The 57,069-nt window shown below is 65.0% G+C and carries 51 protein-coding genes (1 of these 51 cut by a window edge); 23 read left to right on the forward strand and 28 right to left on the reverse strand.

What is annotated here, in order from left to right:
- Window positions 1-25 precede the first annotated feature (25 nt).
- The 4 genes from VB672_RS18930 to VB672_RS18945 all read left to right on the forward strand — a co-directional run bounded on the left by VB672_RS18930 (window position 26) and on the right by VB672_RS18945 (window position 5,391).
- The gene (locus tag VB672_RS18930) at window positions 26-820 is read left to right on the forward strand and encodes an inositol monophosphatase family protein (protein ID WP_329785759.1); all 795 of its coding nucleotides are present in this window, start codon (window positions 26-28) and stop codon (window positions 818-820) included.
- A gap of 118 nt (window positions 821-938) precedes the next feature.
- Window positions 939-1,976 (forward strand): ABC transporter substrate-binding protein, encoded by a 1,038-nt coding sequence (locus VB672_RS18935; protein ID WP_329785760.1) that lies wholly within the window; start codon window positions 939-941, stop codon window positions 1,974-1,976.
- Window positions 1,977-2,089: 113 nt separating this feature from the next.
- A complete protein-coding gene (locus tag VB672_RS18940; protein WP_329785761.1) occupies window positions 2,090-4,279 on the forward strand; it encodes an ABC transporter permease in 2,190 nt (729 codons plus the stop codon).
- 5 nt (window positions 4,280-4,284) lie between these two features.
- On the forward strand, window positions 4,285-5,391 hold the full coding sequence (locus tag VB672_RS18945) for an ABC transporter ATP-binding protein (RefSeq protein ID WP_329785826.1): 1,107 nt from the start codon (window positions 4,285-4,287) through the stop codon (window positions 5,389-5,391).
- A 5-nt stretch (window positions 5,392-5,396) separates the two neighbouring features.
- On the opposite strand, the gene VB672_RS18950 is transcribed toward VB672_RS18945, so the two are convergent.
- Complete coding sequence (locus VB672_RS18950; protein ID WP_329785762.1) at window positions 5,397-6,164, reverse strand: potassium channel family protein; 768 nt, start codon at window positions 6,162-6,164, stop codon at window positions 5,397-5,399.
- A gap of 176 nt (window positions 6,165-6,340) precedes the next feature.
- Here VB672_RS18950 and VB672_RS18955 point away from each other — a divergent pair, with 176 nt between their 5' ends.
- The gene (locus VB672_RS18955) at window positions 6,341-7,000 is read left to right on the forward strand and encodes an HAD family hydrolase (RefSeq protein WP_329785763.1); all 660 of its coding nucleotides are present in this window, start codon (window positions 6,341-6,343) and stop codon (window positions 6,998-7,000) included.
- Window positions 7,001-7,009: 9 nt separating this feature from the next.
- Here the strand turns inward: VB672_RS18955 and VB672_RS18960 are convergent, their stop codons facing one another.
- A complete protein-coding gene (locus VB672_RS18960) occupies window positions 7,010-7,414 on the reverse strand; it encodes a winged helix-turn-helix transcriptional regulator (protein ID WP_329785764.1) in 405 nt (134 codons plus the stop codon).
- 103 nt (window positions 7,415-7,517) lie between these two features.
- On the opposite strand from VB672_RS18960, the gene VB672_RS18965 reads away from it, so the two are divergent.
- Window positions 7,518-8,114: an NADPH-dependent FMN reductase gene (locus VB672_RS18965; RefSeq protein ID WP_329785765.1), complete on the forward strand. Its 597-nt coding sequence runs from the start codon at window positions 7,518-7,520 to the stop codon at window positions 8,112-8,114.
- 72 nt (window positions 8,115-8,186) lie between these two features.
- On the opposite strand, the gene VB672_RS18970 is transcribed toward VB672_RS18965, so the two are convergent.
- From VB672_RS18970 to VB672_RS18990, 5 genes are all read right to left on the reverse strand, one after another.
- A complete protein-coding gene (locus VB672_RS18970) occupies window positions 8,187-9,350 on the reverse strand; it encodes an iron-containing alcohol dehydrogenase (protein ID WP_329785766.1) in 1,164 nt (387 codons plus the stop codon).
- 11 nt (window positions 9,351-9,361) lie between these two features.
- Complete coding sequence (locus VB672_RS18975) at window positions 9,362-10,753, reverse strand: aldehyde dehydrogenase family protein (RefSeq protein ID WP_329785767.1); 1,392 nt, start codon at window positions 10,751-10,753, stop codon at window positions 9,362-9,364.
- A 72-nt stretch (window positions 10,754-10,825) separates the two neighbouring features.
- Window positions 10,826-12,196 carry a glutamine synthetase family protein gene (locus tag VB672_RS18980; RefSeq protein WP_329785768.1) on the reverse strand — a complete coding sequence of 457 codons (1,371 nt, stop codon included), beginning with the start codon at window positions 12,194-12,196 and terminating at the stop codon, window positions 10,826-10,828.
- A 58-nt stretch (window positions 12,197-12,254) separates the two neighbouring features.
- Window positions 12,255-13,790: an amino acid permease gene (locus VB672_RS18985; protein ID WP_329785769.1), complete on the reverse strand. Its 1,536-nt coding sequence runs from the start codon at window positions 13,788-13,790 to the stop codon at window positions 12,255-12,257.
- 63 nt (window positions 13,791-13,853) lie between these two features.
- Window positions 13,854-14,642: an N-formylglutamate amidohydrolase gene (locus VB672_RS18990; protein WP_329785770.1), complete on the reverse strand. Its 789-nt coding sequence runs from the start codon at window positions 14,640-14,642 to the stop codon at window positions 13,854-13,856.
- A 124-nt stretch (window positions 14,643-14,766) separates the two neighbouring features.
- Between VB672_RS18990 and VB672_RS18995 the strand changes: the two genes are divergently transcribed.
- Window positions 14,767-15,654 carry a MurR/RpiR family transcriptional regulator gene (locus VB672_RS18995; RefSeq protein WP_329785771.1) on the forward strand — a complete coding sequence of 296 codons (888 nt, stop codon included), beginning with the start codon at window positions 14,767-14,769 and terminating at the stop codon, window positions 15,652-15,654.
- 3 nt (window positions 15,655-15,657) lie between these two features.
- On the opposite strand, the gene VB672_RS19000 is transcribed toward VB672_RS18995, so the two are convergent.
- Window positions 15,658-16,707 carry an AbrB family transcriptional regulator gene (locus tag VB672_RS19000; RefSeq protein WP_329785827.1) on the reverse strand — a complete coding sequence of 350 codons (1,050 nt, stop codon included), beginning with the start codon at window positions 16,705-16,707 and terminating at the stop codon, window positions 15,658-15,660.
- Between the two features lie 164 nt (window positions 16,708-16,871).
- Here VB672_RS19000 and VB672_RS19005 point away from each other — a divergent pair, with 164 nt between their 5' ends.
- A complete protein-coding gene (locus VB672_RS19005) occupies window positions 16,872-17,336 on the forward strand; it encodes an RbsD/FucU family protein (RefSeq protein ID WP_329785828.1) in 465 nt (154 codons plus the stop codon).
- Window positions 17,337-17,350: 14 nt separating this feature from the next.
- Here the strand turns inward: VB672_RS19005 and VB672_RS19010 are convergent, their stop codons facing one another.
- The 4 genes from VB672_RS19010 to VB672_RS19025 form a co-directional block, all read right to left on the reverse strand.
- Window positions 17,351-18,553 (reverse strand): pyridoxal phosphate-dependent aminotransferase, encoded by a 1,203-nt coding sequence (locus VB672_RS19010; protein WP_329785772.1) that lies wholly within the window; start codon window positions 18,551-18,553, stop codon window positions 17,351-17,353.
- Between the two features lie 114 nt (window positions 18,554-18,667).
- A complete protein-coding gene (gene mscL / locus VB672_RS19015; protein ID WP_329785773.1) occupies window positions 18,668-19,102 on the reverse strand; it encodes a large conductance mechanosensitive channel protein MscL in 435 nt (144 codons plus the stop codon).
- A gap of 54 nt (window positions 19,103-19,156) precedes the next feature.
- Window positions 19,157-19,684, reverse strand: a complete 528-nt coding sequence (locus VB672_RS19020) for a VOC family protein (protein WP_329785774.1) — start codon at window positions 19,682-19,684, stop codon at window positions 19,157-19,159.
- A 10-nt stretch (window positions 19,685-19,694) separates the two neighbouring features.
- Window positions 19,695-20,129 carry a DoxX family protein gene (locus VB672_RS19025; protein WP_329785775.1) on the reverse strand — a complete coding sequence of 145 codons (435 nt, stop codon included), beginning with the start codon at window positions 20,127-20,129 and terminating at the stop codon, window positions 19,695-19,697.
- Window positions 20,130-20,232: 103 nt separating this feature from the next.
- Between VB672_RS19025 and VB672_RS19030 the strand changes: the two genes are divergently transcribed.
- Together VB672_RS19030 and VB672_RS19035 are read left to right on the forward strand one after the other, a co-directional pair.
- Window positions 20,233-21,147, forward strand: coding sequence for a LysR family transcriptional regulator (locus VB672_RS19030; RefSeq protein ID WP_329785776.1), 915 nt, complete (start codon window positions 20,233-20,235; stop codon window positions 21,145-21,147).
- 72 nt (window positions 21,148-21,219) lie between these two features.
- Window positions 21,220-24,729 carry a PAS domain-containing hybrid sensor histidine kinase/response regulator gene (locus VB672_RS19035; protein ID WP_329785777.1) on the forward strand — a complete coding sequence of 1,170 codons (3,510 nt, stop codon included), beginning with the start codon at window positions 21,220-21,222 and terminating at the stop codon, window positions 24,727-24,729.
- Between the two features lie 123 nt (window positions 24,730-24,852).
- Here VB672_RS19035 and VB672_RS19040 read toward each other — a convergent pair whose 3' ends face one another.
- The 8 genes from VB672_RS19040 to VB672_RS19075 form a co-directional block, all read right to left on the reverse strand.
- Window positions 24,853-25,551 (reverse strand): aspartate/glutamate racemase family protein, encoded by a 699-nt coding sequence (locus VB672_RS19040; RefSeq protein WP_329785778.1) that lies wholly within the window; start codon window positions 25,549-25,551, stop codon window positions 24,853-24,855.
- Window positions 25,552-25,559: 8 nt separating this feature from the next.
- Entirely contained in the window at window positions 25,560-26,183 is a 624-nt protein-coding gene (locus tag VB672_RS19045; RefSeq protein ID WP_329785779.1) for a 2-hydroxychromene-2-carboxylate isomerase, read from the reverse strand.
- A 54-nt stretch (window positions 26,184-26,237) separates the two neighbouring features.
- A complete protein-coding gene (locus VB672_RS19050; protein WP_329785780.1) occupies window positions 26,238-26,786 on the reverse strand; it encodes an acyl-CoA thioesterase in 549 nt (182 codons plus the stop codon).
- Window positions 26,783-27,292, reverse strand: a complete 510-nt coding sequence (locus VB672_RS19055; RefSeq protein ID WP_329785781.1) for a DinB family protein — start codon at window positions 27,290-27,292, stop codon at window positions 26,783-26,785. The genes VB672_RS19050 and VB672_RS19055 overlap by 4 nt, the downstream gene beginning before the upstream one ends.
- Before the next feature lie 196 nt (window positions 27,293-27,488).
- Window positions 27,489-29,699 carry an FAD-dependent oxidoreductase gene (locus VB672_RS19060; RefSeq protein ID WP_329785782.1) on the reverse strand — a complete coding sequence of 737 codons (2,211 nt, stop codon included), beginning with the start codon at window positions 29,697-29,699 and terminating at the stop codon, window positions 27,489-27,491.
- 24 nt (window positions 29,700-29,723) lie between these two features.
- The gene (locus VB672_RS19065) at window positions 29,724-30,932 is read right to left on the reverse strand and encodes an acetyl-CoA C-acetyltransferase (RefSeq protein ID WP_329785783.1); all 1,209 of its coding nucleotides are present in this window, start codon (window positions 30,930-30,932) and stop codon (window positions 29,724-29,726) included.
- A gap of 118 nt (window positions 30,933-31,050) precedes the next feature.
- Complete coding sequence (locus VB672_RS19070) at window positions 31,051-32,844, reverse strand: acyl-CoA dehydrogenase C-terminal domain-containing protein (RefSeq protein WP_329785784.1); 1,794 nt, start codon at window positions 32,842-32,844, stop codon at window positions 31,051-31,053.
- Window positions 32,845-33,140: 296 nt separating this feature from the next.
- The gene (locus tag VB672_RS19075; RefSeq protein ID WP_329785785.1) at window positions 33,141-33,551 is read right to left on the reverse strand and encodes a MerR family transcriptional regulator; all 411 of its coding nucleotides are present in this window, start codon (window positions 33,549-33,551) and stop codon (window positions 33,141-33,143) included.
- Window positions 33,552-33,911: 360 nt separating this feature from the next.
- Here VB672_RS19075 and VB672_RS19080 point away from each other — a divergent pair, with 360 nt between their 5' ends.
- The 4 genes from VB672_RS19080 to VB672_RS19095 all read left to right on the forward strand — a co-directional run bounded on the left by VB672_RS19080 (window position 33,912) and on the right by VB672_RS19095 (window position 39,941).
- Window positions 33,912-37,091: a hypothetical protein gene (locus VB672_RS19080; RefSeq protein WP_329785786.1), complete on the forward strand. Its 3,180-nt coding sequence runs from the start codon at window positions 33,912-33,914 to the stop codon at window positions 37,089-37,091.
- A gap of 103 nt (window positions 37,092-37,194) precedes the next feature.
- The gene (locus VB672_RS19085; protein WP_329785787.1) at window positions 37,195-38,124 is read left to right on the forward strand and encodes a sulfite exporter TauE/SafE family protein; all 930 of its coding nucleotides are present in this window, start codon (window positions 37,195-37,197) and stop codon (window positions 38,122-38,124) included.
- The gene (locus VB672_RS19090) at window positions 38,121-38,882 is read left to right on the forward strand and encodes a TIGR02186 family protein (protein WP_329785788.1); all 762 of its coding nucleotides are present in this window, start codon (window positions 38,121-38,123) and stop codon (window positions 38,880-38,882) included. The genes VB672_RS19085 and VB672_RS19090 overlap by 4 nt, the downstream gene beginning before the upstream one ends.
- 81 nt (window positions 38,883-38,963) lie before the next feature.
- Entirely contained in the window at window positions 38,964-39,941 is a 978-nt protein-coding gene (locus tag VB672_RS19095) for a nitrilase family protein (protein WP_329785789.1), read from the forward strand.
- 12 nt (window positions 39,942-39,953) lie between these two features.
- Here VB672_RS19095 and pdeM read toward each other — a convergent pair whose 3' ends face one another.
- Window positions 39,954-40,655, reverse strand: coding sequence for a ligase-associated DNA damage response endonuclease PdeM (gene pdeM / locus VB672_RS19100; protein ID WP_329785790.1), 702 nt, complete (start codon window positions 40,653-40,655; stop codon window positions 39,954-39,956).
- Window positions 40,652-43,162: a ligase-associated DNA damage response DEXH box helicase gene (locus VB672_RS19105; RefSeq protein ID WP_329785791.1), complete on the reverse strand. Its 2,511-nt coding sequence runs from the start codon at window positions 43,160-43,162 to the stop codon at window positions 40,652-40,654. The genes pdeM and VB672_RS19105 overlap by 4 nt, the downstream gene beginning before the upstream one ends.
- Before the next feature lie 92 nt (window positions 43,163-43,254).
- Between VB672_RS19105 and VB672_RS19110 the strand changes: the two genes are divergently transcribed.
- On the forward strand, window positions 43,255-43,737 hold the full coding sequence (locus tag VB672_RS19110) for a GNAT family N-acetyltransferase (RefSeq protein WP_329785792.1): 483 nt from the start codon (window positions 43,255-43,257) through the stop codon (window positions 43,735-43,737).
- An 83-nt stretch (window positions 43,738-43,820) separates the two neighbouring features.
- Window positions 43,821-44,642, forward strand: coding sequence for an SDR family oxidoreductase (locus tag VB672_RS19115; protein WP_329785793.1), 822 nt, complete (start codon window positions 43,821-43,823; stop codon window positions 44,640-44,642).
- Here VB672_RS19115 and VB672_RS19120 read toward each other — a convergent pair whose 3' ends face one another.
- Window positions 44,643-45,725, reverse strand: a complete 1,083-nt coding sequence (locus tag VB672_RS19120; protein ID WP_329785794.1) for a class I SAM-dependent DNA methyltransferase — start codon at window positions 45,723-45,725, stop codon at window positions 44,643-44,645.
- Between the two features lie 546 nt (window positions 45,726-46,271).
- On the opposite strand from VB672_RS19120, the gene VB672_RS19125 reads away from it, so the two are divergent.
- The 4 genes from VB672_RS19125 to VB672_RS19140 all read left to right on the forward strand — a co-directional run bounded on the left by VB672_RS19125 (window position 46,272) and on the right by VB672_RS19140 (window position 50,306).
- Window positions 46,272-47,327 carry a ligase-associated DNA damage response exonuclease gene (locus VB672_RS19125; protein WP_329785795.1) on the forward strand — a complete coding sequence of 352 codons (1,056 nt, stop codon included), beginning with the start codon at window positions 46,272-46,274 and terminating at the stop codon, window positions 47,325-47,327.
- Window positions 47,324-49,060 (forward strand): cisplatin damage response ATP-dependent DNA ligase, encoded by a 1,737-nt coding sequence (locus VB672_RS19130; RefSeq protein WP_329785796.1) that lies wholly within the window; start codon window positions 47,324-47,326, stop codon window positions 49,058-49,060. Before VB672_RS19125 ends, VB672_RS19130 begins: the two co-directional genes overlap by 4 nt.
- Entirely contained in the window at window positions 49,057-49,506 is a 450-nt protein-coding gene (locus VB672_RS19135; RefSeq protein ID WP_329785797.1) for a secondary thiamine-phosphate synthase enzyme YjbQ, read from the forward strand. The genes VB672_RS19130 and VB672_RS19135 overlap by 4 nt, the downstream gene beginning before the upstream one ends.
- Window positions 49,507-49,634: 128 nt before the next feature.
- Window positions 49,635-50,306, forward strand: coding sequence for a response regulator transcription factor (locus VB672_RS19140; protein ID WP_329785798.1), 672 nt, complete (start codon window positions 49,635-49,637; stop codon window positions 50,304-50,306).
- Here VB672_RS19140 and VB672_RS19145 read toward each other — a convergent pair.
- A complete protein-coding gene (locus VB672_RS19145) occupies window positions 50,303-51,244 on the reverse strand; it encodes an alpha/beta hydrolase (RefSeq protein ID WP_329785799.1) in 942 nt (313 codons plus the stop codon). The two genes, VB672_RS19140 and VB672_RS19145, sit on opposite strands and share 4 nt — an antisense overlap.
- A 95-nt stretch (window positions 51,245-51,339) precedes the next feature.
- Between VB672_RS19145 and VB672_RS19150 the strand changes: the two genes are divergently transcribed.
- Both VB672_RS19150 and VB672_RS19155 read left to right on the forward strand, forming a co-directional pair.
- A complete protein-coding gene (locus tag VB672_RS19150; RefSeq protein WP_329785800.1) occupies window positions 51,340-51,603 on the forward strand; it encodes a DUF6460 domain-containing protein in 264 nt (87 codons plus the stop codon).
- An 8-nt stretch (window positions 51,604-51,611) separates the two neighbouring features.
- Window positions 51,612-52,949 carry an MATE family efflux transporter gene (locus tag VB672_RS19155; protein ID WP_329785801.1) on the forward strand — a complete coding sequence of 446 codons (1,338 nt, stop codon included), beginning with the start codon at window positions 51,612-51,614 and terminating at the stop codon, window positions 52,947-52,949.
- Between the two features lie 10 nt (window positions 52,950-52,959).
- Here the strand turns inward: VB672_RS19155 and VB672_RS19160 are convergent, their stop codons facing one another.
- Both VB672_RS19160 and VB672_RS19165 read right to left on the reverse strand, forming a co-directional pair.
- Entirely contained in the window at window positions 52,960-54,045 is a 1,086-nt protein-coding gene (locus VB672_RS19160) for a quinone-dependent dihydroorotate dehydrogenase (RefSeq protein WP_329785802.1), read from the reverse strand.
- Window positions 54,042-54,386, reverse strand: coding sequence for a DUF952 domain-containing protein (locus tag VB672_RS19165; protein WP_329785803.1), 345 nt, complete (start codon window positions 54,384-54,386; stop codon window positions 54,042-54,044). Before VB672_RS19165 ends, VB672_RS19160 begins: the two co-directional genes overlap by 4 nt.
- 153 nt (window positions 54,387-54,539) lie before the next feature.
- Here VB672_RS19165 and VB672_RS19170 point away from each other — a divergent pair, with 153 nt between their 5' ends.
- Complete coding sequence (locus VB672_RS19170; RefSeq protein WP_329785804.1) at window positions 54,540-55,172, forward strand: helix-turn-helix transcriptional regulator; 633 nt, start codon at window positions 54,540-54,542, stop codon at window positions 55,170-55,172.
- A 6-nt stretch (window positions 55,173-55,178) separates the two neighbouring features.
- Here VB672_RS19170 and VB672_RS19175 read toward each other — a convergent pair whose 3' ends face one another.
- Window positions 55,179-56,912, reverse strand: coding sequence for a lysine--tRNA ligase (locus VB672_RS19175; protein WP_329785805.1), 1,734 nt, complete (start codon window positions 56,910-56,912; stop codon window positions 55,179-55,181).
- A gap of 102 nt (window positions 56,913-57,014) precedes the next feature.
- On the reverse strand, window positions 57,015-57,069 hold the 3' end of the coding sequence (locus VB672_RS19180) for a transporter substrate-binding domain-containing protein (RefSeq protein ID WP_442932115.1). Its footprint extends 818 nt past the window's final position; 55 of the gene's 873 nt are visible here — the last part of the coding sequence; its start codon lies off the right edge, out of view; it ends in the stop codon at window positions 57,015-57,017.

The following is a 57,069-nucleotide window of genomic DNA, read 5'->3' on the forward strand; positions in this document are numbered from 1 at the left end:
TTGATCCGGAAAGACGACCCACGTGATGACGACCGACAGCCTGAACATGAGATTTACCGCCGCCTGCGCCATCGCCCGCGAGGCCGGCGTGCTGGCACGCAAGCGCTTCCTGGAACGACCGCGCTCGCAACGGCCGAATTTCAAGGGGCCGCAGGACTTTCTGACCGCCACGGACGCGGAGGTGGAGGAGCTGATCCGCAGCCGCTTGAGTGAGCTGTTCCCCGGCGATTCCTTCTTCGGGGAGGAAGGTGGCGGATCCTTCGAGCGCGATGTCTGGGTGGTGGATCCCATCGACGGCACGGCGAATTTCGCCCGCGGCATCCCGCACTTCGCCATTTCCATCGCCTTCGTGCGTGAAGGGCGGGTGGAGATCGGCGTGATCTACAACGTGATGCATGCCGAACTCTACACCGCCCAGCGCGGCCGGGGCGCCATCCTTAACGGGGAAACGATCCGGGTGAGCGGCCTTGCCGATATGAAACAGGCGACCGTGGAGGCCGGCTGGTCGCCGCGCCTACCCCCGGAGCCCTATATTGCCGTTGTCGACAAGCTGAAGACAGCCGGAGCCAACGTGCGCCGGGCCGGATCGGGAACGCTGGGGCTCGCTTACGTAGCGGACGGCCGGATCGATGCCTATTGCGAGCTCCACATCAATTCCTGGGATGCCTTGGCCGGTCTCCTGATCATCGAAGAAGCCGGTGGCTGGACCAACAATTTCCTGGCCAAGGACGGCCTCAGGACAGGCAATCCGGTTCTGGCGTGCACGCCGGAACTGGTCGATACGCTCACCTGGGCGACCGGGATCGCGAAGGAGCCGTGAAGCGGCACCTTATTCCAAAGATTCAGGTTCGAGAGAGCGGCTGCTCTTGACCCGCTGTCACAATAGGGGGAGCTTAGCCGGCCAACCAAAAACAAAAACGGCCCCATGGGAGGATAGAATGAGCGTGAAGACGAACCTATTTGCGGCAACCATGCTGGCAGGCGCTATGGCGGGCCTGTCCGCAGGAACGGCCCAGGCGCAAGGTGCCCTGGTCATGTATTGCGGCGTTCAGGAGGAATGGTGCCGCGCCATGACGACCGCTTTCGAGCGTGAGACAGGCGTCAAGGTCTCCATGACCCGCAAGAGCGCCGGAGAGGTCTTTGCCCAGATCAAGGCGGAAGCCGCCAATCCCCGCGCCGACATCTGGTGGGGCGGCACCGGTGATCCCCACATGCAGGCGGCCGAAGAAGGACTGACCGAAGAATACAAATCCCCGAAAATGGGCGAGTTGCAGGATTGGGCTGTGCGCCAGTGGGAGCAATCCAAGCAGCGCACCGTGGGCATCTATTCGGGCGCCCTCGGCTTCGGCTATAACACGGAGCTCGCCAAATCCAACAATGCCGGCGAGCCGAAATGCTGGGCCGATCTGCTGAAAGCCGAACTGAAGGATGAGGTTCAGGTTGCCGATCCGAACTCCTCGGGCACAGCCTACACGCTTCTCGCCACGATCGTGCAGCTCATGGGCGAGGACAAGGGCTTCGAATACCTGAAGGCCTTGCACAAGAACGTCAATCAATACACCAAGTCGGGCGCGGCTCCGGCCAGGGCCATGGCACTCGGCGAGACGATGGCCGGCATCGCTTTCATGCACGACATCATGACCCAAGTGGCCGACAAGGCCCCTATCAAGATCGTTGCCCCCTGCGAAGGCACGGGATACGAGATCGGGTCCATGTCGATCATCAAAGGCGCCAAAAACCTGGACAATGCCAAGAAGTTCTATGACTGGGCTCTCACGCCTGCAGCTCAGAAACTCGGTGCGGAGACGAAGCAGTTCCAGGTACCCTCCAATAAGGGCACGCCCATTCCTCCGGAGGCTCCCAAGCTCAACGAGATCAAGCTGATCAACTTCGATTTCGCAAAGTACGGCTCCTCGGAAGAGCGCAAGCGCCTCCTGTCCAAGTGGGATAACGAGGTGAAGAACCTGCCGAAATAGGCAGGCCTGATGCAAGCTCTGGCGAAACGGAACGCCGTTTCGCCGGAGCACGTCCATAACCGGAACATCATCAGGGCCGAGCCCCCGCATCGGTCTTGAGACGAGGACAGAAGATGTCACGGGCAACCCTTGGCTGGATCGTTCTAGGCTGGGTCGGCTTTGCCCTCCTGCCCTGGTACGGCTTCGACCGTGCCGCCGATCCCACCGTCACCGATTACTTTGTCAGCGGATCGGGCCTGATCCACGGGCTCAGGGGCGCGTGGTGGCTTTTGCCGATCCTTGCGCCTTTGTGCCTAGCCTTGGTTCCCGCGATCCGCCGCTCGGCTCAAACCCATGGGAACTGGCTCATCGCATCCGGCTTTCTGGGTCTCGCCCTCGTCGTCCTTCAGGGCTTCTCCATCGGGCTCAACGGCTGGACAGCCGGCATCCTGAAAGGCCTCTTTGGCGAACCGGGCCCAAACCAGGCCGGCATGGGCTACGGCGCGGCCGTGACCTCAATCTCCTTCCTCATCGTTCTTTGTCACGGTCTTGCGGCGCGCGGCTGGTGCCGGGGCGATGCCTTCGTCACCTCCTCCATCGGGGTTGTCATCGCGCTGATCGTCGTGTTCGTGTTCTTCCCGGTCACGACCATCCTCGCGAGTGCATTTGCCGATAACAGCGGCAACTTCGCCCCGTACGAATTCTTCGTGAAGTTCCTGCACCGGTCGATCTGGGGCTTGGATTGCCTGTCGAGCAACCTGCGTTGCGGCGTGGCCTGGAACACGCTTTTTCTCGGGCTGCTCGTGGGCGTCGGCACGACGGCCCTCGGCCTTGCCTTCGCACTCATCGCAACGCGCACGGAGTTCCGTTTCAAGAAGCTCCTGCGCGTCATGAGCGTGCTGCCCATCATCACACCGCCCTTCGTGATCGGACTGGCCCTGATCCTGCTCTTCGGCCGCTCCGGCGCTCTCTCAGCCGTACTGTGGGACTGGTTCGGCGTGCCGCGTTCGCGCTGGATTTACGGACTTCCCGGCGTTCTCATCGCGCAGCTTCTCGCCTTCACGCCGATCGCCTTCCTCGTCCTCATCGGCGTAGTACAGGGCATCAGCCCGACACTCGAGGAGGCCTCTCAGACCCTGCGGGCGAAGAGCTGGACGACCTTCTGGACCGTGACGCTCCCGCTGATGCGCCCGGGCCTCGCCAACGCGTTCCTCCTCGGTTTCGTGGAAAGCCTGGCCGATTTCGGCAATCCGCTGGTGCTCGGCGGGAACTACGAGGTGCTCTCGACCAAGATCTTCTTTGCCGTCGTCGGCGCGCAGCAGGATCAGGGTCGCGCAGCCGTTTTGTCCATCATCCTGCTGGCTTTCACGCTCGGGGCATTCTGGCTCCAGCATGCATGGCTCGGCAAAAAGGTCTACACGACCGTCACCGGCAAGGGCGACGCCGGCATTCCGCTGCCGTTGCCACGCCGCGTCGCGCTGGCTTCCTATCTCACCGCATTGCCATGGGCGATCTTTACGGTCGCCGTTTATGCAATCATCGCTGTCGGCGCCTTCGTGCGCTCCATGGGCCGCGACTACACCCCTACCCTCGAGCATTTCCTGACGGCGTTCAGGGTGGAAAACTCCGGTTCGGGGCTTTATTTCTCTGGCTCGGCCTGGGACTCGTTCTTTGCGACTGTGAAGGTCGCTGCGCTCGCTGCACCGCTCACTGCAGCCATCGGCCTGCTCACGGCCTATCTTCTCACCCGCCAGCGCTTCTCCGGGCAACGCGCCTTCGAGTTCGGGACGCTTCTGAGCTTTGCGATCCCTGGAACGGTCGTCGGCGTGTCCTACATCCTTGCCTTCAACGTGCCGCCGATCGAGATCACTGGCACGGGGTTCATCCTCGTGATGTGCTTCGTGTTCCGCAACATGCCGGTGGGCGTGCGCTCCGGGATCGCGACCCTGAGCCAAATCGACAAGAGCCTGGATGAAGCCTCGTTGACGCTCGGAGCCCGCTCGTCGACCACCATGCGCCGCGTGGTTCTCCCGCTGCTGCGGCCAGCCATCGTCGCGTCTCTGGTCTATTCCTTCGTGCGTGCCATGACGGCCGTGAGCGCGGTGATCTTCCTCGTCACGGCCGAATACAACATGGCGACGACTTATATTGTCGGCCGCGTCGAGGCCGGCGAATTCGGCCTGGCGATCGCCTATTCCACCGTGCTCATTCTCGTCATGCTGCTCGCCATCGTGGCGATCCAAATCGCCGTGGGTGAGCGGCGTCTGGGACGCCGCAGCGCGAGCACTGCTCCTTCCCCCGTTGCCGTGCAGGCGGTCCCATGAACAAGATGTCCACCATTCACTCCCTATCCGGCCCGGCGGCGTCAAAGAAGCAGGCGGCATCGGTGCAGTTCCGGAATGTGACGAAGCGCTACGGCAGCATCACCGCCGTGGACGATGTCTCCTTCACTATTGAACCGGGCCAGCTCGTGACTCTTCTCGGCCCCTCCGGCTGCGGCAAGACCACGACCTTGCGCATGATCGCGGGCCTCGAGATGGCAAGCGAGGGCCAGATTCTGATTGGCGGGCGCGATGTGACGAACTTCTCCGCCGCCGATCGGGACGTGAGTATGGTGTTCCAGTCCTACGCTCTCTTCCCGCACATGTCGGTGCTGGAGAATGTGGCCTATGGCCCCTCGGTGCAGGGCGTTCCGAAGAAGGACGCTATCGAGATGGCCATGGAGAAGCTCGCGCTGATCGGCCTGAAGGGCCTGGAGAAGCGAGCTCCGTCCGAACTCTCAGGTGGACAACAGCAGCGCGTGGCGGTGGCCCGCGCGCTCGTATTGGAGCCTCAGGTTCTGCTCTTCGACGAGCCCTTGTCGAACCTGGACGCCAAGCTGCGGCGGCGCGTGCGCGAGGACATTCGCGAGTTGCAGCAGAGCCTCAATCTCACCGTGGCCTATGTGACCCATGATCAAGAGGAGGCGCTCGCCGTCTCCGACCACATCATCGTGATGTCGAATGCCCGCATAGCCCAGACCGGCACGCCGCGCGAGCTTTACGAAGAACCGGCTAACCTGTTCGTCGCGGACTTCATCGGGGATGCCAACATCCTCTCGGGCGACATCGTAGATGTCACAGGTCCGACAGCGCAGGTGAACATCGGCAATGTCAGCCTGCGGCTTCCCCACAGAAATGCCGGCTCTGGGCCCGTCAAACTTGCCGTCCGGCCCGATGCGATCCTGCTCGGCGAGGCCGCCTCCACGCCCGGCGCGCTGACAGGCACGGTACGGAAAGCCTCCTTTCTTGGCACACAGATGGAATACGAGGTGGAGAGCCCTATCGGGAGCCTCTTCGTGGTGCAATACGGCCAACAGGAGCCGGTGGCACCAGGCACGCCAGTGGCGATCACGTTCGCCACGCAGCGGGGGGTGTCCATCATCCCGAATACATAAGCTTTTCACAACACTCCTTCGTCCGGAATGTTGAGGATCGTACCGCAAGCCTTGCAGTGAACCGCGTCCCGGTCATGGCGCTGAAGGGCACAGACCGGGCAGGGATGCTTCACCTTGTTGGGTCTGAGCAGAACCTGCACGAGGCGCAGGAACAGCGTCACACCGAATATCATGATGACGACCGAGATCAAATGCCCCAGGGTCCCGGTCAGGGTGATGTCACCGAACCCGGTGGTGGTGAGCGCTGCCATGGTGAAATAGAGCGCGTCCACATAGTTGTTGATCTTATCGTTGGCCCGGTGCTGCGTCTCGTACACGAATCCGGTCATGATGAAGATGAAGACGCCGAGATTGACGGACGCGATGATCAACTCCTCATTTCGGCGGAAGAACGCGCTGTCAGCGCGAAGGCGTGCGAGAAGCTGGTAGGTGTGGAGGAGCCGCACCGTCCGCAGGATGCGTAGGAAGCCAATCCCCTCCCCAACGATAAGAGCCAAGAACGACACGATTGCCGCTACGTCCGCCAGGCTCGTCGGGTGCAGGAGGTCCTTCCAGGGCGTTGGGCTTATGGCCAAACGCGCTGAGAAATCCGCTAGAATGATAAGCCCGAGGATGACGTCGATCCCCTGCACCAGAAGGGAGTGCGGCAGGAAGGAGGACACCACGATGAAAACGATCGTCGCGATGTCGAAAACGACGAGTGCATAGCGGAAGCGATGGGCCTCGAGGGTATCACTCTCGTAAAGGAGCTTAAGCTTGTCCCTCAGGCGCATCGGGGCGTCTCGTCATTGGACCGGAAGCAATTGCGAACCATAGGTCGGGCCATTCTTGATTGCGTTTATCAGCCCCAACTTATCTATAGAGCAGGGTTGCATTTCCAAAGGGGTGCCTTCCAGGGCGAAGAGGTCTATTCCCTCGCCTATCCCTGACACAGTCACGAGACGGATCGATGCTAAAGGCCTTAATCTTCGATATGGATGGAACATTGGTGCACAGCGATCCCGTGCACCTGGAAGCCTTTGCCGAGGTTCTGAGAGCCGAGGGCGTCGACATCACCGAGGAGATCTACCGGTCCCAGATCATCGGACGCACCAACGAGGCAATCTTCGCCTCTCTCCTGCCCCATCTGCCGGTGGAGCAGCACGAGACCTATGCCGACGAGAAGGAGGCCACGTTCCGCCGCATGGCGTCGAACCTCCAGCCCCTGGAGGGGCTGCTCGAGTTGCTCGACTGGGCCGAAGCGCGCGGCATCAAGATCGCCCTCGTCACCAATGCGCCGCGGCTCAATGCCGATCACATGCTGGAGGTGCTGGGACTGGCGGGGCGGTTCAAGGTCGAGATCACCATCGAAGAGGTCGAGCGCGGCAAGCCCGATCCCCTGCCCTATCTGACGGCCCTGGAACGGCTTGGCATTCGGGCAGAGGAGGCCATCGCCTTCGAGGATTCCCCTTCAGGCATGAGGGCGGCCAAGGCCGCAGGTCTGTTTTCCTTCGGCGTGCTCACCGGGCTTTCCGCCGACGAGATGAGGGAGATCGGCGCCGATGGAGCCATCATGACCTTCCGCGACCGGGCGCTCTGGGAGATCCTGGAGCACAGGGCTCAGTCCTAGAACACTCCCTCAAGCTGCATCGGATTGCCGCCCGGTCAGCCCAGTGCCGGCATCACCCGCATCGAAGCGTCGCCGGGCTTCCAGTATCTCATCCCGATTCTGGATCGCCCACTCGCCCAGGCCCCTTACGGTCTTGAGCAGAGAGCAACCCAGACCTGTGAGCTGGTAATCCACCCGCGGCGGAATGGTCGGATAGACGGTGCGGGTGACAAGCCCGTCCCGCTCCAGTCCACGCAACGTCAAGGTCAGCATCCGCTGCGAGATCCCGGTCACGGAGCGACGTAACTCATTGAATCTTTTGGGCCCTTCGCCCATCTGAACCACGACCTGGACACTCCACTTGTCGCCGACGCGCGACAGGATCTCCGTCACCGTCCGGCAGTCGGTGGGAACATGGATGTGACTGGGTGACATGAAAGTGCCTCCTTGCGCGGCGCTCAGGAAGTTACTTAATGAGCCTCGGTTACAAAACGGAACTTAAGGGTTCCGGCCTTCGAATGCAAACCAAGGACATGTCATGAAGCCCAAGCTTCACATCATCATCGGCAGCACCCGTCCCGGCCGGATCGGCCCGAGCATCGCCCAGTGGTTCAGCGAGTATGTGGCCGAGCACGGCAAGTTCGAGCCCGTCCTGGTCGATCTGGCGAAGTTCAACCTGCCGGTCTTCGACGAGCCCGAGCACCCGATGAAGCAGAATTATCATCACGCCCATACGAAGGCATGGGCCGAGAGCGTGGGATCGGCCGACGCCTTCGTGTTCGTGACGCCCGAATACAATTATGCTCCGCCTCCGGCTCTCGTGAACGCGCTCAACTATCTGTCCCGCGAATGGAACTACGCTCCCGCTGGATTCGTGAGCTATGGCGGCATCTCGGGTGGCCTGCGGTCGGTTCAGTTGGCTAAGCAGATCGTCACGACCCTGAAGATGATGCCCATTCCGGAAGGCGTTCCCATGCCGATGGTGTTCCAGAACCTGGACGAAGCCGGCAAACTCAATGCCCCCGACATCTACAAAACCTCGGCGGCCGCTATGCTCGACGAACTCTTCCGCTGGACGGAAGCCCTTAAGTCGCTCAGGGCCGAACGCAAGGCTCCGTTGAAGGTGGCCGCCTAAGCAGGAAAATTCCGGTCAAGCAAAAGCCCCGCTGTGGTAGACAGCGGGGCTTTTGCATTCCTGGCGAACAGCTCAAAGGCGCCCGGCCAGCGCATCCTCGAAGAGCTTGCGGGCGCTCTCCTTGGTGATCGGCACCGGATTGCCGCCCGCGGTCGGATCGTTGGGCGCCATCTCGGACATTTCGTCGAAGCGGGCGTTATCCACCTTCAGGCCGTCCAAGGTGTGCGGCACGCCGAGATCCTTGCGCAGCTGCAGCACCCAATCGAGGAAAGCCTGGAACGACGGCTCGAGGCCGATATAGGCAGCGAGCCGCTCGATCCGGGTCTCGATAGCCTCGCGGTTGTAGACCAGCACATAAGGCATGAAGACCGCGTTGGTCAGGCCGTGGTGGGTGTCGTAGAGCGCCCCGGTTGGATGCGAAAGGGCATGGATGGCCCCAAGCCCCTTCTGGAATGCGGTCGCGCCCATGGCGGCGGCAGACATCATCTGCGCGCGCGCTTCGATGTCCTTGCCGTCCCTGTAGGCCCGCGGCAAGTATTCCTTCACGAGGCGAATGCCCTCGACAGCGATGCCGTCCGCCATCGGGTGATAGCCCGGCGCGCAATAGGCTTCGATGCAATGCGCGAGCGCATCGAGGCCTGTGCCGGCCGTGATGTGGGGCGGCATGCCCGCCGTGAGTTCCGGATCGCAGATCACGATCTTCGGCATCATCAGCGGATGGAAGATCACCTTCTTGGTGTGCGTCGCCTCCTGGGTGATCACGCCGGCGCGGCCCACCTCCGAGCCGGTGCCCGCCGTCGTGGGCACGGCGATAATCGGCAGGATCCCTGCGGGATCCGCACGGGTCCACCAATCGCCGATATCCTCGAAATCCCACATGGGCCTGGTCTGGCCTGCCATGAAGGCGATGACCTTGCCCGCATCGAGCGCCGAGCCTCCGCCGAAAGCGACGACTCCATCATGTTTGCCTGATCTCAGGACCTCAAGGCCCTTGTAGACATTGGTCTCGACCGGATTCGGCTTGATGTCCGAAAAGATCGCAGCCCTCAGGCCGGCACTCGTAAGTTGGTCGAGGGCCGCCTTCGTCATCGCTTGAGTCGCCAGGAACGGGTCCGTGACGATGAGCGGCGCCGAGATGCCGGCGGATCTGGAGGCCTCGGCCAATTCCGAAATACGGCCGGCCCCGAAGCGGACGGCGGTCGGGTAGTTCCAGTTGGAGCGGGGAGATGTTGTCATGATGGGAGCAATCAGATCTGACGGAGATGGTAGGATTTCGGACGGCTGAGCGACTCATAAGCCAAGCGCGACAGGCTCGCCCCCCGGCCCGTCTCCTTGACGCCCGTCCAGGCGAGCGCGGGATCGAGATAGTCGCAGCGGTTCATGAAGACAGTGCCGGTCTCGAGCCTCTCGCCGATGGCCTCGGCTGCACCGAGATCGGAGGTCCAAATGGCGGCGGAAAGGCCGTAGGGCGAATCGTTCATGAGGCGGATCGCCTCTTCGTCACTCCTAACCTTCATGATGCCTACGGTCGGTCCAAAGCTCTCGTCACGCATAACGCTCATCGTGTGATCGACATTGGTGAGCACCTGCGGCGCGAGATAGGCCGTATTCCCATCATCGGCGGTAAACTTCTTCCTGTTGATATGGGCCGTCGCGCCTTTCGCCACAGCTTCGGCGTTCTGCTGGCGCACGAGGTCGGCGAAGCGCTTGTGCGCCATGGGGCCAAGCGTCGTCGACTCATCGAGCGGATTGCCGAGCACATAGGCGTTTACCAGATCGACCGCACCTTCGACGAAACGATCATAGTGCTTCTCGTGCACATAGATGCGCTCGATGCCGCAGCAGCACTGGCCCGAGTTGAAGAACGCGCCGTCCACGAGGTTCTCGATGGCGTGATCGATATCGGCATCCTCCCGTACATAGGCTGGGTCCTTGCCGCCAAGTTCCAGGCCGAGCGAGGTGAAGCTGCCCGCAGCCGCGCGCTCGATGGAGCGGCCGCCGGAGACCGAGCCGGTGAAGTTGCAATGATCGACAAGGCCGCTGCCAAGAATGCGGCTCGTCTGGTCGTGGCTCAGGTGCAGGTTCTGGAACAGGCCCCTCGGCATGCCAGCCCGGTCCATGGCCATCTGGAAGCGCTCGCCCGCCAGCACCGTCTGGGATGCATGCTTGAGCAGCACCGCATTGCCGGCCATGAGGGCCGGCACGATGGTGTTGATGGCGGTCAGATACGGATAGTTCCAGGGTGCGATGACCAGTACAAGGCCCACAGGCTCCCGCTTGATCATGCGGCGGAAGCCCGGTTTCTCGTCGTCGGCGGGAATGGGCTGGAGACTTTTCTCCGCAATCGAGATCATGTAGCGCGCACGCTCCTCGACGCCGCGGAACTCGCCGCCATAGCGCACAGGGCGCCCCATCTGCTGAGCGAGCTCGGGCACGACCTCTTGGTTCATAGTGAGCAGCGCGTCAAGGAAAGCCGCGACCTTGCCGGCGCGCTCGGCAACGGAGGTGTTGCGCCACGCTCTCTGCGCCTCGCGCGCCGCACCGATGGCGGCATCGATGGCCGCCTCGGACATGATCGGACGGCGGACGAGCTCGCGTCCGTCGATGGGGGAAATGCAGACGATATCGGTATCAGCCATAATGGTGTGTCTGAAAGACCATGATCTCAAGGGGTCACGGTCCTCTCCTTTGCTTGTGTCCGGGTAGGTCTTTTAGATGATCTCGAAGTAACGGGCGAGCTGCCAATCGGTGATGGCCTTGCGGGCCTCGCGTTCCTCCCACTCGCGCGTCGCCGCGTAATGATCGACGAAGGTGTCGCCGAAGAGCTCGCGCGCGGCCTTCGAGCCTTTCAGGCGCTCGGCGGCTTCGCCCAGAGAACGCGGCAGGGCCCGATCCTTCGGGTGCTCGACCGCGTAGGCGTTGCCCTCGACGGGCTCGCCCGGATCGATCCGATTCTCGATGCCCCACAGGCCCGAGCCGATGGCGGCGGCCAAAGCGATGTACGGATTGATGTCGGCGGCTGCGACCCGGTATTCCACCCGCTGTGACTTCTCGGAGCCGGGAATGACGCGCAGCGCTGTCGTCCGGTTCTCGACGCCCCAGGCGGAATCGGTCGGTGCCCAGAAGCCCGGGATGAGCCGCGTATAGCTGTTCACGGTGCAGGCCACCATGGCCAGGATCTCGGGCATCAGCGTCTGCTGGCCACCGACGAACCAGCGCATGGTCTCCGACATGTTGTGCTTGGCCTGTGCGTCGTAGAACGCGCCCTTGCCGGATCGCAGGTCGCGCAGGGACGTGTGCAGGTGACCGGATTGGCCGGGCCAGTCGCGCGACCACTTCGCCATGAAGGTCGCCATCCACCCACGGCGCTGCGCGAGGATCTTGGTGTAGGTCTTGAAGAGCGCCGCCTTGTCGGCGGCCTTCAAGGCATCGTCGACCCGGATCGCGGCTTCCAGGACCCCTGGACCCGTCTCGGTATGCAGTCCCTCGATCTCGAAATCCATTTTCTTCGCGAGATCGAGAAGCTCGTGGTAGAAATCCGCGTGGACTCCTGAGCGCAGAACCGAATAGCCGAAGAAGCCCGGCGTGATGTTCTTGAGGTTCTTGTAATCCTTCTCGCGCACGGAATGCGGCGTCTCCTCGAACAGGAAGAACTCGAACTCGGCCGCCGCCGACACCGCAAAACCCATGTCCTCGGCCTTCTTCAGCACGCGGCGCAGCACGCCGCGCGGGCAGGCCGCCTCCGCGTAGCCGTCGAACTCGGCGAGGAAGAACGGGAGATCGTCCTCGAACGGGATGAGCCGCATGGTCTCGGGCAGCACCCGCACGGGCGCGTCGGGATAAGCCGTATGCCAACCGGTGAGCTTGGTGTTGTCGTAGAGCTGATCGTTGGAGTCCCAGCCGAGCACCACGTCGCAAAAGCCGAAGCCTTTCTCGAGAGCAGACTCGAACTTGTCGCGAGCCATGTACTTGCCGCGCATGATGCCGTCCGCATCGGTAATGCCGACCTTCACGAAGGGAAGATCGCGGCTGCGCACATATTCCATCGCATCGGCGGCATTCTTGATCGTGGGAGCGTCCATACGAAAAACCTTGCGCGAAAAAGGGAGGAGCGCGCACGACGCGCGCTCCTTTGCGGTGTCAGTGAGTCTTGTACTCGCTCTCGCCCTTGGTGAGCGCGAACTCCTCCTCCGGCGAGAGGATGAGCTTGTGACGTCCGACCAGCAGGAAGTAGGCCATCATCACCACATAGTAGATGGCCACGCCAATCACGCCGGCCCGGAACACGGGATCCGTCAACTGGAAGACGAGCGTCACGGCCGCGATCACCATGCAGAGCACGGCACCCGCGATGCCGAAGGGGCTCGTGTAGGGCCGGTGCAGGCTCGGGAACCGCCTCTTGAGCACGATGTAGGACATGCCCTGCATGAAGTAGGCCAGCATCGCACCCGCGACCGCCATGTTGAGCAACGTGCCGCCGATCACGGTCGCACCCGCTTCGGCGCCGACCGAGAACCAGATGATCAGCATGACGAGAAGGCCGAGCACTGCGCCGGCGATCAGCGCGACGTGCGGCGTCTTGCGTGCGCCGTGCGTCACCGACAGGAAGCTCGGGAAGTAGCCTGCCCGCGAGAGCGAGTAGATCTGCCGTCCGAAGGCGAAGATGATGGTGTGGAAAGAGGCGATGAGCCCGATCACGGCGATGGCCGCCAGGATCTTGGCGATATCCGTGCCGAACAGTGTCCGGAAGCCGTCGAGCAGCGGCTCGCCGGACTTGCCGAGGCCCGCCGCGCCCGGTGCGATGCCGGTGTTCAGGAACAGCACGAGGAACGCAGAGGCGATCAGCGTCAGGATGCCGGCGATGATGCCCTTCGGCATGTCCCTCTGCGGATCGTGCGATTCCTCCGCCGCGAGCGGCAGTTGCTCGATGGCGAGGAACAGCCAAACCGCGAACGGAAGCGAGGCCAGAATGCCGAGGGCACCGTTCGGCAGGAATGGGCCGTTGCCGCTGGGAAGCTCCGCGCCGTCGGGGCCGATGTTCAGCGCCCAGCGGGCGAAGTCGAACTGGCCGGAGAACAGCACCGACACGTAGAAGAACGCGAGCACGGCAAGGGCCGCCAGGGTCACCGTCACCGTGACCTTGAACGACAGTTCCACGCCGACGATGTTGAGCCCGACGAACAGCGCGTAGCACAGCACCCAGTAGACGGGCTGGAAGGCCGGTGCCGTTTCGAAGATCGCCGACAGATACGAGCCGATGAAGAACACGATCACGGCCGGCGTCAGCACGAACTCGATGTTCTCGGCGATGCCCGTGACGTATCCCGCCCACGGCCCCATGGAGGTGCGCGCGAAGGAATAGGCGCCGCCCGTATGCGGCAAGGCCGGCGACATCTCGGCGAGCGAGAAGGTCAGCCCGAGATACATGATGGCGATGATGATGGTGGCGAAGAACATGGAGCCGAAGCCGTTGGCAAGGCCGAGGTTCCAGCCCGAATAATGGCCCGAGATCACCGCGCCGACGCCGAGCGCCCAGAGCGACCAGACGCGGGCGTGGCGTTTGAGCCGCCGAGCCTCGAAATAGCTTTCATCGACCGTGGTGTAGGTCACGCCGGCCGTGCCTTGCGCTGCGGCCGGTGGGGCATGCACCCCGGTACTTCCTTGTCCGACTGACATCGAGTTGATCCTCCAAGAAGTTCTGCCTTTCGGGTCACGGCACGCCTTGCGCCATGCCCGTCATCAGAGCGTCCGTGCCCCCTCCCTCAAAAGCGGCGCCAGACGGCGAGCCCACGATGCCTGTCCGTCTTGTGTGCGGATCAGATCATTGCGGATTTCGATCATCAGCGGGGCAAGGCCGCGCCTGACGGCATGGCGCTCGAGGGTGTGAAACACCCGGTCCGCTGGTGAATAGGGTTCGTTCATGCCGACGGTGAGCGCCGGATCCTGGTTCAATCCGGCCCCGACGCTGCGCGCATAGCGGTCATCCCGATCGAAGATCAGGCCGACCTGCCAGGGACGTGGAACATCGCGATAGACGGGCGTGAACGAATGGATGGACACGACAGCGGTCAGTTGACCTGACGTCATCCGGGCATTCGCGACGGCATCGACCACGCCGTGAAAAGCATCGTACACGGCGCGCACCCGGATCGCCCGCTCCGTCTCGTCGAGATCGAGATTGCCTGGGATCGTGGTGCGTTCGCTCAGCGTCCAGATCGAATCCGGCGCGGAGGGGTCGCGGTTGAGATCGAGCACCAGGCGCGAGACGGTGGCATGGATCAGCGGTGCATCGAGGAGCCGCGAGAGCTCTTTCGCGACGCCGAGCGCGCCGGGATCCCAGGCGATATGGCTTTCGAGATCCGAAGGCGTCAGACCCAGGGTCCCATAGCGGGCCGGAAGATGGTTGGAAGCGTGTTCGCAGATGAGCAGGATGGGCGAGCGTCCGTTCGGATTCTCCACGACGGCAACCGGCGGCTCTGCCGTTGCGGCAGATACTACTCCGGCTGTCATCCGACTCGCCTGTGTCATGCGGTTCTCCGTCAATCCGCCCAAAGGCAGATCAATCCCCGTTTGAACGCTTGATACGTTTCTTATATTTTTCCCGTGTCATGAAATTTCTGATACAGCTTTTCGAAAGCGTCAAGGAGGGGTTGTGAATCAATCCGGTATGCGTGGCGACCACCACCTTCCCCCGACGACCCCTCCGAGCCTCGCCGAGCGCATCCGGCTCAAGATGGATTCCTTCACCCCCAGCGAGAAGCGCGCCGCGCATCTGCTCCTGAGCCATTATCCCTTCGCCGGTCTCGACACGGTGGCGGAGTTCGCCTCCCGGGCCGGCATCTCCGCCCCGTCGGTCCTGCGCTTCGTCACCCGGCTGGGCTTCGGTGGCTTTCCGGATTTCCAGAAACACCTGCGAGAGGAGCTGGAGGCCCAGCTCCTCTCGCCGCTGGCCAAGGCTGGCCCCTCCGACAAGAGCCAGGGCGCGCCGGCACTAGCCTCCTTTGCGGAAGCGGTGATCGGAAACCTGCAAGCAACGGTGGAGAACATTGCCCCGGCCGAGTTCGAGGCCGTCGTGGCGCTTCTGTCCGATCAGCGCCGGCCCCTCCACTTCACCGGCGGGCGCTTCACCGGGGCGCTGGCACGTTATGCGGAGAGCCATTTCCGGATCGTGCGCAGCCATGTGGACTTCATCGAAGGCCAGCCGGTGCTCTGGCGCGATCGAATGATCGAGATCGGGCGCAGAGACGTGATCGTCGCCTTCGACATCCGGCGCTATCAGGAGGACGTTACGGCTCTGTGCGAGACGGCGGCGAAGCAGGGCGCGACGATCGTTCTTCTCACCGATCCCTGGCTCTCCCCCATCGCCCGCGTCGCCCGGCACGTGCTGCCCGCCCACATCGTGGCGCCGTCCAACTGGGATTCCTCGGCAGGCCTTCTCCTGCTGACAGAGGCCCTTGTCGCGGCCGTTACCAAACACCTCTGGGAAACCGCCAAACCACGCATGGAGGCGGTCGAACGTCTGCGGGGCGAGAGATCGTAGGCCTCATTCTGCAGCCTCCGGCCGCCCCCGCTGCAGCCAGCCGATGAGGAACGGCAGCACCAGGCCGATCCCCAGAAAACGCACGAGGTGATGGATGCCCACATAAAGAGGGTCAAGTCCGAGAATCAGGGCCAAAACGGTCATTGCCTCCAGCCCGCCCGGCGCGAAGGCAACAAGACCGTTGGCGAAGCTCACGCCCGCAAGCCAGGCCGCGGCACCTGCGAAGAGTGCGGCCACCCCCATGCCGACCGTGAAGGAGCCAAGCGCGGACACGAGCGCTCTTCTGAGTGTCGAGCGCTGGAGATTGCGGAATCGTTCTGCGATGAAGAGGCCGATGAGCACGAGCCCGCCCGTGGCGATCACCGGTGGAATGACGCCGGTCACCCATTCCGTGCCGTGGCTGACGGAACTGACCACGGTCGCGCCGAGCAGGATGGGAGCGGCCACCTTCAACCGGGTGAACAGCATGCCGAGCAGGAGGCCGCCGAGCAGAATGAAGGCCATACCTTCCGGGCTCTCGATGGGAAGCCCCTCGCCGATCAGCGCACCGACATTGCCCCCGCCCCCAGTCAAAACGACCAGGCTCGGCAGGAGCGCAATCAGTACGAAAAGCCGAAAGTTCTGCACGATGGCGATGGAGGCCACCTCCGCCTTCCGGTCGGCCGCCACCGCCAGGACCGTCGAGAGGGCGCCGGGCACCGAGGCCAGCACCGCATCCGCCTTGCGCCAGCCCGACATGCGCACGAGCCATGCGGTCGAGGCGGCCGAGATCGCCACGACGCCGATGACCAGCAGAATGAGGCTGCCCGGATAGCGTCCCATGGCGGCGACGGCGGCGGGTGTTACCGCTGCGCCCATGGCCGCGCCCGAGATCAGCATGGCGGCATCGGCAAGCGCCCTCGGCAGGGGAACAGCCCAGCCGGTCAGCCCCCACAGCGTGGCGGCGATCGCCGATCCTGACAGCCAGGCGGCCGGAACGCCGAGCCAGTGGAAAACGACGCCGCCAAGGGCGGCAACCAGGATCTGGGTGAGATGGGCGAGAACGAGACGCATCACGGTTCTGCTCTTGAACGTCCTTCGCCGATGCGTCAAATGCCGAGGGTGCGCACAAGCCATGCGGTGGCGGACTGCCGGAACGTATCGGCCGAAGCTCGGCATTGCATGGCGTCCGAAAGCCTGCTGAGATTGCGCCCATCGATCACGCCATGGAGGAAACTGTGCTGCACGGAATCGACCCGGCGCTCAATGCCGATCTGCTGTATGTGCTCCAGGCCATGGGCCATGGCGACGATCTCGTGATCTGCGATGCCAACTTCCCGGCCGATTCCATTGCGCGCCAGACGACCTACGGCCGGCTGATCCGCATGGACAACATCGGCTCGCCCCAGGCGATCCGGGCCATCCTCTCGCTGATGCCCCTCGACAGCTTCGTCGACAGCCCCGCGGAGCGCATGGAAGTCGTCGGCAATCCCGACGAACTCCCGGCCATTCAGCAGGAGGCTCAGGCCGAGATCGATGCCGTTGCCAGGCGCGATGCCGGACGCGACACCTGGCCGATGGGTTCGGTCGAACGCTTCGCGTTCTACGAGCGTGCGAAGAAGGCCTATGCGATCGTGGCGACGGGCGAGCGCCGGTTCTACGGCTGCTTCATCCTGAAGAAAGGCGTGATCCCGCCGCCCTAGACGCGGTCGTTCTCTCAGACCACGAGCCTCGGCAGGGCTTCACTGATGCGGCGGACCGCTTCCTCCACGTCCTCGGGCTTGCGCAGGTAGCACAGACGCAGGTAGCCCTCGCCCGCATCGCCGAAGGCGGAGCCGGGCGCGAGGCCCACATTGGCCTCGTCGATGAGCCGGAAGGCGATGTCCTTCGCACTCGTCGCACCCTTGATCTTCAGGAAGGCATAGAAGGCGCCGCTCGGCGGCGGCAGCTCAACGAGGCCAGTTTGAGACAGCCGTCCGACGATCTCCCGGCCGTGGCGTGCCTTGGCGATCTGATCGACCAGGAAACCCTCCCCCTGCTCGATGGCGGCAACGCCTGCGCGCTGGATGAAGACCGGCGTGCCGGAGGTCTGGTACTGGATCAGGTTCTCGATCACCTGCCCCATGGCCGGCGGCGCTTCGAGCCAGCCGAGGCGCCATCCGGTCATGGCCCAGTTCTTGGAGAACGTCTGGATGAAGAGGATCTTGTCCTCGGGTGCCATCACATCGCGGAAGGACGGCGCCCGTCCCTCGACGGTGAGCGCCGGATCGTGGATGAAGCGGCCGTAGATCTCGTCCGCCACGATCCAGAGCCCGTGCCGGCGGGCGAGATCGAGCGCGGCGCGAAGATCCGCATGGCTCGCAACCCACCCGGTGGGGTTCGAGGGCGAGTTGATGACGAGCACGCGGGTGCGCGGCGTGATCGCCTTCTCGATCCGCTCGAAATCGAGATGCCAGCCTTGTGTATCAATCATCATCGGCACGGCGACGGCACGCGCTCCGGCAATGGTGATCGCGCCGGCGAAATTCGGCCACGCGGGCGTCGGAACCAGCACTTCGTCGCCATTGCCCGCCAGCATGCGGAAAGCAAGTTGCATCGCAGGCATGCCGCCTGACGTCACGAAGAAGCGCTCCGGATCGAACGTCTTGCCGTAGACCCGCTCATGGTAGCCGGCGATCGCCTGACGCAGCTCGGGGATGCCGCGCTGGTAGGTGTAGAAGGTCTCGCCCTTCGCAAGCGATTGGGCGGCCGCCTCGCAGATGAAGGACGGCGTCGGCATGTCACCCTCCCCCACCCAGAGCGGGATGATGCCGGGCTTCAGACGGCCGTAGCTGAACACGTCCACGATGCCGCTTGTCGGCGCCTGCTCCGCCTCAGGTCGCAGGTTGAGAACGGACGGAATCGACACGGACGCGTTCATGGGGGCTTTCCTCGAAATCGGGCGCCTAGGCATGGCCCGTTCGCCTGCTCAAGGCAAGCCTCGAATATGTCCCATGACAGAAGACGCAGGATCCGATCAAATTCGGTGATCGATTCAGGTCGTTTGACCCGTCTGCAGAAGATCGCGGATCTCCGTCAGCAACTTCACGTCGGCCGGGATCTCCGGCGGCTTCTCGGCCGTTCCGGTCTTCGCATCCTCCGCACGGCGCAGGCGATTCATGCCCTTGACCAGGAGGAAGAGGATCCAGGCGATGATGACGAAGTTGATGGCGACCGTGACGAAGTTGCCCCAGCCGAGCACGGCGCCCTGCTTCTTGGCTTCGTCGAGCGACCCCGCGGTGACGTTGCCGGAAAGAGCCGTGAAGTAGTTCGAGAAATCGAGGCCGCCGGTGACAGCCCCAATGATGGGCATGAAGATGTCGCCGACGAGGGAATCCACGATCCTGCCGAAGGCGGCACCGATGATGATGCCGATGGCGAGATCGACCACATTGCCCCGCAGGGCGAATTGCTTGAATTCATTCCACATGAACGGGCCTCTCTGCTTAACCCCAAGCTAAAGCTGCCCGGCTTGAGAATTTCGTCAAGCCTCGCGGGCCGCCAGCAGGTCCTGCAAGTCGAGGCGCCGCGTGACCATGGCGAGTTCGCCGCCGGCGGTTCTCGGCCACTGGTCTTGCGGGCGATCGACGTAGAGCTCGATGCCGTTTCCGTCGGGATCGCTCAGGTAGAGCGCCTCGCTGACCCCATGATCGCTCGCCCCCTGCAGCGGGATGCCGGCCTGGGCCAGCCGGTAAAGCGCATCGGCGAGGGCCGCCCGCGTCGGATAGAGGATCGCTACATGGTAGAGGCCCGTGGTGCCGGGAGGCGGCGGGGATCCTCCCTTGCTCTCCCAGGTGTTCAAGCCGATGTGGTGATGATAGCCCCCGGCCGAGACGAAGGCAGCCTGGGTGCCGTAGCGCTGAATCAGCTCGAAACCGAGCACGCCGCAATAGAAGGCGAGCGCGCGTTCGAGATCGGCCACCTTCAAGTGAACATGGCCGATCCTGACGCCGGGATCGATGGGGTGTACCACCGGTCCTCCGGTGACATCATGGGGAATGGGCTTGATCATCGCATGTGCCTCAGGCTGAACGCGTGGACAGCGTGGGAGCAGTTTTTGCCGATCCGGCCCGCACCGCAAGGGCACCGTCGCCCAGGAGAGCCTGCACCACGAGGGCAGCGATCCAGAACGCCAGGTATTCCCAGCCACCCTTGGGATTGTTGAAGAAGAACCCGGCTGAGCCATGGACGAACACGATGGCGCCGAGGAGGATCGGGATCAGCGCGAGCGAGACCCAGCGGGAGAAGAACCCGAGGATGAGAGCGAGGCCGCCGGCCGTCTCAGCCGCAATGGTCAGATAGGCCAGCACCGGCGGCAGGCCGAGACTGCCGAAGAACTGGGCGGCGCCGGCCGGCGTGAACACGAAGACCTTGAGGCCCGCATGGGCGAGGAACAGGACGCCCAACGTGATGCGCAGGACCAAGGCGGCATAGGGGGCAGTGCGGGTATCGATCATGGGAGATCTCCTGAATACGGTCCTTCCCTATGATCTCAAACCAGAAGCATGATAATCTCATCCCTGGGATATGACTTCACACCAGAAGAATGAGATTGTCCTGATGCTTGACCGCGTCACCAGCATGCAGGCCTTTGTCCGCGTTGCAACCCTCGGCAGCTTTTCGGCGGCTGCACGGGCGCTCGATCTGTCACAGACTATGGTGACGAAGCATGTATCCGCCATCGAAGACCGGCTCGGAGTCAAGCTCCTGCACCGCTCCACGCGCAAGCTCGTTCTGACCGAGGGCGGCCGGAACTATCTCATCGCCTGTGAGCGCATTCTCGCCGAGATCGAGGAGGCGGAAGCGTCAGCCAGCCTCGACAGGGTCGAGCCCCGGGGAACGCTCCGCCTCAACGTTCCGCTCACCTTCGGCTTCCGGCAGATCGTCCCGGCTCTCACCGCGTTCAGCCGGCTCTATCCCGCCGTCTCGTTCGATCTCGGCCTGGCCGACCGCTACGTCGATCTCATGGAGGAAGGATGGGATCTGGCGATCCGGATCGGCCGCCTGAAGGATTCGAGCCTCGTGGCCCGGCGGCTCGCCGCCTGCCGCACCGTTGTCTGTGCCTCTCCCGCTTATCTGGAAAAGCACGGAATTCTGCGCAACCTGGAGGATCTCGCCCAGCACAACTGCCTCGGCTATACGCTGCCGAGCGCTATCGGGGCGAACCGATGGGCCTTCGGGGTCAATGGCGACATCGTGGTGCCGATCCAGGGCAATCTGCGGGCCAACAATGGAGATGCCCTTCTGGCTGCCGCCGTCGCCGGACAGGGGCTGATCTACCAGCCCACCTTCATCGTGGGCGACAGCCTGCGCGACGGGAGCCTCGTTCCGGTCCTGCGCGACCACCCGACCTATGAGCCCGGCATCCACGCCGTCCTGCCCTCGGGCCGGCAGGCTCCGGCCAAGGTCCGCGCCTTCGTGGCGTTCCTGGCCGAGCGCTTCAGGCCGGAGCCGGAATGGGATCGGGGCCTGTGACGGCTCCTGCCATGGCCTTCGCGCCGCTGACCCGCTAATGCTAGCTGGGATTTGCTTTTGAGGGTTGAGCCTATGGTTGCCACCTGGGCCGTCGTGCTGTCGGCGCTGGTTTATCTCTGCTTTCTGTTCACCGTGGCCCATTGGGGCGACAACGGCGGGCGGCGCTTCATTCAGGGTCCAGCCCGCTCCACCATCGCGGCCCTTGCGCTGGCCGTCTATTGCACGTCCTGGACCTTCTTCGGATCGGTGGGGCTCGCCAGCCATTCAGGCTTGGACTTCCTCGCCATCTATATCGGACCAATCCTCGTCATCGGCTTGGGCTATCCGCTCGTCGCCCGGATCGTGCGGGTCGCGAAGACGCAGAACATTTCCTCCATCGCCGATTTTGTCGCGGCCCGCTACGGCAAGAGCGAACGGGTCGCCGCTCTCGTCAGCCTGATCGCCCTCGTCGGTTCCATTCCCTACATCGCGCTGCAATTGAAGGCGGTCTCGTCCTCGCTTGATGTCTTCTTGGGGGCGACCAATGAAACGTTCCCGTCTCAGCTCCCGTTCATCGGCGATCTCGCCTTCGTGGTCGCCCTCGTGTTGGCGGGCTTCGCCGTCGCCTTCGGCACCCGTCATACGGATGCCACCGAGCACCAGAACGGGCTGCTTTTGGCGATCTCCCTCGAGTCGGTGGTGAAGCTGGTCGCCTTCCTGGTGGTCGGCGGCTACATTACCTTCGTGATGTTCGACGGCTACGATGCCATCGTGCAGCGCCTTCACGCGCAGGGAACCAGCGCGGACCTGATGAGCCGCACCTCCGGTTTCGGCAGCTACATCACCCTGATCCTGCTCTCGACCTGCGCGGCTCTCCTCCTGCCGCGCCAGTTCCACGTGACGGTGGTCGAGAACCATGACATTGCGGATCTCAAGCGCACCGCCTGGCTGTTTCCGCTCTACCTGATCCTCATCAATCTCTTCGTGATCCCGATCGCTCTCGCGGGCCTCGCCTCTTTTCCGGAAGGGAACGTCGATCGGGACATGACCCTGCTGGCGCTGCCGCTCGCGGACAAGGCAGGCACCATCGCCGTCCTTGCCTTCCTCGGCGGCTTCTCGGCGGCGACGGCCATGGTGATCGTCGACTCCGTCGCCGTGGCGGTGATGATCTCGAACCACCTCGTCATGCCCATCGTCCTGCGGCGGCGCGCCTTTGCGGGCATCGATCCCGGCAGCTTCGTGATCGGCGTGCGCCGCATCTCCATCGTTCTCGTCATCCTCCTGGGCTATGCTTATTACCGTGCCTCTGGGGAAGCCGCGCTCGCCGCGATCGGCCTCTTGTCCTTCGCGGCCATTGCGCAGGTGGCGCCTGCCTTTCTCGGCGGTCTGATCTGGTCGCGCGGCACGGCGTTGGGCGCCAGCGTCGGGCTCGTCGTCGGCTTCTTCACCTGGGCCTACACGCTTCTCCTTCCGAGTCTCGTCTGGGACGGCGTCTTCTGGTCCGACGTGGTGGTCACCGGCCCCTTCGGCATCACGGCTCTCAAGCCCACGGCCTTGTTCGGCGTCGACCTGCCTCAGCTCACCCACGGCGTCGTCTGGAGCCTGACGCTCAACATCCTCTGCTATATCGGCTTCTCGCTATGGCGGCCCGTCACCGCCATGGAGCAGATCCAGGCCAATCTCTTCCTGGGAGAAGCCGCCGCCTCCGCGGCCCCGAGCTTCCGCCTGTTCCGGGCCAGCGTCACGGTCGGCGAACTGCGCGCGACCGTCGCCCGCTATCTCGGCGAGGAACGGACGAACCGTTCGTTCGAAGGCTTCACCCATAGCCGCGGACAGCAGCTCGAGCCCCGGGCCGAAGCCGACGTCCATCTCCTGCGCTACGCGGAACATCTTCTTGCGTCGGCCATCGGCACGGCGTCCTCACGCCTCGCGCTGTCGCTGCTGCTGCGGCGCCGCACCGTATCCACGGAAGCAGCCCTCAAGCTCCTCGACGACGCCTCCGCGGCGATCCAGCACAGCCGCGACCTGCTCCAGCACGCGCTCAACTATGCCAAGCAGGGCATCACCGTGCTCGACAGCGATTTGCGCCTGCTCGCCTGGAACCAGGCTTTCATCGATCTCTACGACATGCCGCCCAACTTCGTTCACGTGGGCATCAGCATGGAACGCATCGTCCATTACAATGCCTCGCGCGGATCCTACGGGCCGGGCAAGATCGACGAGCTGATTGCCGCCCGCCTCCACTCCTTCCGCCACGATGTGGAGCCCGTGCGGCTCAAGCTCTATCCCTCCGGCAAGGTCATCGAGATCCGCTCGAACCTGCTGCCCGATGGCGGCCACGTGACCACCTACACGGACGTGACCGAAACCGTGCTGGCCGAAGAGGCGAGCCGCCGCGCGAACGAGACCCTGGAACAGCGCGTGCGCGAGCGTACCGAGGAGCTGACGCGTCTCAACGAAGCCCTACGCAGCGCCAAGGCCGAGGCCGACGAGGCGAACATCTCCAAGACCCGCTTTCTCGCCGCAGCCTCGCACGACATTCTCCAGCCCCTCAACGCGGCGCGTCTGTACGCGGTCTCGCTCGTGGAGCGGGATCGTGAAGCGGGCGACGCGACGCTGGCCGAGAACATCGACGCCTCGCTCGACGCGGTCGAGGAAATCCTGACCGCGATCCTCGACATCTCGCGCCTCGACACGGGCGCCATGAAGCCGCAATGGTCCAGCTTCCGCATCGACGAGCTGTTCCGCCAGCTGCAGCGCGAGTTCGAGCCCGTGGCCCGCAACAAGGGACTGAAGCTCACCTTCGTGCCATCCTCCCTGACCGTGCGGTCCGACCGGCGCCTGATGCGGCGCCTGCTGCAGAATCTCATCTCCAATGCCATCAAATACACGCCGTCGGGCCGCGTGATCGTCGGCGGGCGCCGGCGCGGCGGTCATCTCGTGCTGGAGGTGTGGGATACGGGGCTGGGCATTCCGGCCTCGAAGCAGCGCATCGTGTTTCGCGAGTTCCAGCGCCTGGATCAGGGCATGAAGGTCGCGCGGGGCTTGGGCCTCGGCCTCTCGATCGTCGAGCGCATCGGCCGCGTGCTCAAGCATCCGATCACCCTGAACTCGGAGGTGGGACGCGGCTCGGTGTTCCGGGTCGAGGTGCCGGTGGTGGCGGCTCTTCCGGCCACGGCCGCATCGCCCGAGCCGCCGAAGCCTGCCGCGACCGTGCTGTCGGGCCTGCGCGTCCTCGTGATCGACAACGAACCGGCCATCCTCGAAGGCATGCGCCTGCTCCTCTCCGGATGGGGCTGCGATACCTGGACTGCATCGGATCTCGAGAGCGCGCATCAGGCTCTGAGAACGCACAAGGCTCTGCCGGAAGTGATCATCGCCGATTATCACCTCGACGACACGGACGGTTTGGAACTCATCAAGGCCCTCCGTTGGAAGACGCAGGTCGACACGCCCGCCGTGCTCGTGACCGCGGACCGCACGCCGGCCGTGCGCGAAGCCGCGGCAGCCATGAACATCCATGTGCTCAACAAGCCCCTGAAACCGGCGGCCCTGCGGGCCCTCCTGACGCAGTGGCGCGCGACGAAGGTGGCGGCGGAGTGAATCCTCTCTTCGTCATCACCGGCCTTGTGCCGGTGATCCCGATTGGGTGAAGCGCCGCGCCACAAACAAGCGAGATGGCCGGGACAAGCCCGGCCATGACGAGAGTGTCGGAATTCCTACGTTTCATTCCGACCGCAACGCGAAATCGACCGCCGCGACCGCGTGGATCGTCGTGGTGTCGAACAGCGGCACGGCGCTGTCTTCGTCGGAGACCAGGAGCATGATCTCGGTGCAACCGAGGATGATCCCCTGGGCGCCACGCTCGATCAGGCGTGCGATGACCTCCCGATAGGCCTGCCGCGACTCCTGTCTGACGATCCCGAGCACGAGTTCCTTGTAGATGATCTCGTGCACGATCCGCCGGTCGCTTTCGTCCGGCACGATCACGTCGAGCCCATGATGCTGCTGCAGGCGGCCCTTGTAGAAATCGTGCTCCATGGTGAAGGCCGTGCCGAGAAGGCCGATGCGCTCGATCCCCGCAGCCCTGATCTTGTCGGCCGTGGGATCGGCAATGTGGAGCAGCGGAATGTTCACCGCCGACGAGATCGCATCCGCCAAGCGATGCATCGTGTTCGTACACAGCACGATGAAGTCCGCTCCGCCTCGTTCCAGCCGGCGCGCAGCTGCCTTCATCTCCTCGCCGAGCCTGCCCCACTCGCCTTCGTGCTGCAGCCGCTTGATCTCGTCGAAATCGGCCGACCACATCAGGCATTGCGCCGAATGCACCCCGCCGAGCCGCCGGTTCGTCTCCTGGTTGATGATGCGGTAATACTCGGCCGAGCTTTCCCAGCTCATGCCGCCGATGAGGCCGATGGTTCGCATGCCGAATGTCAGGGATTGGGCCGATACGGCTCACGTCCGCTCTTCAGCGCATCGTCGAGCAGTTCGAGCCGGTCCTGCCCCCAGAACACCTCGCCGTCGAGCACATAGGCCGGCGACCCGAAGACGTCGCTTGCCACCGCATTCTCGAGATTGAGGGCATAGATCGCCTCGGTGGTGCTGCCGGTCACCACATCCATCAGGGCGGACGAATCAAGGCCGGCCTGCTCCGCCAGCTCCGTCAGAACGAGCGGATCGGCCAGGTCGCGCTCCTCCTCCCACACGGCCGCGAAGGCCCGGCGCAGGAAGGGATCGGGGCTCTTGCCGGATGCCGTGATCGCGATGACGAAGCGGTCGGCGAGGTTCACGTCGAAGGGCCAGTGCTTCGGACTGATGTTGAAGGACAGGCCGCGTTTTTCTCGCCAGCGCTGCAATTCGAGAATCCGGTAGCGCTGGCGGGCCGGATGGCGCTGGGCGAGCGGCAGTCCGCCGGTCTCCGAGAAGACGCGGCCGAGGAAGACGGGTTTGTAATTGACCTCCGCCCCGTGCTTCTGCGCGATCTCCATGAAGGGCGCATGGCCGATATAGGCCCAGGGGCTCACGAGGGAGAAGTAATAGTCGATGGTGCGGGGCATGGGTCCGATTCGGAGTTGCTCAGGCCGGAACGGCGTCGGTCCCACCTTGGACCATCAGGCGGCGCTCTTCAATGTCTCTTCGGCTCGGAGGAAGGCCTCGACCTCGGGGGCGGCCGCCGGCGCTTCGGCCTCGACGCCGACTTCGCCGAGGAGGCGCTCCATGGGAACGAAGCGTCGCTCCGCCCGGTCATAGAGGCCCGCCCTGACGAGGGCGATGGCGTTGAGGATCGGACTGCCGTCCTTGGCTTTGGAGACCAGCCGGTGCTCCATCACCACGTGACTGTCGGACCAGGTGAGGATGCGGGTCTCCAGCGTGAAGGAGCGAAAAGGCCTGAGTTCCCGCCGGAAGCGGATCTGTCCCGCGCCCACCACAGGCACCCAGCCGTGCCTGAGGACGGGCCGCCACAGGCCGGAGCGGATCATCATGTCGGTGCGGCCGAGATCCATGAGCGTCCAGTAGCGCCCATTGTTCATGTGGAGCGAGGTGTCGAGGTCGTGCGGCCATACCCGGAAGGTCAGGCGCGACACGTCCCGCACGGGATCGAGCCTCGCGCGGAAAATGGACGTGACGACCAGGTGAAGGACGCGCAGCCACAGGTTCATGCGAGGCCCATTCCGGTCTGGCGCTGGAACAGGATGAGATCGAGGGACGGTGCCTCGAGGCCGAATCCCGTGAGCAGGGCATGAACCTGTCCGCGATGATGGGTCTGATGATTGAAGAAATGGACCAGCGCCGGGGCGAGCGGCTGCTCGATCTCCATCGGGGTCGTAATCGTCTTGTAGCGGATGCGGCCCATGAGGTCGGCATCGGACAGGCTGTCGACATAGGCGACGATCCGCTCGTCCTCTCTCGCGCGCGCCGCACGCAGCTCGGGGAGGGTCTCGAACAGGATCGCATCGAGGCGGTTCGGCGCCTCGCCCCGCCCGGAAAAGCGCTTCAACCAGATGCGGTCGGCGACCAGGAGATGGTTCAAGGTTCCGTGCACCGACTTGAAGAAAGCCCCGCGATCCGCGCGATAATCCGCATCGGATAGTTGCGCCGCCACATCGTAGATGCGCTCGTTGCTCCATGCATTATAGCCCGCCATCATGGCGAAGTGCGGTTTCATGGGAAGGCTCCTTCAGGTCGTCTCTGCCGCCGATTTTTGTGACGCGGCAGACGATCGGTCAAGCTTCACCCTCTCCGTCATGGCCGGGCTTGTCCCGGCCATGACGATCAGGCAAACGCCGCGCGCTCCCCATTGAGATCACCGCTACGGGTCCCCGATCAAGTCCGGGGAGGTGATGACGCGTGATCGTGGATCCTCATGCAGCCTTCTTCGTCCCGGCTGCGCGACCGTAGAACGTGTCGCCCGCAGCTGCCATGTCGATAAGGATCTTCGGCGGCGCGAAACGGTCGCCGTGCTTGGCCTGCAGGCTCTGGCACAGATCCACGAAGGCTTTCGCGCCCATGAAGTCGATATAGGAGAGCGCGCCGCCCGTGTAGGGCGCGAAGCCGAAGCCGAGGATCGATCCCACATCCGCCTCGCGCGGATCCGTGACCACGCCCTCCTCGAAGGTGCGAGCCGCTTCCAGAGCCTGGGTGACGAGCAGACGCTGCTTCAACTCCTGCATGTCGACGAACTCGGCCTCCACGTGCTTCGCCTGAAGATCCTTCAGGCCGGGCCACAGGCGCTTCTGCCCGCCTTCCGGATAATCGTAGAAGCCCTTGCGGTTCTTGCGGCCGAGCCGCCCTTCCCTCTCGACGAGCGTGGTCAGCAGTTCCTCCTGCTGCGGCACGATCGCGGCTTCGCCCAGCTGCGCCTTGGTGGCGCGCAGGATCTTGAGGCCGAGATCGACGCCGACCTCGTCGTTCAGCGACAGCGGCCCGACCGGCATGCCGGCCTGCTTGCCGGCCTGCTCGATCACCGCCGCGGGCAGGCCCTCGGTGAACATGAGATGCCCTTCGAGGATATAGGCGAGGACGCAGCGATTGGCGAAGAAGCCGCGCGAGTCGTTGACGACGATCGGCGTCTTCTTGATCAGGCGTACGTAATCGAGCGCGGTGGCGAGCGCCTTGTCGCCGGTCTCCTTGCCCATGATGATCTCGACCAGCATCATCTTCTCGACCGGCGAGAAGAAATGGATACCGATGAACTGGCCCGCATTCTTCGACTGCTGGGCGAGACCCGTGATAGGCAGGGTCGAGGTGTTGGACGCGAAAATGCAATCCGGCTGGATGGCAGCCTCCACCTTCTGGATCACCTCGGCCTTGACCTTGGGATCCTCGAACACGGCCTCGATGACGAGATCGCAACCCTTCAGATCGCCGTAATCGGCCGAGGGCGTGATGCGCGCGAGCAGCGCATCGCGGTCCGCGGTCTTGGCGCGGCCCTTCATGATCTGGTCGGACACGAGCTTGTGCGAATGCGCCTTGCCCTTCTCGGCCGATTCCATGTCGCGATCGATGAGCACGACCTCAAGACCGGCATTGGCCGTGACGTAGGCAACGCTCGCCCCCATGAAGCCTGCGCCGACGACGCCGACCTTCTTCAGGCTCGTCGGCGGCACGTCCTTCGGGCGGCGCGCGCCCTTGTTGAGATCCTGCATGGAGATGAAGAGCGTGCGGATCATCGCTGCCGCCTCCTTCGAACGCAGGATCTTGGCGAACCAGCGCGACTCCACCTTCAGGGCGAGATCCATCGGAAGCTGCAGGCCCTGATAGACGGATTCGAGGATCGCGCGGATTGCCGGGTAGTTATCCTGGGTCTCGCGACGATAGATGGCGTTGGCCGGCGGCCAGATCTGCATGCCGGCGGCGGAGTAGACCTTGTTGGACGGCAGCTTGTAGCCCTTCTGGTCCCAGGGCGCGACGGCCGAGCCGCCTTGCCTGATCCAGTCCTTCGCCGACTGCACGATCCCTTCACGCGGCGCGACCGCATGGACGAGGCCCATGTTGCGGGCCATGAGCGGACGGATCTGCTCGCCCTTGAACAGCATCTGCAGGGCATCGCCCGTCTGCATCAGGCGTGCCACGCGTTGCGTGCCGCCGGCGCCGGGGAACAGCCCGACCTTCACCTCGGGCAGGCCGACGCGGGTGGAATCCGCATCCGACAGCACGCGGAAATGGCAGGCGAGCGCGAGTTCAAAGGCGCCGCCGAGGCACACGCCATGGATGGCCGCGGCAAAGGGCTTGCCGCTGGTCTCGAGCCGGCGGTACAGGAGCGAGAGCCTGCGCGATTCATCGAAGAAGAACTGCATCGCAGTCTCCTCGCCCTTCTCCTTCGCAAGCCGTGCGTATTCTGCACCCAGGCCCTGAAGCATGGTGAGATCGGCGCCGCCGGAGAACGCCTCCTTGCCGGAAGTGATGACGCAGCCCTTGATCGCCTCGTCGCCGGCGACCTTCTCGATGATCTGCTCCAGTTCGGCCATCACCTCCGGGGTGATCACGTTCATGGAGCGGCCGGGCATGTCCCAGGTGGCGAGCGCAATGCCGTCGGCGTCGGTCTCGAAGCGGAAATTGGTGAAATTCGTCATGATGATTCTCCCGTTCCCGCTCGCTCAAACCCGCTCGATGATCGCGGCCGTGCCCATGCCGGCGGCGACACACAGGGTGATCAGGGCCGTCTGCTTATTCGTGCGCTCCAGTTCGTCGAGCACCGTGCCAAGGATCATGGCGCCGGTGGCGCCGAGCGGGTGACCCATGGCGATGGCGCCGCCATTCACGTTCACCTTCGCCGGGTCGAGGTCCAAGGCCTGCATGTAGCGCAGCACCACCGCCGAGAAGGCCTCGTTGATCTCGAAGAGATCGATGTCGTCCTTCGTCATGCCGGCCTTGCGCAAGGCCAGCTCCGACACGTCGATGGGGCCGGTGAGCATGAGCGCGAGATCGGACCCGATGGACGCGAAGCCCTTGAGGCGCGCCCGAGGCTTCAGACCCGCCTTCGTGCCACCCTCCCGGCTTCCGACGAGGACCGCGGCGGCGCCGTCGACGATGCCCGAGGAGTTGCCGGCGTGATGCACGTGGTTGACGAACTCCACGTCCGGGTGGGCCGCGATGGCCACCGCATCGAAGCCGCCCATCTCGCCCATCTGCACGAAGGCGGCCTTGAGCTGGCCGAGCGACTGCATGTCCGTCTGCGGGCGCATGTGCTCGTCCTTTGACAGGATCGTGATGCCGTTGATGTCCTTCACCGGCACGACGGACCTCGCGAACCGTCCCTCGTCCCAGGACATCGCGGCACGCTTCTGCGACTCGACCGCATAGGCGTCCACGTCGTCGCGGGAGAAGCCGTACTTCGTCGCAATCAGATCCGCCGAGATGCCCTGCGGCAGGAAATAGGTCGGAATGGCGATGCCCGGATCGACCGGCCATGCGCCGCCCGAAGCGCCCATGCCGATGCGGCTCATGGACTCGACTCCGCCGCCGATGACGATGTCCTTCATGCCCGACATCACCTGCGCGGCAGCCAGGTTCACCGCATCGAGGCCGGAGGCGCAGAAGCGGTTGATCTGCACGCCCGGCACCTCCTTGCCGAAACCTGCCTTGAGCGCCGCTGCGCGCGCGATGTCGCCGCCGGCCTCGCCGATCGGATCGACGCAGCCGAGCACCACGTCCTCCACCAGCATCGGATCGAGATCGTTGCGCGTGCGGATGGCATCGAGCGCCGTCACGGCGAGATCGACCGCCGGAACCTCGTGCAACGAACCGTCGGGCTTGCCGCGTCCGCGCGGGGTGCGAACGGCATCGTAGATATAGGCTTCAGCCATGGAGGCCTCCCGATCATGTTGTCATCCCGGACGCCGCAGCGATCCGGGATCGTCATCAGAATAGAGTGCTTTACTCGTCCTGCGATCCCGGTTCTTGGGCCGGGATCGCGCTTGTCACTTAGAAAGCCTCTGCCGGCAGCGCCATGGTCGTGTCCGCCCCGGTGGAAATGCGGGCGAGGCGCGTGCCGGTCTCGGGCATCAGGCGCTCCATGAAGAAGCGGCCGGTCAGAAGCTTGGCATCCATCTTGTCGGCGACGCCGTTTCCTTGAGCCTTCTTCGCCTGCGCGGCCTTCGCCATCCGGGCCCACATGTAGCCCATTACCACAAGGCCGAAGAGATGCATGTAGTCGGTGGCGCCGGCGCCGGCATTGTCGGGCTTCGCCATGGCGTTCTGCATGAACCACATGGTGGCCTGCTGCAGATGGCCGAGGCCCTGCTGCAGGGGCGCAATGTAGGTCTTCAGGCTCTCGTCGGACGCATTCTCCTGGCAGAAGGCGGCGACTTCGTTGAAGAAGGTCATGACGGCGCGTCCGCCGTCCTTGCCGAGCTTGCGGCCGACGAGATCCATGGCCTGGATCCCGTTGGCGCCCTCGTAGATCTGCGTGATGCGGGCATCGCGCACGAACTGCGACATGCCCCATTCCTCGATATAGCCGTGGCCGCCGAACATCTGCTGCGCCTTGACGGCATTGTCGAAGCCGAGATCGGTGAGCACGCCTTTCACCACGGGCGTCATCAGGCCCATGTAATCCTCGGCGGTCTGGCGCTGCGCATCGTCGGACGAGCGATGCGCGATGTCGCTGTTGAGGCCTGTCCAGACGATGAGGGCACGCCCCGCCTCGTTGATGGCCTTGATGGAGAGAAGCGTGCGGCGCACGTCCGGATGCACGATGATTGGGTCGGCCGGCCTGTCGGGGAATTTCGCGCCCGTGAGCGAGCGGCCCTGGAGTCGGTCCTTCGCATAGGCCACGGCATTCTGATAGGCGACTTCGGATTGGGCGAGCCCCTGCACGCCGACCGCGAGCCGCGCCTCGTTCATCATCACGAACATGGCGTTCAGCCCGCGATTCGCCTCGCCGACCAGCCAGCCCTTGGCGCCGTCGTAGTTCATCACGCAGGTGGCGTTGCCGTGGATGCCCATCTTGTGCTCGAGAGAGCCGCAGGAGACGCCGTTGCGCTCGCCGAGCGAACCATCCCCGTTGACGAGACGTTTCGGCACCACGAAGAGCGAGATGCCCTTCGTGCCCTGCGGCGCCCCTTCGATGCGGGCGAGCACCAGATGGACGATGTTCTCCGCCATGTCGTGCTCGCCGGCGGAGATGAAGATCTTGGTGCCGGAGATGGCATACGAGCCGTCGCCGTTCGGCACCGCCTTGGTCTTGAGCAGTCCCAGATCCGTGCCGCAATGGGGCTCGGTCAGGTTCATGGTGCCGGTCCAGGCACCCTCGATCATCTTCGGCAGATAGATCTTCTTCTGCTCGTCGGTGCCGTGCACCAGGAGCGCCGCGATGGCTCCTTGCGTGAGGCCCGGATACATGCCGAGCGCGAGGTTCGCCGAGGAGACGAATTCCTGCATCACCGTGTTGAGGACGGAGGGAAGCCCTTGGCCGCCGTATTCCTCCGGCGCGGCCAAGCCCATCCAGCCCCCGGCGGCATAGGCCTCGTAGGCTTCCTTGAAGCCCTTCGGGGTGGTGACCGAGCCATCCGGATGGCGGGTGCAGCCCTCCTGGTCGCCGGAGAGGTTCAAGGGTGCGAACACCTCCTCGCAGAGCTTGGCACCTTCGGCGAGGATTGCCTCCACGGTATCGGGCGTCGCATCGGCAAAGCCGGGCAGGTTGTTGTGACGCTCAATCGGGAACACGTCGCTCAGGAGGAACATGACGTCTTCGACGGGGGCCTTGTAGACCGGCATTCGGACTCTCCCAGATCGGATGCCGGCGGAAACATTCCCATAAGGAAGCTCACCGGCCAGGTAGATAGTTTACATATAAACCATCCAGCCGTTTTGGGAAGAGGTAGCGTGCGAAATCTTTGGTAGGAGCGACGAAGGTCGACGGCCATCCGGTATCCAAGGCCGGATGGGACATCCCGGAGCCTTAATCGGCCTCAAGCCCGGCACCGGCCAAACGGAAATGCCCACCCGGGCCGCAGGTTTCTGGCCTGAGCCGGGCGGGCATTCTTGGAAGATCGCGTCTTTTCGACCGCCGCTTAGGCAGCGACCGCGATGCCGGCGCGCCGGGCGTGAAGCTCGGCCAGGGCGCCTTCGATCTCGATCTTCTGCTGCTCGAGGTGGCGAATCTGATCCTCGATCTGGTCAAGGGAGAGCTTGAGGTTCATGGCTGCACCGTTGCCAGACCGTTCTTCGGCCAGCATGGCGCGAATCTCGGTCAGGGTGAAGCCGAGCTGCTTGCCCTTGAGGATGACGGACAGGCGCTCGCGGTCGCGGGCATCGTAGATGCGCGCCGTTCCGTCTCGTCGTGGGGAGAGAAGCCCGCGATCTTCATAGAACCGCAGGGTGCGGAGGGTCACTCCGAATTCGCGGGCAAGGTCGCCTATCGTATAAAGTTTTGCACCGTCACCCGTCTCACCGGTATGCGTGCTGCCTGTAAATTGATCCATGGAACGCCCCGTAATGTCTTCATGACGGGGCCAGTGCGAGCACTTCCCCTTCAGTAACGAAATGATAGAACATTATGACAGTACGTTGCAAGAGTATTACGTTTTAATCTGCCGCTGCGGCAAAAGAAGAGCGCATTCGAGTATTTCCGTAACGGAAGATGCCGGATCCCCGAGCGGTTATTCCCGCTAAATCCCCTCCGTTTAACGGGTTTTTTACTATGCGGGCCAAAAGTTGCGGCATCGGGCAAAAGGTTCGGAAGGGGGTGATTCGCTCCGTCCGTTTCCTGGCCCGACAGGCGAGCGCCGGTACGGGGCCGTGCAAGCCTTCAGGAGTTCACGCGTATCCCCGCGAGCCCAATCATGAGACGACACGTCTTCTCAAGACCTGACGACCTGGACCTTGATGCCCGCGAGCTGATGGCCGCCGCGGCTCGACGGGCCGGCATGAGCCTTGAGGAATGGACCGCGGCGGTGCTCGAAGAGACGCAGGACAGGCCGGCATCCCCGCGCCGGAAGGCGGGCAGCGATCTCGACAGTCTGATCGCCCGGATGGCTTCCCAGCCCCGCTCCCGGCCCAAGAGGAATTATGAGGCCCTGATGGAGGCCGTGGCGGCGGAGAGCGAGCGTCAGGCCCAGGATCAGGCGTCCCGGACGGCGGTTGCGCTCGAGTCCATGGCGAGCTGGATCGAGCAGGCCGAGGTCCGTCTGAACGAAGCCGCCCGCAGTTCCGCGGACCAGCAGGATCGGATCGCCGTCATGCTGTCCCAGGTTCTGTCCTCCCTGAAGAACCGCCTTGATACGGTGGAGCACCGGGTCACCTCGGAACGGGCCGCACCGCCGCGCATCGAATTTCCCGTTGAGGAGGCGCTCAAGGCGCTCGCGCCCGTGTCCGAAACGCTCGTCGGCCTGCGGGCCGACATGTCCCGTCTCGCGGCCCATCTGGAACAGCCCAATCCCGTCTGGATCCCTGCGGTCGACGACATCCGCACGGAGATCGACGGTCTGCGCTCCGGCATCGAAAGCCTGGCCACCCGCGAGGAGATCGCCGCCCTCGACGCCGCCCTCGGGTCGATCGCCAAGGATCTCGAACAGGGGCCGAAGACGAAGGACCTGCGCACCCTCGCCAGTTCGATCACCGTTCTCTACGAGCAGATCCAGTCTCTCTCGGGAGAGGTCAGCGAGGGACTGCACCGGCGCATTGGCCGTGAGATCGAGCAGATCAAGAGCAAGATCGACGCGATGGCCGCCACCGGGGTTGATCGTTCCGTCGTCGATTTCCTCAGCGGCCAGATCGTGGACATGCGCCAGGATCTGGCGCATCGGGCCGAACCGCAGCAGATCGCCCGACTCTCCGACGATATCGAAATCCTCGGCCGCCAGATTTCGGAGCTTCGCCTCCATCAGGTGAGCAAGAGCGATGTCACGGCCCTGAAATCCTCGCTCGACGATGTCTGCTCGGCCCTCTACGTCACGGCCACGGCGCAGGAGACGAGCAAGATCCCCGAGCAGCTGGAGACCCTGAGCCGGCGCATCGACATCCTCGCGCGCCGCCCGGAACCGGCACCGGCCGATCTGGCCCCGATCAGCGAGCAGCTGGCACTCCTGACCGAGCGGATGGCCAGCCTGTCGGACAGCCGCGCCGGAGGCGGCGAGGCGCTGACCGGAACCATCGAACGCCTGTCCTCACGGATCGAAGCCGCCGCCGAACGGGAGGCCGCCGCCTACGAGCCGCTGATGCAGCGGTTCGACCGCATCGAGCAGGAACTGCGCGAGCTCGGCCAGCAGGCCGGCACCTCCGGATTGGCGCAGATGCTGCGGGCCATCGACGAGAAGCTCGAGCGCACGCCGCCTCCGCCGGCAGGGCTCCATGCTCTCGAACGGCAGGTCGTGGCGCTGGCCGAGCGTTTGGAGCAGATGCCCGGGGAGGCCCTGCACAAGGCCATCAACGAGACCAGCGGGCAACTCAGGACCCTCCGGGACGAGGCCGTCAGCATTGCCGAACGCGCTGCCAGAACCGTGCTCGACGACATCCGCCCGTCCCTGCCGGATACGGACGATTTCGATGCGCTCAAGCATGGCGTCGTCGAGCTGAAGGCGTTGCACAATCGATCCGACAAGAAGACGCAGGAGACCCTGCGCGCCGTTCATGACGCTCTGGAGGCGCTCGCCTCCCGTCTGCCGAACGGGAGCTTCTCATTCACCGCCAGCGCGAGCACATCTGCCTCGGTGGCACCCGCCGATCCCTTGCCGCCGGCGGACCGCCTCGAAGCGGCCGTGCGCAGGCTCCATGCCGCAACCCTGTCGCAGATCGACGGGGCTGCTCCCCTCTCGTCGGACATGGCCTCTCACGAAGCACCGAAGGATCCGGCTCCCGAGGAAGCCTCGGACTCGGACCTGGGCAACCTGCGCGCCAGCTTCATCGCCGCAGCGCGGCGGGCGGCTCAGAGCGCAGCGCTGGAACCGGCGCCGACCCACACCCCTTCTCCCCTGAAGCAGGAGGCCGAGTCCGCCGACGAAGCCGACCGGCCGGAGGCTGAAGAATCGGCCGGCTCATCCCTGTTCGAGCGCCTGCGTCGCAGCCTCGACAGCCGACGGCGCCCGCTCTTCTTCGGATTGGCGCTCCTGATCCTGGCTGCGGGCATCTACCCCATCCTGTCCGCCGGGCAGAGCCTGCATGACCTGTCCCCGGCGCCGGCGAAGGTGCAGCAGGAACCGGCCCAACCTGCGGACGCGAAGCCGGAACGCGCGGCCGACAAGGCCGCTGCGGCCGGCGAGATGAACGTCTTCCAGTCATCCAGCCTCGCGACGGGATCCGTTTCTGCCGACCCGCTCGTGGCCGGGCAATTTCTCGTCGATCCTGCGACGATCACCGGCATCCCGGCGGACGCGCCGGCGACCCTGCAGCAGGCAGCCCTCTCCGGCGATGCGGCCGCGCTCTACGAGATCGCGTCCCGAGCCGCCGAGGGACGCGGCATGGCCCGGGACACGAGCGCGGCCGCCCGCCTGTTCGAGCGGGCCTCCCAGGCCGGACTTCCTCCGGCTCAAGAGCGGCTCGCCATGATGCACGAGAAGGGCGACGGCGTTCCGCTCGACCTCAAGCAGGCGGCGTTCTGGTACGAGCGGGCCGCCTTGGGCGGCAACATTCGCGCCATGCACAACCTCGCCACCCTTCTCGCCTCGGGCAAGAACGGGAAGCCGGACTATGCCGCGGCCCTGCGCTGGTACGGCGAGGCTGCCGAGACCGGCCTGCGCGACAGCCAGTACAATCTGGGGATCCTGCTCGCCCTCGGCCTCGGATCGAAACCCGACCCCTCGAAAGCGTTCCAGTGGTTCGCCCTCGCGGCGGACCAGGGAGACGCCGAGGCCGCCCAGAAGCGGGACGAGGTGGCCGGTCGCCTGAGCTCGGCCGAACTGAAGGCCGCGAAGGCCGTGCTCGCGCTCTGGCGCCCGAGAGCCGTCGATCCCGTTGCCAATCGGCCGCCGGTCGCCGTCCAAGGGCGGACTGCCGCCCTGGATCGAACTGCGGGCGACAGGAGTTGAGGGCACGCAGGCTCTGTCATCTTCCGTTCAGAACATGACCGTTACACCGCCTGCATGATGCTGTAACAACGACGTGGCTGCACCGGCCATTGGGGGAACCGGGTTGCAAATCTATTTGCCGATCGCTGAGATGCCCGTGAGCGTTCTTCTCATCCTCGGGATGGGTGCGGCGGTAGGCTTCATTTCCGGGCTCTTCGGGATCGGCGGCGGCTTTCTCATGACGCCGCTCCTGATCTTCCTCGGCATTCCTCCGGCCGTCGCGGTCGCGACCCAATCGGCGCAGATCGTCGCCTCCTCCACCACCAGCGTGCTCGGCGCCCTGCGCCGCAACGCCCTCGATCACAAGCTCGGCGCCATCCTGGTGGCGGGAGGATTCGTCGGCTCGGCCCTCGGCGTGTGGTTCTTCGCGGCAGCGCGGCGGGCAGGCCAGCTCGACCTCGTCATCGTCGTCTCCTACGTGACGCTCTTCACCATCGTGGGCAGCTTGATGATGAAGGAGAGCATCCGGGAATTCTGGAGCCGGCGGAAAGGCGGCGTGGTGCGCCTGCGGCGCCAGGCCGGCGAGCACGCGCCCTATCTGGGCTGGCCCCTGCGCATGCGCTTCTACCGCTCGAAGCTTTACGTCAGCGTCATCCCGATCCTCGGCCTGTCGCTGTTCATCGGCTTTGCCGGCGCACTGCTCGGAATCGGCGGCGGCTTCATCGTGGTGCCGGCGCTTCTCTACATCTTCCGGGTGCCGACCAACGTGGTCGTGGGCACCTCCCAGTTCCAGATCGTCTGCACCACCCTGGTCGCCCTCATTCTTCATGCGGTGACGAACCAGGCGGTCGACATGGTCCTGGCGATCCTGCTCATCGTCGGCGGCGTGTTCGGGGCGCAGTTCGGCGCGCGCATGGGACGCCACCTGCGGGCGGAGCTGTTCCGCTTCCTGCTCGCCATCCTGCTCCTGGCGGTGGGCCTGCGCTTCGGCCTCGAACTCGTGCTCGAACCGGACGAGCCCTTCTCCATCACCACGCAGGAGACGCGCACGTGAGGACCCTCTGCGCGCTCCTGATCCTCGTCGGCACAGTGGTGAGCGCGCGCGCGGAAACCCTGATCACGTCGCTGTCGAACCACCGGGTGCTGATCAATTCCAACTACACGGGCACGCAGATCGCCGTGTTCGGCGCCATCGAGCGGGACGCGCAGACGGTGGCCCGCGCGACGGCCTACGACATCGTCGTCACGGTTCGGGGCCCGCGCCAGTTCCTCACGGTGCGCGAGAAGGAACGGCTCGGTCCGGTCTGGATCAACCAGGAGCAGCAGAAGTTCCCGACCGCTCCGGCTTACCTGAACGTCCTCAGCTCCCGGCCGATCGAGGAGATCACGAGCGATCAGCTGCGGCAGCGCCAGAAGATCGGCTTGAGCGCGATCATCAACTCCGCCGAGTTCACGATCCATCGCGGGGGCGCGGACCAGCCCTTCCGGGATGCGCTGTACCGGCTCAAAGCCCAGGAAGGACTCTATATCCAGGACGAGCGCGGCGTGACGTTCCTGACGCCCGAGATCTTCCGCGCCAGCATCGCATTGCCGGCCACGGCTCCGCCGGGCAATTACGATGTGGACGTGACGCTCTTCGCCGACACGGTGATCCTGGCCCGCACGCAGACCCATTTCGAGCTGGTCAAGACCGGTTTCGAGGAACAGGTCGGCGTCATCGCCCGCGACTGGTCCCTGGCCTACGGCCTGTCGACCGCCGTGATCGCTCTCTTCTTCGGCTGGCTCGCCAACACGATCTTCCGGCGGGACTGAAGCCGGCGCCGCGCATCCGTGCTTTACGCCGCGGGACCGGCGGGCCATCCTGCCGATGGCGCGAACGAGAGGGGTTGCACCATGATGCTCCGGTGCGGAACGGTTCAGTTCCATCACAAGGCCGACGACAAGAGCTACAACATGTCGGTGGTGGAGCGCTTCTCCCGAGAGGCGGCGGATCAGGGCGTCAAGATCCTCGCCTTTCCGGAAATGTGCCTCACCGGATACTGGCACGTGCGCAATCTCGGACGCGAACGGCTGGAGGAGCTTGCCGAACCCGTGCCGTCGGGCCCGTCGACGCGAGCCGTCCTCGAGCTCGCGGCACAATTCGACATGGCCATCGGCGTCGGCCTGATCGAACGCGCCGACGACGGGCGCCTGTTCAACACCTATGTGGTATGCCTGCCCGATGGCCAGGTTCACCGCCACCGCAAGCTCCATGCCTTCGAGAGCGACCACATCGCCAGTGGCGACAGCTATACGGTCTTCGACACGCCGTGGGGCGTGAAGGTCGGCGTCCTCATCTGCTGGGACAACAACCTCGTGGAGAATGCCCGCGCCACGGCGCTGCTCGGCGCCGACGTCGTCATGGCGCCGCACCAGACCGGCGGCTGCCATTCGCGCAGCCCTCAAGCCATGGGCCTCATCGATCCCGCCCTCTGGGACAACCGGCACAGGGATCCAGAGGCCATCGAGGCGGAGTTCCGCGGCCCCAAGGGCCGCGAATGGCTGCTGCGCTGGCTGCCGGCCCGCGCCCACGACAACGGCTATTTCCTGCTGTTTTCCAACGGGGTCGGCGAGGACGACGGTGAGGTGCGCACCGGCAACGCCATGATCATCGACTGCTACGGCCGCATCATCGCCGAGACCTGGAAGGCGCAGGACGCTCTCGTGGTGGCGGATCTCGACCTCAGCCTCCTGCCGCTCGCCACCGGCCGGCGCTGGATCCGCGGCCGCCGGCCGGAGCTTTACGGCCTTCTCACGCAGCCGCAGGGCCATGAGCTCGCGCCCCGGCAGGCCCGGTTCTCGGAGGCTCCTGTGGTCAAGAAGGCATTATAATTTGCTGAGCTCTCAATCCCGGCACAGCATCGCCCTGGCAATCGCGAAGATCCGCTCCGTGCCGATGAGATGCGCGGTGAAGCCTTTCGCGAAGAGCGGCTTGAAGGCGGCGTCGCAGGCGTTGAGCCCGCCCGCATAGGCGCCGAGCGCCGGCATCACGCAGCGTTGGCCGTCGGTGAGAAAGCAGCGGCGGCGCGTGGCGCGCCCACGCATGACCACCTTGCCGACCGGGTGCAGATGGCCTGCGATCTCGGTCTGCTCGCCCGGAGCCGGCTCGTGGCGCAGGGTGAGGGATCCGAGCACCATCTCCTCGACCACCTGCCCGCCGATGCTGTCGGGCAGGATGCGGTCGTGGTTGCCCGTGACCCAGATCCAGTCGCGCCCCTTCTGAGCGCCATCGAGCGTCGTGCGCTCCTCGGTCCCGAGCCGGTCCGGCCCACCGATGTCGTGGAATGAGTCGCCGAGCGCGATGACGGTCTTGGGGTTGAAGCGGAACACCGCGTCGGAGAGCGCGAGAAGCGTCTCGCGGGTATCGTAGGGCGGCAGCATCATGCCGCGCCGGGCGAAGGACGAACCCTTCTCGAAATGGAGGTCGGCCACGAGCAGGGCCTCGTGGGCAGGCAGATACAGTGCCCCCGTCAGGTCGAGGAGCGCCAGCTGCCCGGCAAGCTCGATTTCGTGAGTTGTCTGTTTGTTCTTCCGCAATGCCGTCACGCCAAAGCCTCGTCGAGAAGCGCTGCTTCCGCCTCGGCCAGAATCTCGTCCGCATTGTCGCTATAGACGCGCTCGCGGCCGATCTCCAGCATGACGGACACGCTCAAAGGAGAAACCCGGTCGAGCGGCTTGTGAATGATTCGCCCCCGGATGCGCTCTAGCATCATGCCCAGGCGCCTCACGTCGAGGAGTCCCGTTGCCGCATCCGCCCGCGCGGCGCGCAGGAGCACGTGGTCCGGCTCATGCTTGCGCAGCACGTCGTAGACGAGATCGGTGGAGATCGTGACCTGCCGCCCGGTCTTCTTCTCTCCCGGGAACTTGCGCTCGATGAGTCCCGCGATCACGGCGCATTGGCGGAAGGTGCGTTTCATGAGGGAGGATTCGGCGAGCCAAGCTTCCAGATCGTCGCCCAGCATGTCCTCGGAGAACAGCTCGTCCATAAAGATCGAGTCGCGCGCGGCGCGCGCGGCGATGTCGCCGGAGGCATAGACGGCGATGCCGTAATCGTTCGCCACGAACCCCAGCGGCTTGAGCTTCGCCCGCTCCAGGCGGCGGGTGAGCAGCATGCCGAGGGTCTGATGCGCAAGCCGTCCCTCGAAGGGAAAGCAGGTCATGTAGAAGCGGTTGGCGCGGGGAAAGGTCTCGACGAGCAGGTCGCGAGGCCCCGGCACGATGGAGCGACGGCGCTGATGCAGCAGCCACTCGGTCATCTGATGCGGCAGGCGGTCCCACTCGAACGGGTCGGCCAGGATCTCCCGCACCCGCGCGGCGAGGAAGGTGGAGAGCGGGAACTTGCCGCCCTCGTAGGACGGGATCATCGGATCGGTGCCGGACCCGGCACGCGTCACCAGCGCCTCGTCCTCGGAGATGCCCTCAAAGCGCAGCACCTCACCGGCGAAGAGGAAGGTGTCGCCTGGAGTCAGCGTCTCGGCGAAGTATTCCTCGATCTCGCCGAGAATGCGCCCGCGCGGCAGCACCGTGCCGGGCCGCGAGCGCAGGCTCTTGCCGAGCCGCACCTTGATCATGCTCGACTCCACGATCGTGCCGACATTCAGCCGGTATTGCTGCGCGACCTTGGCATCACGCACGCGCCACAGATCGTCCTTGCCCTTCACGATCTTGGCGAAGCGCTCGTAGGCGCGAAGGGCGTAGCCGCCCGTCGCCACGAAGGCGACGCAGGCCTCGAAATCCTCCCAGGTCAGGCCCGCGTAGGGTGCGGCCGAGCGGATCTCCTCGTAGAGTTCGTCGAGCCGGAACGGCTCGGCGCAGGCCATGCCGAGGATGTGCTGGCAGAGCACGTCGAGGGCGCCGATGCGGGCATCCGGCGTGTCCTGCGCGGCCTCGTGCACCGCATCGAGCGCCGCGCGGCATTCGAGGATCTCGAAGCGGTTCGCCGGCACCAGATAGGCCTCCGACGGCTCGTCCATGCGATGGTTCGAGCGGCCGATGCGCTGCATGATGCGCGAGGCGCCCTTCGGTGCGCCCACGTTCACCACGAGGTCCACATCGCCCCAGTCGATGCCGAGATCGAGCGTCGCGGTGCACACCACCGCCTTGAGCTTGCCGGCCGCCATCGCCTCTTCCACGCGGCGGCGCTGCGACACGTCGAGGGAGCCGTGATGGAGCGCGATGGCAAGCCCATCGTCGTTGAGCTTCCAGAGTTCCTGAAAGGTGTATTCCGCCTGCAGCCGCGTGTTGACGAAGACGAGGGTCGTCTTGTGCGTCCGGATGAGATCGTAGATCGCCGGCATGGAGAGCGAGGCCGTGTGGCCGGCGAGCGGCAGGCGCTCGTCGATCTCGAGCATGCGGATATCCGGCTGCGCGCCGCCGTGCACGACGACGAGGTCGGCCATGGCGGCATCCGCCCGCTGCGGCACCAGATAGCGCCGCAGGTCGTCGGGCTCGCGCACCGTGGCGGACAGGCCCACCGTGGTCGCCTGCGGGGCGATCGACATCAGCCGCCCGAGACCGAGCGACAGCAGGTCGCCGCGCTTCGAGGTGACGAGGGAATGCAGTTCGTCGAGCACCACGCGGCGAAGATCCTTGAAGAACTCCCGCGCCTCCGCATGGGCGAGCAGCAGCGCGAGCTGCTCCGGCGTGGTCAGCAGGATGTCGGGCGGGCGCTCGATCTGCCGCGCACGCTTGTGGGACGGCGTGTCGCCCGTGCGCGTCTCGACCCGGATCGGAAGTCCCATCTCCTGCACGGGGGCTTCGAGGTTGCGGGCGATGTCCGTGGCGAGCGCCTTGAGCGGGGAAATGTAGAGGGTGTGAAGCCCGCGCCGGTCCTTGGCCGTGCCCCGGCTCGGTCCCCTCTCCGCCAGCTCCACGAGGCTCGGCAGGAACCCGGCGAGCGTCTTGCCGGCACCGGTCGGCGCCACGAGCAGCGCGGAGCGGCCCTGCCCGGCCTTGGCGAGCAGATCGAGCTGGTGCTCCCGGGGCTTCCAGCCGCGGTGATCGAACCAATCATGGAAGATCTTTGGGAGGAGGGAGGCGGACGTGTGAGACATCTGTCCTCAACATAAGGTACGGTGAGGCTTTCGCCAGACCGCAGCTTGACGGTCGAAACAAAATTACGTTTATTGCCGCCGAGGGGAGAATGATGGGCGAGGGGCTTCGCGCAGCCGGGAACGATGAGCTGGAGGCAATCGGCCGGCTCTATCATGCCGTCTGGCTGGAGACGCAGGCCCCGCTCCAGCCTGCGAGCGTGGCCGAACACCGCAACGAGGCCTTCTTCATCGAGCGGGTGAAGCGCTTCCCCGTGCCGCCGCTCGCCGCCTATGCGCAGGGCCGGCTCCTCGGCTTTGCCGCCTGGGCGGAGAACACGCTCGGCCAGCTCTATGTGGCGCGCGAGGGGCGAAGCCTCGGGATCGGTCGCGCCCTCCTCCAGGCGAGCGAGCATGCGATCTGGGCCAGCGGGTTCGACAAAGCCCATCTCCATTGCCTTGTCGGCAATCACGGCGCCCGCTCCTTCTACGAGCGCTGCGGCTGGCGCTGCACGGCCACCATCACGGAGGATGCCGAGACGCTCCAAGACCCCGTCCCGGTCCCCTGCTGGGAAATGGTGAAGGAGCTTAAAGCGTAGACCGTCACCAAAGCCCTTGCCATCCGGTCCGCACATCCGTCAGCTTGGGCAACGCCAACAGCGAGAATGAAAAGGCAACCGCCATGCCGGACGATTTCCAGTTCCAGAACGCCGTCGCCGTCGTCACCGGAGGCACCCAAGGGTTGGGCGAGGCCATCGCCCGCACCTTCGCCGAACGCGGCGCCAAGGGCCTCGTGATCTGCGGTCGCAACGCGGAGCGCGGGCACGCGGTCGCCCGCGAAATCTCGGGCCAGGGCTGCCACACGGAATTCGTGCAGGCCGATCTCGAAAGCGTCGAGGAGACCCGCCAGGTGACCGCGCGGGCGGACACCGTGTTCGGCCGCGTCGACGTGCTGGTGAACGCCGCCGGCATCACCGATCGCGGCACGATCTTCGACACCAGCCCGGAGCTGTTCGACCGCATGTTCGCGGTCAATGTGCGCGCGCCCTTCTTCCTCATGCAGGACGCCGCCAAGATCATGCGGCGCGAGAAGATCGAAGGCGCGATGGTCAACATCCTGTCCATGTCGGCCCATGGTGGCCAGCCCTTCATCACCGCCTATAGCGGTTCGAAGGGCGCCCTCGCCACTCTCACCAAGAACGCCGCCTTCAGCCTCATGCCGTGGCGCATCCGCGTGAACGCGCTGAACATCGGCTGGATGAACACGCCGGGCGAGGACCGGATCATGAAGACCTACCACGATGCGAAGGACGGCTGGCTGGAGAAAGCCATGAAGGAGCAGCCCTTCGGCCGCCTGCTGGAGCCGAAGGAAGTGGCGCGCGCCGTGGCGTTTCTCGCAAGTTCCGAATCCGGCATGATGACCGGCTCGGTGATCGATTTCGATCAGTCGGTGGCCGGCTGCTACGAGAGCGCGCCGCATCCCTCGACGCCGCCGCAAGTCTGATCAGCGCTGCAGCACCGCGAGAAACCCGGGAACCGGCACGCCGCGATCCTCCCGGGTCGAGACGCGCTCGAAGATCACGACGTCGAATCCTGCGCTGTCCGCGAGCCCGTGCAGGTAAGACTCACTGTGCGCGTAACGGGCATCCCCGCCGAGGACGTAGCCTTCGCCCTTATACGCCTGCACGGTGAAGGCGAAGAGCCCTTCGCGCGCGAGCACCCGATGCGCCTCGCGGAAGACCGCATCGAGCGCCGCCATGTAGACGAACACGTCGGCGGCCACGACGAGATCGGCCTCGCCCGCTCGGCGTCCGCCGAGGAAAGCGACGAGTTCGCCCTCGTGCAGCGCGTCGTAGAGCTTTGTCTTGTGCGCCTTCTCCAGCATGCGCGGCGAGAGATCCACGCCCTCGATGGAAGCGCGGAGGCCGGCGAGCTCCTGCGCCATCAGGCCGGTGCCGCAGCCGAGGTCGAACGCCGCACCGAACCGGTAGTCTCGCAGCCGCTTGGAGCAGGCCCGGCGCAGCGCGTCGGCGATCAGCTGCGGGCCGCGATAGGCAAGGCTCTTGGTCAGGTGCCGGTCGAACTTGGGTGCGTAATCGTCGAACAAGGCCCGCACATAGCCGTCGGTGATCGCCTCATTGGGCGCGAGCGCGCCGAGCTGCGCGAGGTCGAGCCGCACGCCCAGGGCATCCTCGGGCTCGAGCGTCAGGGCCCGGCGCAGGGCGCTCACCGCCTCCTCCCGTGCGCCCGACGCGGCAAGAGAGCGGCCCAGCATGGCATGGGCGGGTGCGAAGTCCGGAGCAAGCTCGAGCACCTGCCGGGCCAGATCGGCGGCGGCCTCGAAGTCGCGCTCGTCGAAGGCGGTGCGGGCATATTCATAGCGGTGGTCGGCGTGAAAATCGCCGGTGGATCGGACGGTGGCGGTCGAGGACATGGCGTTTGGATGCGGGAAGGCGGACGGGCTGTCAATGGCATCCGTTCCCTCGACGTTTCGCACGCCCGCTCCGGCCGGGAGTGGCCCTGTCCCGGTCAGCCCCTCTCCCGTCATGGCCGGGCCTGTTTCGGTGATCCCGCTTGTTGGTGGCACGGCGCCTGTCCCATGGAGGCAGCGGGCCTGACACATACACCCCGTCATGGCCGGGCTTGTCCCGGGCATCCCGATGCTGGGGAGCACGGCGCCTCACATGATCGGGATCACCGGCACAAGGCCGGTGATGACGTGGGAGGGTGGGAGCGGGGTGGCACTGCTGTGATGCAACGCTATGTTCTCATTTTGTTCTTGACACAGGGTTGCATCTGAGCTATACCCTTGTGCAGATCGGTTCCTGCGAGGGGCGCGCTCGCGAGGCGTCGCAGTGACGGGAGCCGGCACGGTCCCGCGGCAGGCCTCGCACGCCTGGGAGCGCAGGAGGCCGACCTTGGGTGTCGTCCCAGCTGGTCCGCCTGAAAAGAACCGTGCGCGAGGTGCCGTCCGGCTCTTCCATCTCCCACCATCATCATCGAGCCGGGCTGCCACTCGCGCCACCCTCGATCGTCCTTCCGGCTCAGGGCTCACCAGCCCTGGGCCTGAAGGTGCTGGCTACGCGTTATCTCTCAACCTGACATCGACCGGCCGGACCCTATATTCCCACCCATGGCGCTGCGTTCCACCGACATCCTCACCCAGACTCCGCAAGGGCTCTATTGCCCCCTCGGCGACTTCCACATCGACCCGGTCCGCCCCGTCAAGCGGGCTCTGATCACCCATGGCCATTCGGACCATGCCCGCTCGGGCCACCGCTCCGTGCTGGCGACGCGGGAGACCCTGCTCATCATGGCCGTCCGCTACGGGGCGGATTTCGCAAGCTCCACGCAGGAGGCCCCCTTGGGCGAGAGCCTGCGCGTAGGCGACGTGACCGTGCGCTTCACCCCGGCCGGCCACGTGCTGGGCTCGGCGCAGATCGCCATCGAGGCGGGTGGCACGCGGGTCGTGGTGTCGGGCGATTACAAGCGGGCGGAGGACCCGACCTGCCTCCCCTACGAACTCGTCCCCTGCGACGTCTTCATCACCGAGGCGACCTTCGGCCTGCCGGTCTTCCGCCACCCCGACACGCGCGCCGAAGTGCGCAAGCTCCTCGATTCGGCTGCCCTGTTCCCGGAGCGCTCCCATATCGTCGGCGCCTATGCGCTGGGCAAGGCGCAGCGGGTCATGGCGCTTCTGCGGGAGGAAGGCTACGACCGGCCGATCTACCTGCACGGAGCCATGGAGCGGCTCACCGAATTCTACAAGTCGGAGGGGATTCCCCTGGGCGAGACCCCGAAAGTCGTGGCCTCGGAGCGGTCGAAGCTTGCCGGCGCCATCGTGATCTGCCCGCCCTCCTCGATCCAGGACCTGTGGTCCCGCCGTTTTCCCGATCCCGTCACCTGCTTCGCCTCCGGCTGGATGCGGGTGCGGGCACGGGCCCGGCAGAAGGGCGTCGAGCTGCCGCTGGTGATCTCCGATCATTCCGACTGGGACGACCTCTGCCGCACGATCCGGGAGACCGGCGCCGGCGAGGTCTGGGTCACCCACGGCCAGGAGGATGCCCTGGTCCATTGGTGCACCACCCACGGCATCCGGGCGCGCCCCCTGCACATGCTGGGCTACGGCGACGAGGGCGAGACGGAGGAGGCTCCGGCGCCCGGTGCGGAAGCGGGAGACGCCGCATGAACCGCTTCGCCGCCCTCCTCGACCGCCTCGGCTACGAGCCGCGCCGCAACGCGAAGCTGCGGCTCCTGACCGATTACTTCCGCCATACCCCGGACCCGGATCGCGGCTATGCGCTGGCCGCCATGACCGGCGCCCTCATGTTCAAGGAGGCCAAGCCCGGCCTGATCCGCGGCCTGGTGGAGGAGCGGACCGATCCCGAGCTGTTCCGCATGTCCTACCACTACGTGGGCGATCTGGCCGAGACGGCGGCCCTGATCTGGCCGGCGCCGGGGCATGAGAGCGTGGCTCCGGCCTCGGACGACGCTCCGGCCATCGGCCACAACAACCCGCCGCCTCATGTGCCGACCCTTACCGAGGTGATCGAGACGCTGGCCACCACGAGCAAGAGCGACCTGCCGGCCCGCGTGGCCGAGTGGATGGACGCCCTCGACGAGACCGGGCGCTGGGCCCTGATCAAGCTCATCACCCGGGAGCTGCGGGTCGGCGTCTCGGCAAGACTCGCCAAGACGGCGGTCGCCCAGCTCGGGGAGATCGAGCCCGACGAGGTCGAGCTGATCTGGCACGGGCTGGAGGCGCCTTACGAGGACCTGTTCGCCTGGGTCGAAGGCCGGGGCGAGAGGCCCGAATCCGGCAATCCCGCGCCGTTTCGCCCATCCATGCTCTCGCACCCTCTGGAGGACGAGGATTTCGCCAAGCTCGAGGCGTCCGAGTTCCTGGCCGAGTGGAAATGGGACGGCATCCGCCTCCAGGCCGCCGCGGGCCACGGCAGCGACGGACGCCCGGTGAAGCGGATCTATTCCCGCACCGGCGAGGACGTCTCCCGTGCCTTCCCGGATCTCGTGGAAGCGCTCGACTTCGAGGGCGCCATCGACGGCGAGCTGCTGATCGTGCGCGAGGGGCGCGTGCAGAGTTTCAACGTGCTCCAGCAGCGCCTGAACCGGAAGGCCGTGACCCCGAAGCTCATCGCGGAGTTTCCGGCGCATCTGCGGGTTTACGACATCCTGTTCGAGGGCGAGGAGGATCTGCGCGCCCTCCCCTTTGCGGAACGGCGGAAACGCCTGGAAGCGCTCGTCGCCCGCATCGGCGATCCGCGCATCGAGCTCTCGCCCATGGTGCCCTTCGCGACCTGGGAGGAGCTTGCCGCCGCCCGCGCCGACCCGGCCTCGGTGGGCGCGGGTCCGGATGCGGACGCCATCGAGGGCTGCATGGTGAAGCGGGCGAACAGTCCCTATCTCCCCGGCCGTCCCAAGGGCTACTGGTACAAGTGGAAGCGCGACCCTTATCTCGTGGACGCCGTGATGATGTACGGCCAACGGGGCCACGGCAAGCGCTCGTCCTTCTATTCCGACTACACCTTCGGCGTCTGGCGCGACGGACCGAACGGCGAGGAGCTGGTGCCGGTGGGCAAGGCCTATCACGGCTTCACCGACGAGGAGCTGGTGAAGCTCGACCGCTATGTCCGCAACCACACGGTCAACCGCTTCGGGCCGGTGCGGGAGGTGGAATACGGCCGGGACCGGGGCCTCGTGCTGGAGGTGGCTTTCGAAGGGCTGCAGCGCTCGACCCGGCACAAATCGGGGGTCGCCATGCGCTTTCCCCGCATCAGCCGCATCCGCTGGGACAAGCCTGCGGCGGAAGCCGACCGGATCGAGACCCTGGAGAAGATCCTGGAGCGGGGCGAGAAGGAGGTCTATCCGCTGCAGGACAAGGCAGCCAAGAGGCAGAAGGGATGAGGATCGAGACACTCACCGAAGGCGGGATTACGCGGCAGGCCAGCGGACAGCTGAGGGTCGACACGCGAGGCCAGGGCTTTGTCGAGATCACCGACCCGGTGGCGCGTTGGGTGGCCGGCGCCGGCATCGGGCACGGCCTCCTGACCGTCTTCTGCCGCCACACCTCGGCCTCGCTCCTGATCCAGGAGAATGCCGACCCGGATGTCCGGCGGGATCTGCTCACGGCCTTCGATCGGTTGGCGCCTCGGAATGCGGGCTATGTCCACGCGGCCGAGGGCCCGGACGACATGCCGGCCCATATCCGGACCGTGCTCTCGGGCGTGTCGCTCAGCATTCCCGTGGTGGAGGGCCGGATGGCTTTGGGAACCTGGCAGGGAATTTACCTGGCCGAGCACCGGGACAGGCCTCATCGCCGCGATCTTATTTTTCACCTCATCGGGGCGTAATCCACATGATGGGATGGGACGCCTGCGTACTTTCCCTTAGATTAGCCAGGATCAGCGTTTGCCGCCTTGCAATTGTGTGAAGGAAGCGGCTAAGGCTCACAGAAGCCCCCCGTGGGAGAAGACGAAACGTGCAGAGTCAAACCACCACGATCATCATTGCCGACGACCATCCGTTGTTTCGCGGTGCCTTGAGGCAGGCGGTCGCCTCCTCCATGCCACAGGCGCGGGTGGTCGAGGCGAGCGGCATGGATGACCTGAACGCCACGCTGACCCAGGAGCGGGACGTCGATCTGATCCTGCTCGATCTGACCATGCCGGGCGTCCAGGGCTTTTCCGGGCTGATGTCGCTCCGAGCCCAGTATCCGGAACTGCCCGTCGTGATCGTGTCCGCGACCGAGGAGCCGACCGTGATCCGCCGCGCCATGGATTTTGGCGCCTCGGGCTTCATCCCCAAATCCATCGACACCGACAGCATCGGCGGCGCCATCCAGGCGGTCCTGGCGGGCGACACCTGGACCCCGCCGGACGTGGACCTCTCGGCATCGGAGGACGCGGAGACCGCCGATCTCGTCCGCCGTCTCGGCACGCTCACCCCGCAGCAGGTCCGTGTCCTGACCATGCTGTCCGAGGGCCTGCTCAACAAGCAGATCGCCTACGAGCTCGGCGTTTCCGAGGCGACCGTGAAGGCGCATGTCTCCGCCATCCTCGACAAGCTCGGCGTCGACAGCCGCACGCAGGCGGTCATCGCCGCATCGAAGATCGGCGTGACCCAGCGCCCCTCCCCGGCCGGAGCCGATTAAAGCCCCTCGATGAACCCGTCGATCCGCGACAGCGCCTGTTCCGACAGGGCGCTGTCGAAGCGGATGAACACGTGGCAGCCGCCGGGCCAGATGGCGAGATCGCTCCTGTTTCCCGCAGCCGCCCAGCGGGACGCCATGAAGAGGCTGTCGTCGAGGAGCATGTCCTTGGTGCCCACGGAGAAGAGTGCCGGCGGCAGACCTTTCAGGCCAGCATAAAGCGGCGAAACGTCGGGATCGCGCCGGTCGGGCACCTGACCGCAGAAATTGTCGGCGAAGACCCGCACGTCGTTCGTGTTGAGGATCAGCCGCTCGCTGCCCCAATGCCGGACGCTCGGGGTCAGGGACAGGTCGTAGCAGCCCGCGAACAGATTGGCGCCCTGGAAGGGCTTCAGACCATGCCTGTCCCGCAGGCGCAGGATCGTGACCGCCGAAAGATGGGCACCGGCCGACTCGCCGCCGATGAACAGGCGCGAGGTGCCGAACCGGCTCTCCATCTCGCGGACGACCCAGAGGGCCGCCGCCTCGCAGTCGTCGGGCGCCGCCGGATAGGGATCCTCAGGGGCGAGGCGATACTCGACGGAAACGACGGCCAGCCCGCAGCGTTCGGACAGGCGGTCGAGCCAGGGGTCCTGCTCGTCCGCCGTGCCCCAGGTCCAGCCGCCGCCATGGATGTGGAGGTAGACGCCGCGCGGGCGGTCCGGAGCGATGATCCGCAGAGGAATGGGACCGGCCGGACCATCGATGGTGACCATCCGGGCACGGCTGCTCTGGGGCATCAGGGGGAATGGCCCCAGTCCCTGGCGCCGCCGCTCGCGCACCACCGCCGGGGGCACCGACATCGGATCGGGCAGAGCCGCGAGCTTGGCCACGATGTCGGCGTTCTGGGCGCGGATCTCGTTGCTGATGGCGGAGGGGTCGAAAACGGCTGGATCGATCATGCGGGGCTCGGATTGGGTTGCGTTCATCGCCTGCCCTTGCGATGAAGCACACGCAACGAACTTGGTCCAGTGACGCTTTCTGACGAGATGAGGACATGTCCAACCTGAACCGTTTTCTCGGTGGCTCCCCCGGCTCCGTGCTGGTGAAGCTGATTTTTCTGTCCCTGCTCGTCGGCGCTTTCCTGGCGTTCCTCGACATCACGCCTGTCGGACTGATCGAGGGATTGTTCAACTGGATCAGCTCCGTCCTCGACCTCAGCCTCGAGACGGTGGAGGAAGTCGGCCTCTGGATCCTCTACGGGGCGATCATCGTCGTCCCGCTCTGGCTCATCTCGCGCCTGTTCAGCAGCCGGCGCTGAGGCTGATCATGGACAGTTCCGCATCCGTTCGGCGGCCGGACATCTCCCACCGCCGCATCCTGGCACTTGCGCTGCCGATGACCCTGTCGCACGTGACGACGCCCCTACTGGGCCTCGTCGACGCGACGGTGATCGGACGGCTCGGCGAGGCGCATCTGCTCGGGGCGGTGGCGCTGGGCGCCGTGATCTTCGACTTCGTGTTCTGGAGCTTCGGGTCCTTACGCATGGCAACCGCCGGCCTGACTGCCCAGGCCACCGGGGCCGGCAACCGGCACGAGATCGACCTGACGCTAGCCCGGGCCCTCCTGGTGGCCGGCATCACAGGGCTCCTGCTGATCCTCCTGCAATGGCCCATCGCGACCATTGCCTTTTCCATGGCGGGAGCGAGCGAGGCCGTGACGGAGGCCCTGTCGACCTATTTCTTCATCCGGATCTGGGCCGCTCCCTTCACGCTGGCGAATTACGTCATCCTGGGCTCGACTCTGGGGCGCGGACGCACGGATCTCGGCCTGTTGCTGCAGGTGGCGATCAACGTGGCCAATATCGTGCTCACGATGGCGCTCGTTCTCGGTTTCAGGCTCGGCATCGCGGGCGCGGCCATCGGCACGGCTCTCGCCGAGGTGCTGGGTGCGGGTCTCGGCATCATGGTCCTGCGCCGCCTCGGCTCGAACCCGCTGGCGGTCACATGGCACGAGGTTCTGAACCGGACGGCGATGCTGCAGACGCTTGCCATGAACCGGGACATCATGATCCGCAATGTGGCGCTGATCCTCGCCTTCTCGATCTTCAGCGCGCTCGGAGCACGCTCCGGCGATGTGACGCTCGCGGCGAATGCGGTGCTCTACAACATGTTCCTGATCGGCGGCTATTTCCTCGACGGATTCGCCACCGCGGCCGAGACCCTGTGCGGCCAGAGCATCGGCGCCAGGGACGAACGCGGCTTCCGACGGGCCATTCACCTGAGCCTGGGGTGGAGCCTCGGCTTCGGCCTCGCCGTCTCAGGCATTTTCCTGGCTGGCGGCGGCTTCTTCATCGACTTCGTATCGACGAACCCGGAGGTGCGCTCCTATGCGCGGGATTATCTCGTCTTTGCGGCTCTGACCCCGTTCTTCGGCGCGGCCGCCTTCGCGTTCGACGGCATCTACACGGGAGCGACCTGGACCCGATCCATGCGTGATCTGATGGTCATCGCCTTCGTGATCTATGGAGCCATTCTTATGGCTGCGGGAAGCCTCGGCAACACGGCGCTCTGGATCGCTCTCCTGACGTTCCTGAGCGCGCGGGGCCTCGGCCAGTTCATCCTCTATCCGCGGCTAGCGAAGAAGACCTTCGCCAGCATGGTGTGAATGCTGGTTATTAAAACCGACCCTGCGCAATCTCCGCTGCATCGCGCCCCACAGCCTGCGCCAGCGCTATCCTCTCGTTGTCGAGCACCTGCAGCAGCCCGCGCTTGATGTCGCCGATGAGGCCGGGCCCCTTGTAGACCATGGCCGAGTAGAGCTGCACCAGGCTCGCTCCTGCCCGGATCTTGGCCCAGGCCGCTTCCGCCGAGTCGACGCCGCCGACGCCGATGAGCGGGATCTTGCGCTCCACGCGCAGGAACGTCTCGGCGAGAAGCTTCGTGGACGGCACGAACAACGGCTTGCCCGACAGGCCGCCCGTTTCCGAGGCGAGTGCCTTTTCCTTCAGGCTGTCGGGCCGGGCAATGGTGGTGTTGGAAACGGTGAGCCCGTCGATGCCGCGCTTGAGTGCCGTGGCAACGATGGCATCGAGGGTATCGAGCGAAATATCGGGCGCGATCTTCAGGAGGACGATCGTCTTGCGTCTGCCCTGATCCGCTCGGTCGCGCGCATCCATGCTGCGGGCGAGGAGGTCGTCGAGGAAGGCCTCGCCCTGCAAGTCGCGCAGTCCCGGAGTATTGGGTGAGGATACGTTGATCGTCAGAAAATCGGCCAGCCCGCACAGGCGCTCGATGCAGAGACCATAATCGGCGATGCGGTCCGTCGAGTCCTTGTTCGCCCCGATATTGACGCCGACGATGCCCGGGCGTCCGCGACGGCTTGCGAGCCGCCGACGCGCCGCGTCGAGCCCGTCGCTGTTGAGGCCGAACCGGTTGATCACAGCCTCGTCGCGCACCAACCGGAAGACCCGTGGCCGCGGGTTGCCTTCCTGCGGCTTCGGCACCACGCCGCCGAGTTCGACAAAGCCGAAGCCGAGACCGAGGAGCTGATCGGGCACTTCGCATTGCTTGTCGAAGCCTGCCGCAAGTCCCACGGGATTGGGAAAGTGCCTGCCGAACACGTCGATCGCGAGACGTTCATCGTCCGCGGGAGCCGGCGAAATCGGCATCAGCGATAAGCCGCGGATCGTCAGCTGGTGCGCCGTCTCCGCATCGAGCGCATGAAGTGCGGGTTTGGCCAGGGAAAAGAGTGCACCGATCATTGGGAAAGATCCGGAAAGATGTGCTGGCCATCCGCGCCGAGGGGCAGCTTTTTCACCCATCGGACGGCGGAGAGGGACAGCGGAGCATAGAGATGCGGAAACAGGTCTCCGCCCCGGGATGGCTCGTAGCGAAGGGCTGCGCCCAGCGAATCGGCATCGATGGCGATCAGCAGCAGATCGTCCTGCCCGGCAAAATGCCTTTTGACTGTCTCGACGACCTGTTTTGCTGTTGAAAAATGGATGTACCCATCTTGGGTATCGATGGGTGCTCCCTCGAAGGATCCGGCTTTTTCAGCCTCCTGCCAAAGAAAAGCAGGGCAGATTTTAAAGATAATGCTCATGAAGTCTTGAGTAGCCGCACGTCACATCAGGAGCAACCCAAATTAGACATATTGTCTCAATAGTCTGTTGCCAGTTGTCTAAGTTTTCGGTCACATTTAATTCCTAATTATAGGTTCGCTTTCACGTATTCGCTCCTAGCGAAGGTTAGTACCATGTTATCTCACGAGCGCGTCTGGGCTGCTATCGATGCGTTGGCATCACGACATGGCATGACCGCATCAGGACTGGCTCGCAAGGCCGGTCTCGACGCGACCAGCTTCAACAAGTCGAAGCGCGTGAGCCCGGAAGGCCGAGAGCGATGGCCCTCCACAGAATCCATCTCGAAGATCCTGAAAGCCACGGGCGCGACCCTGGAGGATTTCCTGCGCCTCGTCGAGCCTTCGGGCTCCCTGCGCCGTTCCATGATCCCGTTGATCGGCATGGAGGAGGCGGCAACCGGCAAGGTCTTCAACGAGGAAGGCATGCCCAACGAAGGACCGGGCTGGGACGAGATCGAGTTCCCCGATTTCGGCCAGGAGAAGGTTTTCGCCCTCGAAGTCACGGGCGACGCCCTGTCCCCGCTCTATCGCGACGGCGACATCCTCATCGTCTCGCCCACGGCCAGCACCCGCAAGGGCGACCGGATCGTCGTGTGCACGACCAACGGGGCGATCCTGGCCAAGGAGCTCAAGCGTCGCTCGGCCAAGACCCTGGAAATGACGTCCCTGGCCAAGGACCAGGAAGATCAGGTGATCCCCGCGGAAGAGATCTCCTGGACGGCCCGGATCATGTGGGCGCGGCAATAGCCTTTCTCAAGCTGCCTGGCCGGCCTCACGCTGTCTCAGGAAAGCCTCGTGCTCGCGCACGAGATCCCCGTCGAGCGCTTTTCGGATCAGCGCCCGCGTCTCCTTCACCCCGTAGAGAGCGACGAAAGAGCCGAAGCGCGGACCGCGGGGCTCGCCCAGTAGCACCTGATAGATCGTGTTGAACCACTCGATGGACACGCCCGGACGCTCGGGCGTCGCGCCCTTAGCCTTGAGATCCTGATAGCGTGGCTCGGCCCGGCCCACATTGTAGATCTCTTCCTGGATCGCCTCTGCCGTCGCCGGACGCTCTCCGGATTCGAAGGAACCGAGAACGTCCTCCAGGCGTCGCAGCGAGGCGGCTTCGACATCGTCCGCCAGGCGATAGGTCTTCTGCGGCTTCACGAAATCCTCGAAGTAGCGCACGGCACGCTTCACGAGGCTGTCGAGCCGCGGATGGGTCTCGGGGGAGACGCCCGGCGCGTAGCGGCGGATGAAGCCCCAGAGCACGGCGGGATCCTCGGAATTGGCCACCGCCACCAGATTGAGCAGCATGGAGAAGGAGATCGTCGTACCGGGCTGGTTGCCTCCGCCGGACGAGACCAGTTCCGGGGCGGGCGGCTCGCCCGCATGGAGATGCCAGACCGGATTCATCAGGCGCGCCTTGGAATCCTGCGCCGGATACTTCTCCAGGAAGGTGAGGTAATCGTCGACCTGCCGCGGGATCACGTCGAAATAGAGCTTCTTCGCCTCGCGCGGCTTGTTGAACATGAACAGTCTGAGGCTGTCCGGCGTGCCGTAGGTGAGCCACTCGTCGATGGTGAGCCCGTTGCCCTTCGACTTGGAGATCTTCTGGCCCTTCTCGTCCAGGAAGAGCTCATAGTTGAACCCGTCCGGCGGCAGGCCGCCGAGGGCCTTGGCGATCTCGCCGGAGAGCTTCACGCTGTCGATCAGGTCCTTGCCGGCCATCTCGTAATCGACGCCGAGCGCCACCCAGCGCATGGCCCAATCGGGCTTCCATTGCAGCTTGGCATGCCCGCCTGTCACCGGCGTCTCGAAGCGCTCGCCCGTGTCGGGATCGCGCCATACGATGGTGCCGGTATCGAGCTTGCGCTCGTCGATCGGCACCTGCATGACGATGCCGGTCTTCGGATGGACGGGCAGGAAAGGCGAATAGGATTGCTGGCGCTCCTCACGCAGCGACGGCAGCATGATCGCCATCACCGCATCGTAGCGTTCGAGCACGGTGAGCAAGGCCTTGTCGAAACGGCCGGCCTTGTAGCACTCGGTCGCGGACATGAACTCGTAATCGAAGCCGAAGGCATCGAGGAATTCGCGCAGGCGCGCATTGTTGTGATGCGCGAAGCTCTCGTGCGTGCCGAACGGGTCCGGCACCTGGGTCAGCGGCTTGCCGAGCGCGGAGGCCACGAGGTCCTTGTTCGGGATGTTGTCCGGCACCTTGCGCAGGCCGTCCATGTCGTCCGAGAAAGCGACGAGGCGCGTGGGGATGCTGTCGCCGGTCAGCACCCGGAAGGCATGGCGCACCATGCTGGTGCGGGCGACCTCGCCGAAGGTGCCGATATGCGGCAGGCCCGAGGGACCATAGCCCGTCTCGAACAGAGCCTCCGTCTTGCCCGTCCGTTTGAGCCGCTCGACGAGCTTGCGCGCCTCCTCGAAAGGCCAGGCGGTGGCAGTCTGGGCGGCTTCAATCAGAGCAGGATCAAGGGTCAGAGGTCGGGACATGGGCCTAGTGCTTGCGGAAATGCTTCCAGAAGCGCGGCACACTAGGGATCAGACCCGCGAGGGTCAATGCGGTAACCCGTCTGCTCCGAGGCGGATCAATGCCTAGAACGGGCTGATCGGGAAGAAGCGCAGATAAAGCTCCGCGTACTTTCCTTCC

It is taken from the genome of Microvirga sp. CF3016, assembly GCF_036314085.1.
Classification (GTDB): Bacteria; Pseudomonadota; Alphaproteobacteria; order Rhizobiales; family Beijerinckiaceae; genus Microvirga.

Coding starts and splice junctions, on each gene's coding strand:
- VB672_RS18940 (WP_329785761.1), top strand. CDS start 2,090: ATGTCACGGGCAACCCTTGGCTGGATCGTTCTAGGCTGGGTCGGCTTT.
- VB672_RS19045 (WP_329785779.1), bottom strand. CDS start 26,183: ATGCCCCGCACCATCGACTATTACTTCTCCCTCGTGAGCCCCTGGGCC.
- VB672_RS18955 (WP_329785763.1), top strand. CDS start 6,341: ATGCTAAAGGCCTTAATCTTCGATATGGATGGAACATTGGTGCACAGC.
- VB672_RS19115 (WP_329785793.1), top strand. CDS start 43,821: ATGCCGGACGATTTCCAGTTCCAGAACGCCGTCGCCGTCGTCACCGGA.
- VB672_RS19110 (WP_329785792.1), top strand. CDS start 43,255: ATGGGCGAGGGGCTTCGCGCAGCCGGGAACGATGAGCTGGAGGCAATC.
- VB672_RS19125 (WP_329785795.1), top strand. CDS start 46,272: ATGGCGCTGCGTTCCACCGACATCCTCACCCAGACTCCGCAAGGGCTC.
- VB672_RS19075 (WP_329785785.1), bottom strand. CDS start 33,551: ATGGATCAATTTACAGGCAGCACGCATACCGGTGAGACGGGTGACGGT.
- VB672_RS18975 (WP_329785767.1), bottom strand. CDS start 10,753: ATGGCTGATACCGATATCGTCTGCATTTCCCCCATCGACGGACGCGAG.
- VB672_RS19155 (WP_329785801.1), top strand. CDS start 51,612: ATGGACAGTTCCGCATCCGTTCGGCGGCCGGACATCTCCCACCGCCGC.
- VB672_RS18945 (WP_329785826.1), top strand. CDS start 4,285: ATGTCCACCATTCACTCCCTATCCGGCCCGGCGGCGTCAAAGAAGCAG.
- VB672_RS19060 (WP_329785782.1), bottom strand. CDS start 29,699: ATGACGAATTTCACCAATTTCCGCTTCGAGACCGACGCCGACGGCATT.
- VB672_RS19165 (WP_329785803.1), bottom strand. CDS start 54,386: ATGAGCATTATCTTTAAAATCTGCCCTGCTTTTCTTTGGCAGGAGGCT.
- VB672_RS18930 (WP_329785759.1), top strand. CDS start 26: ATGACGACCGACAGCCTGAACATGAGATTTACCGCCGCCTGCGCCATC.
- VB672_RS19130 (WP_329785796.1), top strand. CDS start 47,324: ATGAACCGCTTCGCCGCCCTCCTCGACCGCCTCGGCTACGAGCCGCGC.
- VB672_RS19095 (WP_329785789.1), top strand. CDS start 38,964: ATGATGCTCCGGTGCGGAACGGTTCAGTTCCATCACAAGGCCGACGAC.
- VB672_RS19020 (WP_329785774.1), bottom strand. CDS start 19,684: ATGATCAAGCCCATTCCCCATGATGTCACCGGAGGACCGGTGGTACAC.
- VB672_RS19070 (WP_329785784.1), bottom strand. CDS start 32,844: ATGCCGGTCTACAAGGCCCCCGTCGAAGACGTCATGTTCCTCCTGAGC.
- VB672_RS18970 (WP_329785766.1), bottom strand. CDS start 9,350: ATGACAACATCTCCCCGCTCCAACTGGAACTACCCGACCGCCGTCCGC.
- VB672_RS19160 (WP_329785802.1), bottom strand. CDS start 54,045: ATGATCGGTGCACTCTTTTCCCTGGCCAAACCCGCACTTCATGCGCTC.
- VB672_RS19055 (WP_329785781.1), bottom strand. CDS start 27,292: ATGAAACCGCACTTCGCCATGATGGCGGGCTATAATGCATGGAGCAAC.
- VB672_RS19145 (WP_329785799.1), bottom strand. CDS start 51,244: ATGATCGATCCAGCCGTTTTCGACCCCTCCGCCATCAGCAACGAGATC.
- VB672_RS19080 (WP_329785786.1), top strand. CDS start 33,912: ATGAGACGACACGTCTTCTCAAGACCTGACGACCTGGACCTTGATGCC.
- VB672_RS19035 (WP_329785777.1), top strand. CDS start 21,220: ATGGTTGCCACCTGGGCCGTCGTGCTGTCGGCGCTGGTTTATCTCTGC.
- VB672_RS19050 (WP_329785780.1), bottom strand. CDS start 26,786: ATGAACCTGTGGCTGCGCGTCCTTCACCTGGTCGTCACGTCCATTTTC.
- VB672_RS18950 (WP_329785762.1), bottom strand. CDS start 6,164: ATGCGCCTGAGGGACAAGCTTAAGCTCCTTTACGAGAGTGATACCCTC.
- VB672_RS19065 (WP_329785783.1), bottom strand. CDS start 30,932: ATGGCTGAAGCCTATATCTACGATGCCGTTCGCACCCCGCGCGGACGC.
- VB672_RS18965 (WP_329785765.1), top strand. CDS start 7,518: ATGAAGCCCAAGCTTCACATCATCATCGGCAGCACCCGTCCCGGCCGG.
- mscL (WP_329785773.1), bottom strand. CDS start 19,102: ATGTGGAATGAATTCAAGCAATTCGCCCTGCGGGGCAATGTGGTCGAT.
- VB672_RS19025 (WP_329785775.1), bottom strand. CDS start 20,129: ATGATCGATACCCGCACTGCCCCCTATGCCGCCTTGGTCCTGCGCATC.
- VB672_RS19040 (WP_329785778.1), bottom strand. CDS start 25,551: ATGCGAACCATCGGCCTCATCGGCGGCATGAGCTGGGAAAGCTCGGCC.
- VB672_RS19175 (WP_329785805.1), bottom strand. CDS start 56,912: ATGTCCCGACCTCTGACCCTTGATCCTGCTCTGATTGAAGCCGCCCAG.
- VB672_RS19000 (WP_329785827.1), bottom strand. CDS start 16,707: ATGCGTCTCGTTCTCGCCCATCTCACCCAGATCCTGGTTGCCGCCCTT.
- VB672_RS18990 (WP_329785770.1), bottom strand. CDS start 14,642: ATGACACAGGCGAGTCGGATGACAGCCGGAGTAGTATCTGCCGCAACG.
- VB672_RS19010 (WP_329785772.1), bottom strand. CDS start 18,553: ATGAACGCGTCCGTGTCGATTCCGTCCGTTCTCAACCTGCGACCTGAG.
- VB672_RS18960 (WP_329785764.1), bottom strand. CDS start 7,414: ATGTCACCCAGTCACATCCATGTTCCCACCGACTGCCGGACGGTGACG.
- VB672_RS19105 (WP_329785791.1), bottom strand. CDS start 43,162: ATGTCTCACACGTCCGCCTCCCTCCTCCCAAAGATCTTCCATGATTGG.
- VB672_RS19170 (WP_329785804.1), top strand. CDS start 54,540: ATGTTATCTCACGAGCGCGTCTGGGCTGCTATCGATGCGTTGGCATCA.
- VB672_RS18980 (WP_329785768.1), bottom strand. CDS start 12,196: ATGGACGCTCCCACGATCAAGAATGCCGCCGATGCGATGGAATATGTG.
- VB672_RS18985 (WP_329785769.1), bottom strand. CDS start 13,790: ATGTCAGTCGGACAAGGAAGTACCGGGGTGCATGCCCCACCGGCCGCA.
- VB672_RS18935 (WP_329785760.1), top strand. CDS start 939: ATGAGCGTGAAGACGAACCTATTTGCGGCAACCATGCTGGCAGGCGCT.
- VB672_RS19030 (WP_329785776.1), top strand. CDS start 20,233: ATGCTTGACCGCGTCACCAGCATGCAGGCCTTTGTCCGCGTTGCAACC.
- VB672_RS19150 (WP_329785800.1), top strand. CDS start 51,340: ATGTCCAACCTGAACCGTTTTCTCGGTGGCTCCCCCGGCTCCGTGCTG.
- VB672_RS19135 (WP_329785797.1), top strand. CDS start 49,057: ATGAGGATCGAGACACTCACCGAAGGCGGGATTACGCGGCAGGCCAGC.